Below are 57,671 nucleotides of genomic sequence, written 5' to 3' on the forward strand. Positions count from 1 at the left end.
AATTTACTCCGTAAAGTTTACAATATGCGTGCAATCAATGTAATTATTGCGACTACCACACGTAATAGACCTAAAATGCTGATCGATCTTTATAGATCTCTCAGACATATTACGATACCCGACAGTGTAAATGCTTTGTTCCTCATAGTTGAGAACAACAAAACCAGCACATCTGATTTATGGATACATGAGGTTCGTTCAAGTATCGGATCCTCCGAGGTAGTTTATCTTCTGGAAACGTGCATCGGTATTTCATCTGCGCGCAATCGAGCGCTCGATTACGCACAGGATGCCGGGGCCGACTTTCTGGCGTTTGTGGATGATGATGAGTTTGTCGAACCCGACTGGCTAGAGCAGTTGCTTGCTGAGCAGAAGAGGCTGGACCTCGACATGGTCGGTTCTCCGGTGCGCCCTGTCCCTCAAAACAAAAAACTGAACCGCTGGAAGAGATTTATCTGGTCCGGCGTGGAGTGGAACGGCATCAGGGCCGAACAGCGCGCCCGCAGGAAATGGGAAGAAGGCACGGCGGACACGATCAAGATTGCAACCGGCAGCTGGTTGGGAAGGCTGGATTTCTTCCGAAAAACCGGGCTGAAGTTCGACCCGAATCTTGGCTTGACCGGCGGCGAAGACTGGAACCTTTGGCTTGAGGCCAAAAAGCTTGGTGCAAAAACAGGCTGGGCGCCCGATGCGATTGCCTATGAAACGGTGCCATGTTGCAGGATCAGCTTTTCCTACCATTTCCGCAGGAACAGGGACCACAACGCAACGGAGTTCGCGCTTCTCTATCGCAAGAGCCCGCGACGTGCCTGGATGCGGCTTCCTTCCCGCATTCTCAGTCGGCTATGGAAAGTATTGAGCGCGATCGTGACCATGCCCTTCAGGGGAGGCCGGGCTCTGATCTCCCTGGCAATGGCTTTGGGAGGACTGGCGGGGCTTTTCCAGGCCGGCTGCGGAAGGAAACTCCTCCATTACAGCGAGACAACAGGCTCCTAAATCGAAACAGGGCGGCTCAACGGGCCGCCCTGTTGTTGATTTCAATACCAGCCGACGGCCACCTGTGCCTCTTCTGACATACGGTCCGGCGTCCATGGCGGATCAAAGGTCATTGTTACCTCCACGAGCGAAACGCCTTCGACAGCACTGACCGCGTTCTCCACCCAGCCCGGCATCTCGCCTGCCACAGGGCAGCCGGGCGCGGTCAGCGTCATTTCGATTTTCACAGAACGGTCGTCTTCGATATCGATCTTGTAGACAAGGCCGAGTTCGTAGATGTCGGCTGGAATCTCGGGATCATAGACCGTCTTCAAGGCCGCGATGATGTCATCCGTCATGCGCAGCAGTTCTTCCTGCGGGATGGCAGACGCCGAAAATACCGAACTGCCTTCGGCCTTTTCTTCGTCGCCGGCCGGCGCGGTGCAGGCCTGGTCGTGAACTTTCTGTTCCATATCGGTCATCCGAAAAACTTCCTTGCCTTTTCCAAGGCTTCCGCCAATGCATCCACTTCGGCGCGGGTATTATATAAGGCGAAGGATGCACGGCATGTAGAGGTAACGCCGAAGCGTTTCAAGAGCGGCTGCGCGCAATGGGTTCCCGCACGCACTGCCACCCCTGCCCGGTCGATCACCATCGACACGTCATGGGCATGAATGCCTTCCAGCGCGAAGGAAATGATCGCGCCCTTGCCCGGCGCATTGCCGAAAATGCGCAAGCTATTGATGCGGCCGAGCTGTTCATGGGCATAATCGCGCAAGTCTTCCTCATGGGCGAGGATCGCGTGACGGCCGATCTTTTCCATATATTCAAGCGCCGCCCCCAGACCGATCGCCTGCACGATGGGCGGCGTGCCCGCTTCAAAACGATGCGGCGGATGGTTGTAGGTGACGTTTTCTTCCGTCACTTCCTCGATCATTTCGCCGCCGCCCTGGAACGGACGCATCTTTTCCAGCATTTCCGCGCGCCCATAAAGTACGCCGATGCCCGATGGCCCATAGACCTTATGGCCGGTAAAGACATACCAGTCGCAGCCCAGATCCTGCACATCGACCGGCAGATGCACCGCACCCTGACTGCCGTCGACCAGCACGGGAATGCCGCGCGCATGCGCAAGTTCCACGATCTTCTTGATCGGCGTAACTGTGCCAAGCGCATTCGACATATGCGTGATGGCGACGAGCCTGGTACGCTCTGTCAAACGCTTTTCGAATTCTTCGATATGGAAGATGCCCTCATCGTCCACCGGCGCGAAGACGAGTTTTGCGCCCTGCCTTTCGCGAATGAAATGCCACGGCACGATGTTGGAGTGATGCTCCATGATCGACAGCAGGATTTCATCACCTTCGCCGATATTCGGCATGCCATAGCCATAGGCGACCGTATTGATTGCCTCTGTCGCATTCTTCGTGAAGACGATTTCGTCCACCGAACCGGCATTCAAAAAGCGCCGTACCGTCTCGCGCGATTTTTCATAGGCATCCGTTGCCGCATTCGACAGGAAATGCAGTCCGCGATGAACATTGGCATATTCGTTGGAATAAGCGTGAGCAACCGCGTCGATGACGCTTTGCGGCTTCTGCGCGGAAGCACCGTTGTCGAGATAGACGAGCGGCTTGCCGTGCACCGCGCGCGACAGGATCGGAAAATCCCGGCGGATCGCCTCGACGTCATAAGCCGCTACAAGCGGATTCTTCTGGTCCATGATCGTTCCCCTTGCCGTTCCGGCAGGAAAAGACGGAGCTCATATCACGCTCCGTCTCAATCAATCAGGCCCGACTCTGGCAGGCCCGCCTCAGTCAGGCATGTATGGCGAGCCAGTTGGAGAGCACGTCTTCCAGTGCCTCAACCAGCGTTTCATCTTCCAGCTCTTCGATGATCTCGGCGATGAAGGCCTTGATCAGCAGGCCGCGGGCCTCGTTTTCCGGAATGCCGCGAGCCATCAGATAAAACAGATAGTCCCTCGACAATTCGGCAACCGTCGCGCCGTGACCGCAAGCCACGTCATCGGCGAAGATTTCAAGCTCCGGCTTGGCGTCGAACTCGCCCTCATCCGACAATAGCAGCGTGTTGCAGGCCATGCGGGCGTCGGTCTTCTGGGCGATCTGCGCAACGCGGATCATGCCTTGGAAGACACCGCGCGCACGGTCCTTGACCACATTGCGGACGATCTCGGTCGAACGGGTGTTCTCCACCAGATGGCCGACAGTCATGGTCACATCGGTATGGCTGTCATCGGCCAGCAGATTGAGGCCACGGAGTTCAAAGTCGGAGTCCTCACCCGTCACATTGACGTGTACTTCCTGACGCACGAGCTTGCCGCCTGCATTGACGATGTAGAGCGTCAGCCTGGAGCCCTTGCCCATGGTCGCATTGAACTGCGACAACTGCGTTGCCTGCCCGAAATCACGCAGGATGATCCAGAGGATTTCGGCGCCGTCACCAATGGTCACGTGGTTGACGGAGGTGGAGAAGGCATCGCCCTCGCCGCCATTCTGGCGCTCCACGATGGTGCCCTTGACATTCGCGCCGATACGGACCGGAAAGCGCGTGTGCCCCTGCCCGGCCTTCTGGATGTTCTGGAGCTCCAGGGGGGCTTCCAGTTCGGTGCCGTCGGCAATCGAAACCATCCAGCCGTCGCTGACATAGGCGGCGTTGATCTGGCCGATCGTATCGTCGAAGCCACGTGCGCGAAGCTGGGTGACGAGCGAGCCGTCTGCCAGCGCTTCACGAACCGGCGTCAGCGACACGCCTTCGGGCGCCCGTGCATCGAGAGCCACGCCATTGCTTGCGGCAACGACCGACGATCCGGCGATGAGGGCGGGCAATGCCTGCGTTCCCGCTGCCGAATCGAACGGTGCAACGCCCTTCAGAAGCGTGCGGAAATCCGTATAGTGCCAGCTTTCGACACGGCGGGATGGAATGCCGTTTTCCTTGAGCGCTTCAAGCGCCGCGTCACGGGCAACCACAACATCGCCATTGCCCGGCAGGTCGCCCATGCGGTCGGCAAAACTGTCGATCAGCGCGCTTTCAGCCGGCGTTCGCGGCTTGGCAGCCGGGGCGGTCTGGATATTCATGATCCAACCCTCCTCAGGCGGCTTCGCCGATGATGTCGGCATAGCCGTTTTCTTCCAGATGCAGCGCGAGGCTCTTGTCACCGGACTTGATGACCTGCCCCTTGTAAAGCACGTGCACGCTGTCCGGAACGATGTGTTCGAGCAGGCGCTGATAGTGCGTGATGACGATCACGGCACGATCCGGCGAACGCAGCGCATTCACGCCTTCCGAAACGATCTTCAGCGCATCGATGTCGAGGCCGGAATCGGTTTCGTCGAGAACGCAGAGGCTCGGTTCCAGAAGCTGCATCTGAAGAATTTCAGCGCGCTTCTTCTCACCGCCCGAAAAGCCGACATTGAGCGGACGCTTGAGCATGTCCATATTGATGCTGAGCTTGCCCGCCGCATCCTTCACGCGCTTGATGAATTCCGGGATTTTCAGTTCCGGCTCGCCGCGCGCCTTGCGCTGGCTGTTCATCGCGACCTTCAGGAATTCCATCGTGGCGACGCCCGGAATTTCCATCGGATACTGGAATGCAAGGAAGATGCCCTTGGCGGCGCGTTCGGCCGGGTCGAGTTCGAGGATCGACTCGCCATTATAGAGAATGTCGCCTTCAGTGACTTCATAGTCTTCACGACCGGCGAGGATGTAGGACAGCGTCGACTTGCCCGAACCGTTCGGACCCATGATCGCAGCCACTTCACCCTTGTTCACGGTGAGGTTCAGGCCGCGGATGATCTCGGTATCCGTATCGGCGATCTTTGCATGGAGGTTCTTGATCTCAAGCATGAATGTAAACCTTGTTCTAGTGCCAGGAAAAGGCTGGCCAGAAAATCTGATGCGAGATGGAAGGAGTGCGCCGGTTAACCGACGCTGCCCTCAAGCGAAATGCCGATAAGCTTCTGGGCTTCAACGGCGAATTCCATCGGCAGTTCCTGAATGACTTCCTTCACGAAGCCATTGACGATGAGGGCGATGGCCTCCTCTTCCGGAATGCCGCGCTGCATCACATAGAACAGCTGGTCTTCGGAAATCTTGGAGGTGGTTGCCTCGTGCTCGAACTGCGCCGTGGCGTTTTTCGCCTCGATATAGGGCACCGTATGCGCGCCGCAGTCATTGCCGATCAGGAGCGAGTCGCACTGGGTAAAGTTACGGGCATTCTCGGCCTTGCGGTGGGCCGAAACCTGTCCGCGATAGGTGTTGTTCGACTTGCCGGCCGAAATCCCCTTCGAGATGATGCGGCTCGACGTATTCTTGCCGAGGTGCAGCATCTTGGTGCCCGAGTCGATCTGCTGATGACCGTTCGAAACGGCGATCGAATAGAACTCGCCGCGCGAATTGTCGCCACGCAGGATGCAGGACGGGTATTTCCAGGTGATGGCGGAGCCGGTTTCAACCTGCGTCCACGAAATCTTGGAATTGTCGCCACGGCAATCGCCGCGCTTGGTAACGAAATTGTAGATGCCGCCCTTGCCGTCCTTGTCGCCGGGGAACCAGTTCTGGACCGTCGAATATTTGATTTCGGCGTTTTCCATCGCGATCAGCTCGACGACAGCCGCGTGAAGCTGGTTTTCATCGCGCTGCGGCGCGGTGCAGCCTTCCAGATAGGACACATAAGCGCCTTCATCGGCAATGATGAGCGTGCGTTCGAACTGGCCGGTGTTCTTCTCGTTGATGCGGAAATAGGTCGAAAGCTCCATCGGGCAGCGAACGCCCTTCGGAACATAGACGAACGAACCATCCGTGAAGACAGCCGAATTGAGCGTCGCATAATAATTGTCCGAAACGGGCACGACCGACGCCAGATATTTCTGCACCAGTTCCGGATGTTCGCGGATCGCTTCCGAGATCGAGCAGAAGATCACGCCCGCCTTGGACAGTTCTTCCTTGAAGGTCGTCACCACGGACACGCTGTCGAACACGGCGTCAACGGCAACGCGGCCGGACGCATAGACATTGTCGGAAGGATTGCCGTCGATCTCGCTCGGCTCGCCCTGCTTGCGCACGCCGGCCAGAATTTCCTGCTCGCGCAGCGGGATGCCCAGCTTCTCATAGGTCTTCAGAAGCTCGGGATCGACTTCATCCAGCGATTTCGGGCCGGACTGGTTTTTCGGCGCCGCATAATAATAGGCGTCCTGGAAATCGATCTTCGGATAATCGACGCGCGCCCATGTCGGCTCTTCCATGGTGAGCCAGCGTTCATAGGCCTTCAGGCGCCATTCCAGCATCCATTCCGGCTCGTTCTTCTTGGCGGAAATGAAGCGGATGATGTCTTCATTCAGGCCCTTGGGGGCCTTCTCGGCTTCGATCGTCGTCTCGAAGCCATATTTGTACTGGTCCACGTCAAGGCCGCGGACCTGATCAATGGTCTCCTGCACTGCAGGCATTGGCGTTCTCCATCCTCGTCGGGGTCAAGGCCCGACAGTTGCAAACGTCAAGGTGATATGTCTGAACGATACCGCCTCAATATAGTGTGCTTGGCCCTTCTTTAAAACCTCTCTAAACTGAATTTCAAGCACCGGGTTCAAATTTGTCCCTAAAAATGCCGATTAAAACGATCAACTTAATGAAACCATCGGCAAAACCCCGGTTGCGGGAAGCCTGATCCGGCTTTGATGCCTTGATTTCCTTCATAGAATTGGAACAGCGCGGCAAGCTGGCCAGAATCACGCCCACCCTTGCCCTGCGCAGGCAGGAACATAGATTCCCGAATGAAAAGGAGACCCTGATGAGCACCCGAAACTTGCAGGACTATGTAAAATTTCTCGAACAACAGGTGAATGACGAGAGCCGCACCATCGAGCAGCTGAAATTTTTTCAGGATGCCCATGACAGGTTCAATATTTCCAATGCCGGCGCTTCCGACGATATCGCTGCCGATATTGCCAAGCGGGAGGAGTTCAAGACACGCTACGAAGGCTATATCGCGGCGGCAAAACAGAAGCTCGGCCTCGATTTCTAAACCGTAATCAGGCTTTTCCGGCCCGGCGCTCGACGATGCTGCGGAACACGTCGAGAAATGCATCGACCTGATCGGGTGCAGCTGTCGGCTCCAGCGAGACGCGGATTGCCCCGAGACTGTCTCCATGCCCCATGGCCGACAGCACATGGCTGGGGCCGACTTTTCCCGACGAGCAGGCCGATCCCGCCGAAAGCGCAATACCGCCGAGATCAAAGGCGATCTGCACGGTTTCGGCTTTTTTCCCCTCGAGGGAAAAGAATGTCGTGTTCGGCAGCCTGGCGACCGATTGTCCGTAGATCACCGCATCCGGGGCGATCGCCTTCAGCCCCGCTTCAAGCCTGTCCCGCATCGCCGGGGACCAGCCCTCGCCGTCCAGCCGCGCCCTGGCGATATCGGCCGCAACACCAAAACCTGCGATCAGCGGCAGTGCCTCGGTTCCCGCCCGATGGCCCTTCTCCTGACCGCCTCCGCGCACAAGCGCGCGCGGCATCATGAGGTCGGAAACGGCGATAATCGCGCCGACCCCTTTCGGCCCGCCGATCTTGTGCGAGGAGATTATGAGATAATCTCCGCAATTATCTGAAATATCTAATTTAATACGTCCTGCCGCTTGCACCGCATCGACGATATAAACGCCGCCTGCGCCCTTGACGATGGCGGCGATCTCCGCAATCGGCTGGATGACACCGGTTTCATTGTTGGCGGCCTGTATGGCCACAAGCGGCAGCCCGCGGCTCTTGTCGTGACCGGCGAGAAGCGTTTTCAGGACCTCCAGTTCCACGATACCGTTTGCATCGACCGGCAGGACGGTGATGTCCTGCGCGTCGAACTGGCCGCCGGACAACATGCAGGGATGTTCCGTATCGCTGACATAGAGGTGCGACAAGCGAACCGGCGCGCGTCCCATCATGTAGTGGGGGGTGAGCAGCGTCGAGGCGGCTTCCGTTGCGCCCGACGTGAAGAAGACATGGTCCGGCCTGGCATTGACGAGCGCGGCAACGCTGCGGCGCGCGGCTTCAACGAGGGCGCGCGCGGCGCGGCCCTCACGATGCACGGACGATGGATTACCCGTCATGCCGAGCGCATCGATGACCGCATTCCGCGCTTCAGCGAGCAATGGAGCGCTGGCATTATAATCCAGATAGAGCCTCTTGCCGCCCCCGTTCACCGCACCTATCTCCTAAACAAAATTCTGGAAGCGCAATTTTCTTGAATTTTCAATCAAGAAAAGCCTATTAAGCCCCTATAGGAGCTGAAACTCGCTTTCAGCCTGTCGAAATTCCAAACCGGTTCTAGAAGCGGCATCCGAAGACGTCAAGTTTCGCCGCTGAAGTCCGGTCTTCCCGTTACGAGCGGAGTACACATGCCAGAAGTCATTTTCAACGGCCCTGCCGGACGCCTCGAAGGTCGCTATCAGCCTTCCAAAGAAAAGAATGCTCCGATCGCGCTCATCCTGCATCCGCATCCCCAGTTCGGCGGAACGATGAACAACAAGATCGTCTACGATCTCTTCTACATGTTCCAGCAGCGCGGCTTCACCACATTGCGGTTCAACTTCCGCGGCATCGGCCGCAGCCAGGGCGAATTCGACCATGGCGCGGGCGAATTGTCGGATGCCGCAAGCGCCCTCGACTGGGTGCAGGCGCTTCACCCGGATTCCAAGACATGCTGGGTGGCCGGCTATTCCTTCGGCGCCTGGATCGGCATGCAGCTTCTGATGCGCCGCCCGGAAATCGAAGGCTTCATTTCCGTCGCACCGCAGCCGAATACCTATGATTTCTCCTTCCTGGCGCCCTGCCCGTCATCCGGTCTCATCATCCACGGCGACAACGACAAGGTGGCCCCGCCGAAGGACGTGCAGGCCCTCGTCGACAAGCTGAAGACCCAGAAGGGCATCACCATCACCCAGACCACGATCACGGGTGCGAACCACTTCTTCAGCGGTCAGGGCGACGAACTTATCGAGGATTGCGCCGAATATCTGGATCGCCGTCTGGCTGGCGAACTGGTGGAAGCGCGCCCGAAGCGCCTTCGCTAGTGGATTGAATTTGACGTTTGAATCCCGGCTGACACATACGCTGTTTCAAACGTCAAATTCGAAAAATCCACTAGATACATATGTTTGCTAGTGGTCTTTTTGATTCCAACATTTGCTCAGCGCTTGAACCGAGGGATGCAAATGTTGGAATCAGACCACTAGGGTCAGGGCCTATTCAAACAATCCGGCAAGTCGCTTTCCAGATTTGCAGCGTCTCATCCGGCGGGTCTCCCGCCGGATTTTTCATGCAATGCTATGATCGCAACCGAACGATTCGTTTTCTCCACTCCATCTCGTGAGCGTGCCATGCCGGTGTATGCCTTCCTTGCCATCGCCATCGTGTCCGAAGTCATCGGAACACTCAGCCTCAAGGCGTCCGAAGGATTCACCCGGCTGGGGCCGTCCCTGATCGTCGTGGTTGCTTACGGCCTCGCCTTCTACTTTCTTTCCATGACCCTGAAGAGCATTCCTGTCGGCATTGCCTATGCGGTCTGGTCCGGGATCGGCGTTACGCTCGTCGCGCTCATCGGCTGGCTGCTGTTCGGCCAGAAGCTCGACCTCGCCGCCGTGCTCGGCATGGGACTGATCATTGCCGGTGTCATTGTGCTCAACCTGTTTTCCAACACGGCACAGCACTGAGATTGCGCCTCGCCGGTCAAATAACCGGTTCGAAACCCGCCGGTTCGGGAGTTTCCTTGTTATTGGCGGTTGATTGGTGCTAAAGGCGGACTTATCAAAGGGATGCAGGCTGCCGCTTGCGACCAGTTTCAATGTCGCCTTATCAGTCAGGGAAAAGGAATGTCCGGTTTCAAATCCGATTTTCTTCGCACGCTTTCCGAGCGTGGCTTCATTCATCAGATTTCCGATGAAAGCGGCCTCGACGAATTGTTGGCCAAGGAAACCGTGACGGCCTATATCGGCTTCGATCCCACGGCTGCGAGCCTCCATGCCGGCGGCCTGATCCAGATCATGATGCTGCACTGGCTCCAGCAGACCGGCCACAGGCCCGTTGCGCTGATGGGCGGCGGCACCGGCATGGTTGGCGATCCATCCTTCAAGGACGAAGCCCGCAAGCTGATGACCGAGGATACGATTGCCGAGAACATTGCCGGCATCAAGCGCGTCTTCGCAAACTACCTCACCTTCGGTGACGGCCCGACCGACGCCCTGATGGTCAACAATGCCGACTGGCTGCGCAACATCAACTATCTGGAATTCCTGCGCGATGTGGGTCGTCATTTCTCGGTCAACCGCATGCTTTCATTCGATTCGGTGAAGATGCGCCTCGACCGCGAGCAATCGCTGTCATTCCTCGAATTCAACTACATGATCCTTCAGGCCTATGATTTCGTGGAGCTCAGCAAGCGCTACGATCTGCGCCTGCAAATGGGCGGTTCGGATCAGTGGGGCAATATCGTCAATGGTATCGATCTCGGCCATCGCATGGGAACGCCGCAGCTCTATGCGCTCACCTCGCCGCTTCTGACGACGGCATCCGGGCAGAAGATGGGCAAGTCGCTGGGCGGCGCGATCTGGCTCAATGCGGAAATGCTGAGCGTCTATGATTTCTGGCAATACTGGCGCAACACGGAAGATGCCGATGTCGAGCGGTTCCTGAAACTCTACACAACGCTTCCGCTGGATGAAATCGCAAAGCTCGCAGCACTGGAAGGCGTCGAAATCAACGAAGCGAAGAAAATCCTCGCGACGGAAGTAACCGCCATGCTGCATGGCCGCGACGCGGCCGAGGAAGCCGCGGAAACTGCGCGCAAGACCTTCGAGGATGGCGAATTGTCGGAAAATCTCCCGACGGTCGGCGTTCACAAGGCAACATTGAATGGCGGCATCGGCGTGCTGGCGCTGATGGTTCTGGCGGAACTGTGCGCCACCAATGGCGAAGCCCGCCGCCATGTTGAAGGCGGCGCCGTGCGCATCAATGACGAGCCGGTCAGCGATCCGCGCATGACCGTCGATGCAGGCGCGCTGAACGAGCAGGGCGTCATCAAGCTCTCGCTCGGCAAGAAGCGCCACGTGCTGATCCGTCCGGCATAGGCCGGACAAGGATTGAACAAGAAAGCCGGGCCTCGCGCCCGGCTTTTTGTATCAGAATTCGAAGATCGAGCGGAATATGCCCGGCGCGATGACGGAGATCGGATTGACGATCACCTGCGGCTGCTTGGCGCTGCCTGCGAGTTTATAGGTAATTCCGATCAGGCCCCGATCGCGTCCATTTCCGAGCAGCGCACCGAAGATGGGCAGTTCGCCGAACAGCCGGTTGACGCCATAGGCGGGCATGAATGTGCCGGTGATCGACATATTGCCCTGCTGGTCATAGAGCGTTCCCTGAAAGGTCGTACCGACAGTCGGGCCGCGCACGACACCCTTGGACAGGTTCAGATAGCCGTTGCCCTTTTCAATCAGCGAAAAGCCGCGTTCGATGTCGACGCGGGAAACGTCGATATCGCGTTTTACAGCCTGATTGAGGCTTGTGCCGCCATTCGACGGCGAGCCGGAAACGATCTTGGCCAGTCTCGGTTCGTCGATGATGGCAAAGTTGCGCGCTTCGATCTGTCCGCGCAACGGCCCATTGCCCTGCGCGGCCAGCCCGACCGTGATCTTGCCGCCGCGCATCTTGTCATAGAAATCGAAGAAGCGAAGAACGGCTCCGGCATCGTTGGACTGAAGCGAGATGGAACGCGCATCGCCCTGGTCGTTGTTCGTGGCCACAAAGGATGCACCGGACGACGTGACCGCATTGACCGACACGCCTGAAACCTTGCTGCCGGCACTCTCATAGGAAACGGCGACATTGCGCAGCGTTTCGCTGTTGAAGCCGCTGACTTCATCGATCTGGGCGCTGACGACCACGCGCGGATTGTTGGATTTGCCTCCAGCACCGCCCTTCTCGCCAAGGTCGGAAACCTGCTTGATCAGGGCACGCGCGTCGAATTGCGAACCCCGCACGGTGACGCGATAGCCGTTGCCGCTCTTGGTCGCCTTGACTGCCAGGCTGTCATTCCTGTTCAAGCGTATCTCGCTGAAATTCGCCGACTGAAAATCGCCCTTCGCTAGGGAAAGGTCGCCCTTGGCACCAAAAGCATCGCCAGAGAAGACAAGATTATTGATGTCCATCCTGCTCTTGTCGTCCGCGCCCTGAACCAGATCGAAGGTCGCCTTCGCAGGTATGCCGGCGCCCTTGCGCCATCCGAGCCAGGGCAAATCGATCTGTGTCTTGCCCAGATCGGCGGAAACGTGACGCTTGCCGCCATCGTCCATGCCAAGATCAACCGACATCGGACCCGAAAAGATCGCATTCAGGCCGGGAAACACCGCGTCACGGGACTTGTCGTCGATATCGAGCCTGATCTTCTGGTCGCGCTTGACCGGCCCGGACCGGTTTACGGGTTCCGTCATGCTGACCTTTGCGGGGATGCCGTCAAGCTTTGCATCGGCCGTGATGAGGGCTGCCGACTGATCGACCTTGATGCTGCCCGTCGCGCCACTCACCAACGATCCCGCAATCGGCTTCGAAATATCGAGACCGGTAAAACCAATATCGGCATTCCATTTGAGCGTACCGGGCGGCGGGTCCTTGGAAACGGCAAAATCGACCTTGACGCGCGACTTCACCTCGCCGGTCACATCACCGGGCAGAAACGGCACATTCTTCAAAACGTCGATCGGCTTGTCTCCGGCGATTTCAGCAATGGCCGACGCATCGCCGGAAACACCGAGATCCAGTTCGGCGATAACAGGACGTTGCGGCCCCCAGGGGATGATGAGCGTGCCGTCGGCCACATTGACCTTGCGATTGTTCGGCGTGTACGCCACACCTTTCAAAAGCTTGATCGTCGTATAGGCGCCGCGGACGGATATTTCGCCATCGGCATCCCGCACAGGCGGCAGTTCACCGACCACATCGAAGCGCGTATCGAAAACCTTGAAATCGGCCTTGATTTCATCGCCTGTCAAGGGTGGAGGCAGGCCCGGCCCGTTGAACCGGCCGCCAGCGAGCGAAATATCGATGCGGCTGTCCCTGAGGGTTCCGCCGAAGAGGTTCTTCAGCACCCATTCGCGCGCGCCATCCGCGACATCGATGGGCCAAAGATGCTTTGCATCGGCAACCGGCATTTTGGGAATGCGCAGCATGAAGATCATTTCCGGCGAACCGTCGCCAAATCCCATGCTTCCCTGTCCGAACAGTTGCCCGGTTTCCGTCTGCACATCGAGATTGGCGAACTGGATGCGCTGCTGATCCGCCATATAACGCCCGGCAATACGCGTTGCGAACGACAGCGGCGGATCGGTCGATTCCGGCGGCATGCTTGTCGCCGATGTGGTCAGGACCTCGAAACGATATGTCGGCCCGCCCGTATTGTTGTCCGCCTCCGGCTCCGGTCCGAAGGCACCGTTGAATTGTGCCTGCAAGCCGCCAAGTTGCAGCCGGGACGGCTTGATCTCGATCTTGCGGCTTCCAACCGTATGTTCGAGATTGAGACGAATGCCGCCGCGCACATCCTCAACCCTGCCAAGCTGCATATCCATGCCATCGACAGCCAGTTCCGCGGCAAGGCGCTCCGGCTTGTCACCATCAGCCGCAGATCCGGTCAACGACAACCGTGCCGCCGCTTCCAGCTCGAAATGGGCCGGGTTGACGCGGTTGCCGTTTATAACCGGGGCAACTTCGGGCGGAGACCCCAAGGCGACAGGAATATTACGAATATTCAGTTCAAAACCCGCAAGCTCGTCGCCGCCCGCTTTACGGTCGATCCTGCCGTCCAGCGCGATTTTCTTGCCGTTCCAGACGACGCTGCCGGTAATGGCGATCTTTCCGCCTTTTTCGACAAGACGGGCCTGTTCTATATCCAGAACCTGCTGTTCGTCACCGACCTTGAAAGCGACGGTGCTGTTGAAAATGCCGATGACATGCGTGTCCTGCGCACGCAAAAGCTCCAGGCTGCGGCGCATGGCGGCAAAAAGCTCACCCGATACCGCGTCGAAATCGAGGATGCCCCGTTCGTCATAGGGCAAGGATTTCCAGAATCCCGCTCCTTCTGTCTCCGGCATTTCAAAGGAAACGCCATCCACCTCAAGCTGGGCCACCCGCACCTTGCCGGTCAGAAGCGGCAGCGGCGCCAGCCCCAGGCGCACGGATTTGATTCCGCTGATTTCGACACCCTGTTGCGGATCGGCGATGGAGACATTGCGGGCTTCAAGCGCCACGTGGCTATCCTGATCCAGCGACAGCGCCGCACTGCCAATCGATGCCGAGGCACCCTCGCCCAGAATATGGATCAGGCTTTTCTGCGCTTCGTCACGCAGGAGGTTGCTGTCGATGCCGCTGCGCAGGACCACAAAACCGGCGCCGATCACCAGAACCAGAAGAATGCAGACCGACAAAACCGCATGGGAACAGCGCGATAGAAAGGATCGGCCCGAACGCGCCGGGCCCGGCAGAAAACCACACTCGCCGTCAGCGGCGAGACGTTCGATTCTTTTCATTTCCCGCTTGCTGAAGCGGATCTTCTGCGGTTTCTCTGTCAACAACCCAGCCAGAAAAAGAGTGCCATCGCCAACGATTCTTTATATTTTACTTTATAAAGTGATCGTAATTATCTGTATTCCAATAACTTCCTGCTCGACTCATATACGCGCGCCAGCAGCCTTGTACCTCCCGACCGACATCATGACGATGCCAGCATCAATGGTTGCACAAGCCCTGCCCGAATGCGATAGCTCAGACTGTAACAGGTGGTTTCCATCCTTATCCATAAAAGAAAGGCACAGATATGGCTCATCCCCAGATTGGCGATCCGGCACCCGATTTCACGCTGCCTTCGGATAATGGCGAAATCTCCCTGTCATCGCTCAAGGGCAGGCCGGTTGTCATCTATTTCTACCCGAAGGACGACACGTCCGGCTGCACCAGGGAAGCGATCGCATTCTCGCAGCTGAAACCGGAATTCGACAAGATCGGCGTTCGCATCATCGGTCTTTCTCCCGATAGCGCGACGAAACATGCAAAATTCCGCAAGAAGCACGACCTGACCGTCGATCTTGCTGCCGATGAAGATCGCGTGGCGCTTGAAGCCTATGGCGTGTGGGTGGAAAAAAGCATGTATGGCCGCAAATATATGGGCGTGGAACGCACGACCTTTCTGATCGGTGCGGATGGGCGCATTGCGCAGGTCTGGAACAAGGTGAAGGTCGACGGCCATGCCGAGGCCGTGCTGGAAGCTGCCCGCGCGCTTTGAACGATGACAAACAAGCCATCATATGAGCAGACGCTGCGCGGCAATGCCATCCGCGCCATATCCGCCGGCGATCTGGATGAAAAGGTCAGGCTGACGCGCCAAACGGCCCATCGCTGGTTCGGCCGCACGCTTTCGGTTCGCAGTCCCCTCGATCCACCTTTGCCCGAGCGTCCCGGACGGCCTGAAAGGCCGGAACTCGTGCCGCCGCGCATGTTGAAGAAGCGCTCGCTCAATACCGAGCATGGGCGCATCGCACTGATGCATGCGCTTGCCCATATCGAACTGAACGCCATCGACCTTGCGCTCGATATCGTTGCCCGATTTGCCGCCAAACAGATACCGCGCAGTTTCTTCGATGGCTGGATGAAGGTGGCTGACGACGAGGCGCGGCATTTCACGCTGCTGCGTGATCGTCTCAAGTCGCTCGGGGCAGACTATGGCGACATGCCCGCCCATGACGGACTGTGGCAGTCTGCGCACCAGACCCGCAACAATCTGGAAGCGCGCCTTGCCGTCGTGCCGCTTATTCTTGAAGCGCGCGGGCTCGATGTCACGCCGTCCCTGCTCGAAAAGATGATCGAGACCGGCGACCACGAGACGGCGGCAATTCTCGACACGATTTACAATGATGAGAAAACGCATGTTGCCGTCGGCGCAAAATGGTTCCGTTTCTTCTGCGCAAAAAACAAGATCGATCCGGCTGCGCGGTTTCGCGAACTGGTTCGCGCCAATTTCCGCGGCGAACTGAAGCCGCCCTTCAACGAGTTGGCGCGCGCCGAGGCAGGACTGACACCGTCCTTCTATCGGTCATTGTCGCCGGTATCGATCTAGGCTGTAGTGACGAATTAGCTTGTGGTTTGGTATAGGCAAAAAATCTTCAGCTTTAGGAGCGAAACCGAAGGTGGGGTGGTTCCTCCCCCCAATCACTTGGCTAGGTTTTGCGACGCCAAGATGGAGTTTTTTTGCCATATCCCGAAGGGACGCGGTGTATTTTGCTTCTGAATGCGTCGAAACGCCCTTGTGGAGATCAACTCCACGGCGGTCGTTTCTCCTGTTCAGCAACAAAATACCCTCGCGCCAAACCATAAGTTAATTCGTCGCTACAGCCTAGGCTCAACGAGCGACTTGCTGAAAACAAACCTCGCCGCATGGCCCGCGCAAGCCCCGAATGTAAAGGTCTATTAACCCTAATAAGTTGTAATCGGGCCAGGGAATCGAGAAGGGGCATGCGGCTGGCATGATTGGGAAACAGGCGAAAACATCGACCGGAAAGGTGTTCGCAGAGCGCAAGGAACCGCCAGTCCTGATTATTGCGCGCGGTGAAAAGATCAGTCATTTCACGTTTCGTCCCTGGATGGCCGCCCTTGGGGGTGCTGCTTTTCTGGCGCTTTCGGCGGGTTATCTTGGCGCTACCGCCTATCTGGTGCTTCGCGACGACCTGATCAGCGCCGGTATCGCACGCCATGCCCGCAATCAGCAGCTTTATGAAGACCGCATTTCCGCCCTCCGCACCGAGGTCGACCGTATCACCAGCCGGCAGATGCTCGACCAGCAGGTGATGGAAAACAAGGTTGCCGAATTGATGCAGCGCCAGCAGTCATTGAGCGCGCGCGACGGTAAACTCGCACCCTTGCTGGAACGCGCCTCGCAATTGCAGCCCATGCCGGACATGCCGGTGGAAAGCGCCCCGGAACCGGAGCAGCACAGCCAGCTGGTGCCTGATGAGGCTTTGGCGGGACGCGATTTTCCGGGTATCGACCCGATCATCACCGGCCCTGTGCCCGGTCGATCTTCCGCCGGCAAAGCTGACCGCCGCGCCGATGCCGGCCCCACGGGGTTGCGCCTTTCCGGCGGGATTGCGGGGGAATCGACGCTTGAGACCTCCGACAAGATATTGGCCACCATCAACCAGAACCTTCATCGCATCGAAAGCGAGCAGAATGGCAAGGTGCGTGTGCTGGCCGATGCCGCCTATGAAAAGGCCGACAGCATTATCGACACATTGAACGCCGCCGGATTGCGGATCGAAACGCCGAACAGCAGGGCCTTCGCAATGGGCGGACCGCTCATCCCGGTATCGCCGCCCGGTACGACCGTCAACGATTTCGACATGCAATTGCGCAACCTCGACAGCGCGCTTGACCGGCTTGACCAGATACGCAGAAAGGTCAGTGCCCTGCCCCTTGCCAATCCGGCTCCGGGCAAGCCTTTGACCAGCCTGTTCGGCGTGCGCCGCGATCCGTTTCTCGGAACGGCAGCGTTCCATTCCGGCATTGACTTTCGCGCGGCCTATGGCCAGACGGTGAAATCCACCGCGGCGGGCAAGGTCATAAAGGCCGGTCGTTTCGGCGGATATGGCAATATGGTCGAGATCGACCACGGCAATGGATTTTCCACCCGTTTCGCCCATCTGAGCCGCGTTCTCGTGCGCGACGGGCAGCAGATTGCCGCCGGGGCCATTGTCGGCGAAGCGGGAAGTTCCGGACGGTCGACCGGCAGCCATCTCCATTATGAGGTGCGTGAAAATGGCCGGGCCGTCAATCCGGTCAATTTTCTGAAAGCTGGCAAACAGATAGAGCCACTGCTCTGAGCCTCCGGAACAAGAAACCCGGCCAGAAGCCGGGTTTCATTTTTGGTGTCACAGCGATATGCGCATGATCAGTCGATATCGTCGATCATTTCGCCGCCACCCTGAATACGGTGGGCAAGGGCTGCTTCCATGAATGGCGTAACCGAACCATCCAGCACTTCCTGCGGGTTGGTGCTTTCAACGCCCGTGCGCAGATCCTTGACGAGCTGATAAGGCTGGAGCACGTAAGAGCGAATCTGATGCCCCCAACCAATATCGGTCTTGGTGGCATTTGCCGCGTCCGTCGCTTCCTCGCGCTTTTTCAGCTCCTCTTCATAGAGCCGGGCGCGCAGCATCGACCATGCCTTTTCGCGGTTCTTGTGCTGCGAGCGTTCCGCCTGGCACTGCACCACGATGCCGGTCGCGATGTGCGTGATACGCACGGCCGAATCGGTGGTGTTGACATGCTGGCCGCCCGCGCCCGATGCGCGATAGGTATCGATGCGAACATCCGCTTCCGTGACCTGCACGTCGATATTGTCATCGATGACAGGATAGACCCAGATACTGGCAAAGGACGTGTGGCGACGGGCATTCGAATCATATGGCGAGATTCGCACCAGGCGATGCACGCCAGATTCCGTTTTCAGCATGCCGTAGGAATTGTGCCCCTTGACGAGAATGGTTGCGGACTTGATGCCCGCTTCCTCGCCCTCATGCACTTCCATGACCTCGACCTTGCGCCCGTTGCGCTCGGCCCAGCGCGTATACATGCGCAGGAGCATCGACGCCCAATCCTGGCTTTCCGTGCCGCCAGCGCCAGCGTGAACCTCAAGATAGGTATCGTTCGCGTCCGCTTCACCGGACAGGAGCATATCGATCTGGCGACGGTCGATCTCTTCCTTCAGTTCGCGGATGGTGTTTTCCGCATCCTGAATGATCGACTTGTCGTCTTCTTCCTCGCCCATGGCGATAAGCTCGACACTGTCGTTCAAGGTCTGCGTCAGGTGGTTGATGCCATTGATGCTGTCCTCCAGTTGCTGGCGCTCGCGCATCAGCTTCTGGGCTTCCTGGGCATCATTCCAAAGCGTGGGATCTTCGGCTTTCTGATTGAGATAGCCGAGACGTTTTATCGCCTGATCCCAGTCAAAGATGCCTCCTCAGCAGGCTTATGGCCTGCTGGATTTCGTCAACCAGCGTCTCGATTTCCGCGCGCATGGGCAAATCGTTCCTTCACTATCAGTCTATTTCATTTGAGAAGCCGGGGCACTCGGTTACGAAGCCCGGTCTTTCAGGCATGGACGAATAGCGCCCAAGCGCCGCGGACCATAGTGAGCACGCGGCGCGGTGTAAAGGGCAAAGCCCTGCTTTTCCCGATCAGTAAAGCCCGCCGGAACCCGAGTTGATCGCACGCGTTGCCTGCGGCGATTGTGGCGCAACCGGTGAACCCTCGCGGAACGTGTCCATGCCGATGACCGAATAGCTGTCCGACGGGCCCGTACCCGGCTTGAACGCTTCCATGAATACGTTCGGATCACCCGGATTGGTGCGCATGCCGGTCTTGCGGTTGATCGCGATGACGGTCATGCCTTCAGGAACACGGAAATCCACTTTCGGCGTTCCGGCCAGAGCCTGCTCCATGAAGGACTTGAACACAGGCGCCGCCAGACCGCCACCCGTATTGCCGCGCCCAAGCGGTGTCGGCGTGTCGTAGCCCATGAAGACGCCGACCACGAGATCGGGCGTGAAGCCGACGAACCAGGCATCCTTCTCATCGTTGGTCGTGCCGGTCTTGCCGGCCATCGGACGGTCAAGGCTCTTCAATATCTGCGCAGTGCCGCGCTGGACCACGCCTTCCATCATGGAGGTGATCTGATAGGCGGTCATCGGATCGAGAACCTGATCGCGATTGTCGATCAGCGTCGGCTCTTCCTGATTGGCCCAATCCTGCGCGTTGCAGCCTTCGCACTGGCGGTTGTCGTGCTTGAACACGGTTTTGCCGTAGCGGTCCTGAATGCGGTCGATCATCGACGGCGTGATGCTCTGTCCGCCATTGGCGATGATGGAATAGGCCGTCACCATGCGCAGGACCGTCGTTTCGCCGGCACCAAGCGCCATGGAGAGAACCGGCAGCATCTTGTCATAGATGCCGAAGCGCTCGGCATATTCGGCGACGAGCTTCATGCCCATGTCCTGCGCCAGACGCACGGTCATCACGTTACGCGACTGTTCGATGCCGTAGCGCAGCGTGGACGGGCCGGCAAACTTGCCCGAATAGTTTTTCGGCGCCCACACGCCAAGCGAACCGCCCTGGTCGACTTCCAGCGGTCCATCAAGAACCACGGAAGCGGGCGTATAGCCATTGTCGAGGGCAGCCGCATAGACGAACGGCTTGAACGACGAACCCGGCTGGCGATAGGCCTGGGTTGCGCGGTTGAATTCCGATTCCGCATAGGAGAAACCGCCCACCATGGCCAGAACACGGCCTGTATGCGGGTCCATGGCGACAAGGGCGCCTTCGAGCTTCGGCGGCTGTTGGAGACGATAGCGGGAATCGCCTTCCTTGGAGACATAGATGATGTCTCCGGCTTTCAGGACGCCTTCCGGCGACTTCGCGCTCGTCCGCTTGCCGCCAATATTGACGACGCGCATTGCCCATTTCATATCGTCGGCGGCAATGAATGCGCGCTTGCGTTCCCTGCTGCGGGACCCCGATGCCTCAAGCGGCGGCTGCAAGCCGATATCCGCGCCAGCGGCAGAAACATTGAGCACGATCGCGAGCTGCCATTCGGGCACGTCCGAATAGGACTGCATGTCGCCGAATGCCGTGCCCCAGTCATTGCCAAGCTCGACATTCTTCATCGGTCCGCGCCAGCCGCGCGCCTCGTCGTAACGCAGCAGCGCTGCCTGCAAGGATTTGCGGGCCTCGACCTGAAGGGTCGGATTGAGCGTCGTGCGCACCGAAAGACCGCCCTCATAAAGCGCATCGACGCCATATTTCTGGATGATCTGGCGGCGCACTTCCTCGGTGAAATATTCCGACGCGAACACATAATGGGCGTCCGAACGTTCCTTCACGCCGAGCGGTTGCTTCTTGGCTTCCGCGGCTTCTTCGGCGGTGATGTAGCCGTTCTCGTTCATCCGGTCGATGACCCAGTTGCGGCGCTCGATGGCGCGCTCGGGCTGGCGGAAAGGATGGTAATTGTTCGGCCCCTTCGGCAGGGCCGCAAGATAGGCGCTTTCGGCAATGGACAGTTCGCCGACCGATTTGTCGAAATAGGTCAGCGCCGCGCTGGCAATACCATAGGAGCCAAGACCGAAAAAAATCTCGTTGAGGTAAAGCTCAAGAATACGGTCCTTGGAATATGCCTGCTCGATGCGCATCGCCAGGATGGCTTCCTTGATCTTGCGATCATAGGTCTGCTTCGACGTCAGAAGGAAGTTCTTCGCGACCTGCTGCGTGATCGTGGATGCGCCGACCGGGCGGCGGCCGGACCCCATATTCTTGACATTCGTTACCATGGCGCGGGCCAGGCCAGCAAAATCAAGACCATGATGTTCGTAGAAGGTCTTGTCCTCGGCCGAGACGAAAGCGGCCTTCACGCGGTTCGGCACGGCCTGAATGGGAATATAAAGACGGCGCTCACGGGCGAATTCCGCCATCAGGCTGCCATCCGAGGCATGAACACGCGTCATTACGGGCGGCTCGTATTTTGCGAGCACCTCGTAATCTGGCAAATCCTTCGTGAGACTTCCGACGTAAAGGGCGACGCCACCTGCCACGAGGAGCATCAGCACCGTCCCGATCCCGAAGAAATATCCGATAAGCCTTACCATAAATGCGGAATCCTGCCTTCAGATTATTCATATGATAAGGGTCAAAGCACCAACAGCCAACCCTTTAACCCAATCATGCCATATGGCAACCAGTGGCTTAGTGACCAGCAAATGCGTCAAAGGCAAGATGGTTTACATGTTTTTACCAATTTAACGCGATCACTTTCTTCTGCGTGACGAAAATCCGCAAAACTGTTGCAAGCATGCATCTTATGCCAAATCGCTAAGATGCCGACGCTATCCATGCCTTGCAGCCCCTACCCCCTGGTCAGGCTTGCCGGGTGCTTCAGGGTTTCAAACGCCTTGATGGCGACCGCCAGCCGATCCGCCAGTTTTTTGCGCCATTCGGGATTGCTGATCAGCTTTTCGTCCTCGGCATTGGACAAATAGCCGATCTCGATCAGGACGGAGGGAACATCGGGTGCGCGCAGCACCTGAAAACCGGCGAAGCGATGCGGATTGTTGATGAGATTCACCTGCCCTTGCAGGGAATGAATCACCTTCTCGGCGAAACTCAGCGAGAATGTATGCGTCTCCCGCCGTGTCAGATCGAGGAGAATGTCGGTCACTTCGGGCTGTTCCTCAGGTGCCGCCCCTGCAAGGCTGTCCGACTTGTTTTCACGTTCGGCCATGGCGCGCGCGACGGAGTCCGACGCCTTGTCGGAGATCGTATAAACCGTCGCGCCGCGAATATCGTGCTGGTTGATCGTATCTGCATGGATGGAAATAAACAGGTCCGCCTCATGCTGGCGGGCGATCCGCACGCGCTCGGAAAGCCGCAGGAAAGTATCGTCGTCCCGCGTCATCAGAACCTTGATATTCGGTTCCTGCGCCAGGCGATCCCGCAACTCCAGCCCGAAGGCGAGCGTCAAATCCTTTTCCTTGATACCGCTCAGGCTTTCCGCGCCGCTGTCGATGCCGCCATGACCGGGATCGATCATGACGGTAAACGGACGAGCGGCCAGCGCATTCTGCGATGCGGCCTGAACGGACTTGTCGCTCCGGTCCGTCGAACTCGTTATTTCCTCGCGGCCTTTTATCTGCTCCGCGAATTCCCGGTCCGACGTCGCAACGATATCGGCCACCAGCCGATAACCCGATGCGCTTTCGTTCTTGAGGACGCGCAGGCCCTCGACCTTGAACGGGCCGCGCAGTGTCAGGATGAGGCGCGAACGACCCTTGCCCACCAGCCCGTAACGAACGCGGGACACCAGCCCACGGGCTTCCAGGCTTTTTTCATCGAAGCCAAACCGCGTTTCCGGCAAGTCGACGACAAGGCGATGGGGATTATCGAGCAGCAGCGTCGACAGTTTCGGTTCCCGGTCGAACATGACGACGATGCGCGTTCGCAGATCGTCACCGGCCATCCGGAAAGTCAACGCGGATAGTGGCGAGGCCACACGATCGGCAGCGAAGACGGATGCAGTCTGGAACAGCAGCACGGACAAAAGCGCAAGCAATGCCAACAGGCATCGCACGCTCGGCAATTGGGTCATAGCGTTTTCAGCGCTTCGAAAATGCATCGGCTGCCACAATCAAGAACATCATTGCAAGAACATCATTGAATGACTGGTATCGATAATCGCGATACCGGCACGCTTGCCCCTGCACCCCATCGCCCGAATACCCATGAAAACACTCGTACAGAACTACAGTTAATGAAGGATTTCCAGCCGTATTTCGACCTTGAACGAGGCCTATACTCAGCTTTCGGCAAAATTGCGATGCGATTGTCAATTGATATTCGCACTTGTCATCGTTCAAGCGACGCCATAAAAGCTATGGAAGGTTATGGGTGAACTATCAGAATCGTTTGCCGGTTCTCAAAACGAACCGCAGGGAATGATAGTGAAAACAGCGGCATATTCGTTCGCCGCCCCCGATGACCGGCACAGAATTCAGCGGAGATGTGGCTTCCCCGCCCTCCGTTTCCATCGGCCGACTGCGCATCATCATGCGCTGTCGCCATCGCTCGGAAAGAGCAAAGAGGTCGGCCCGGCTTTTCCGGGTCATATATGAGGTCGTTTCGTTCGGAACAGCTATGGGTCAAGCAAGACTGACCATTGCGAGCCTGAAGACCGTGATCGCCACGAGGCCGTCGCGCGCGGAGGCAGCAGCCTATATTCCGACGAACCCAGAACCATCCGGCAGATGCAGCGCAGTGAGCACGACAGCCCCCAGGGTTTCGTCCGGCGCACGCGTTTTGCGTCTTCGCGCCGGCAGGAAAGACAATAATGTCCAACAAAATGCTTATAGATGCCTCCCACCCGGAGGAGACCCGGGTTATCGTCACACGGGGCAACAAGATTGAAGAATTCGACTTCGAGTCGGAACACAAGAAGCAGCTGAAAGGCAATATATATCTCGCACGCGTCACCCGCGTCGAACCTTCGCTTCAGGCCGCTTTCGTGGAATATGGCGGCAATCGCCACGGATTCCTCGCCTTTTCCGAAATCCATCCCGATTACTACCAGATTCCGGTAGCTGATCGCCTTGCGCTGCTTGAAGCGGAAGCAAAGGCCGCACGCGCCGAAGACGATGAGGATGAACCGCGCGCCAAGAGCGAGCGCAGCGAGCGAAATGACCGTTCGCCGCGCCGCAACCGCCGCCGCGGCCGTCGCGACGGCCAGAATGGCGAAGCGCAGGGCAATGCCGCCGACAATGGATTGCCGGCGGCCGAACCTGTGGGACCGGCCTTTGAAAACTACGTGCCGGGCACGCCGGCCATCGCGCTTTCCCAGAAAGGCGATGTGATCTCCGAAGCCGTCGATAACGGTGACGAGGACGATATCGAGCACGAAGAGGACATGGTCGAATCGGTCGGTTCGGAAGATGCTCTCGAAGAGCTTCCGACCCATATCCGCACCAATCGCCGTCAGTACAATATTCAGGAAGTCATCAAGCGCCGCCAGATTCTCCTGGTGCAGGTGGTCAAGGAAGAGCGCGGCAACAAGGGCGCCGCTCTCACGACCTATCTCTCGCTTGCCGGACGCTATTCGGTGCTGATGCCGAACACGGCGCGCGGCGGCGGCATTTCGCGCAAGATCACCAATCCGCAGGACCGCAAGCGCCTGAAAGAGATCGTCAAGGAACTCGAAGTGCCGCAGGGCATGGGCGTGATCCTGCGCACGGCGGGCGCAAACCGCACCAAGGCCGAAGTCAAGCGCGACTATGAATATCTGATGCGCCTGTGGGAAAATGTGCGCACGCTGACCCTGCAATCGACGGCGCCTGCCCTCGTCTATGAGGAAGGCAGCCTCATCAAGCGCTCGATCCGCGACCTCTACAACAAGGATATCTCGGAAATCCTGGTTGCCGGCGAAAACGGCTATCGCGAGGCCAAGGACTTCATGCGCATGCTCATGCCGAGCCATGCGAAGGTTGTGCAGCCTTATCGCGAGCAGGTTCCCATCTTCACGCGCAACGGCGTCGAGGCACAGCTCGACCGCATGCTCCTGCCGCAGGTGACGCTGAAATCCGGCGGCTATCTCATCATCAACCAGACGGAAGCGCTCGTCGCGATCGATGTCAATTCGGGCCGCTCGACACGCGAGCATTCGATTGAGGACACAGCGCTCCAGACCAATCTGGAAGCTGCCGAGGAAGTTGCCCGCCAGCTGCGCCTGCGCGACCTTGCCGGCCTGATCGTCGTCGACTTCATCGACATGGAAGAAAAGCGCAACAACCGCGCTGTCGAAAAGAAGATGAAGGAATGCCTGAAGGACGACCGCGCCCGCATTCAGGTCGGTCGCATCTCGCATTTCGGCCTGCTGGAAATGTCGCGCCAGCGCATCCGCGCATCCGTGCTCGAAAGCACGATGCAGGTCTGCCCGCATTGCGGCGGCACCGGCCATATCCGTTCGGATTCCTCCATGGCGCTGCATATCATTCGCGGCATCGAGGACTATCTGCTGCGGCACGCCGGTTTCGACATCCATGTCCGCACGCCCGCCGCTTCGGCGCTCTACGTCCTCAATCACAAGCGCCAGATTCTTGCCGATCTGGAAGGACGCTTCGGTGTGGCGATCAGCATCGACGCCGATGAAAGCGTCGGTCATCAGCACTTCGTCATCGACAAGGGCGCTGCGTCGACACGGCCGATAACCCAGCCGCCGGTGCAGCCGATGGCCTATATCGAGGACGATATCGACGATCCGGAAATCCCGGTCGATGAGGATGAGGCCGAAGAAGAAACCAGGGTCGAAGGTCAGCCTCGCGAGGATCGCGGGGAGGAAGGCGATCGCAAGCGTCGCCGTCGCCGTCGCCGTCGCGGTGGCCGTGATCGCGAAAACCCGGAACAGGCCGCAAAGGCTGATTCCGTTTCGGAAGAAACTTCCGATGAAGACGAGGATGCAGACGAAGCTCAAGAAACATCCTCCAGCGCTTCTTCAAGCGAGGAAGACCGCCGCAAGAAGCGTCGTCGCGGTCGCCGGGGTGGACGCAAGAACCGTCGCGACGATGAACCGCGTGCACGCAAGGTTCCTGATCCTGAATTCGTCGGATACACGCCGGTCCTGCCGGTGAAGGCCGAGGAAATCGTCGCGGAAGAGACGGCTGCGGTCGTGGTCGAGCAAACGGTCGAAGTCGCCGAAGCCGTCGCTCCGGTTGCCGAACCGGCGGTCGAGGAAAAGCCCGCCAAGCCAGCCCGCAAGCCCCGTGCCCGCAAATCCGCGAAGACTGAGGAAGCGGTCGAGGACGTGGTTGCCGTCGAGGCAGAAGAAAAGCCCGCCAAGCCAGCCCGCAAGCCGCGCGCTCGCAAGAAGGCAGCCGAAGAAGCACCCGTCGAACCGGCTGCGGTTGCTGATGAGCCCCAGGTGGAAACGGACAAGCCGAAGCGGCGCACCCGCAGGGCTGCCGTCAAGCCCGCCGTGGAGGCCGAAGAAGCGCCAGCAGTCGAAGCAGAGGTAACGACGATTGCCGAGCCGAAGAAAAACGTTGAACCTGTCGTGACTTCAAGCGAGGGCGAGGATCAAAAGCCCAAGCGTGCAGGCTGGTGGCAGAAGAAGGGTTTCTTCTGAGACCCATTTCATGACTGAAATGAAAAAACCGGCGGAAACGCCGGTTTTTCTTTATCTTTTGATATTAGTGGTCGATTGAAAAGCGGGAACTGGCTCAGGCTTTCTGTTGTGGCAGCCAGTCTTCCAGCCTGCGGACGGCCTCTTCCATTTCCTCGATCCTGCCGGCATAGGAAAAGCGCATCGTGCGGTGCCCGTCCAACGGGTCGAAATCGCGTCCGGGGGTCGCGGCTATGTTGATTTCAGAAATCATCCGGCGGGCAAATTCCATGCTGTCATTGGTAAAGCGCGACACATCGCAATAGGCATAGAAAGCGCCGTCCATGGGCGCGGCCAGTTTCAACCCCATGCGCGGCAGGTGATCGAGCAGGATAAGCCTGTTCCGGCGATAGCGATCCTTGACCTGCTCCAGTTCGGCCGTCGCATGAAAGGCTTCGATGGCCGCGCGCTGCGAAAGCTCCGGCGCGGAAATATAAAGGCTCTGGCTCAGCCGCTCGATTGCGCGAATATCGCCTTCGGGAAGAACCATCCAGCCAATCCGCCAGCCGGTCATGCAGTAATATTTGGAGAAGGAGTTGATGACCGTGACGTCATTGGAAATCTCCAGCGCCGTCACGTCCTCCGTTACATAGGAAAGCCTGTGGTAAATCTCGTCCGAAATCACGCGGATATCCAGGTCGCGCGCCGTTTCGATGATGGCTTTCAGTTCCGGCTTGTCGATGACCGCGCCGGTCGGATTGGCCGGACTTGCAAACAATACGCCCTTCAGGGGCTTTTCAGCGTGGGCGGCTGCGAGCGCTTCAGCCGTCAGCGATGCCGACGTTCCATTGCCGGTCGGTATTTCCACGACCTCAAGGCCCAGCGCCGTCAATATATTGCGATAGGCGGGATAGCCCGGACGCGTGATGGCAACCCTGTCGCCCGGATCGAAATAGACCACAAAGGCGAGATTGAAGGCCGCCGACGAACCGGTCGTGACGGCGATTCGCTCCGGCGAGACGCAAACACCGTAATGATCGGCATAATGGGCGGCAATCGCCTCTCTCAGTTCGATCAGGCCGAGGGCGTTGGTATAGCCGATGCGGCCGTCTTTCAAGGCACGCTCCGCGGCTTGCCGAACAATCCCCGGCGCCGGATCGGCAGGCTGTCCTACCGCCATCGAAATAATCGGATGCCCGGCTGCGCGACGCCGGTTGGCCTCGGCCAGAACATCCATGGCGTGGAAGGGCTCAACGGCGCTGCGGCTGGAAAGAGTGACCAACTTTACCTCCAGAAAATTGCGTATGTCGCATTCAACATCCGCCGTATAATCGTCGGATTGCTAATGCAACAGCTCCATTTGAGAAATGCGATCAAATCCCGGTATGGAGATTATCCCACATCCGCCTATCGGTGACGGAATGCAACAGCTATAAGAGTCGCGCCGGTTTCAAGAAGGACGAACGACACGATGGGGACGATGACGACACCTTTCCCAGTCAGAAGATTCTCTTTCCATAATTGGGTTCGCCGTTCGGTGGCGGCCATGGCCGCGATGACCATTGCCGTGACCAGCACCCTGCCCGCATTCGCTCAATCGCGTGGCGGCGGCGTGCCTATCGTCCGGGATGCCGAGATCGAAGCGCTTGTGGCCGATTATGCCGCGCCGATCCTCAAGGCGGCGGGGCTCGGCGGCCGTGGCGTCCGGGTCATTCTCGTGAATTCCCAAAGCTTCAATGCCTTTGTCGATGGACGCCGCATCTTCATCAATACAGGCGCGATCATGCAGGCGGAAACGCCCAACGAGATCATCGGCGTGATCGCGCATGAAGCAGGCCATCTCGCCGGAGGCCATCAGGAGCGCCTGCGCGAACAGCTCAGCCGTGCGCGCACCATGGCGATCATCGGCATGCTGCTTGGCGTCGGCGCCGGTGTGGCCGGTGCAGCAAGCGGCAGCGGCAATGCAGCCGGCGCGGGCGCCGGGCTGGCCATGGGGTCAAATGAAATGGCCATGCGCAGCCTGCTCAACTATCAGCGCACCGAGGAAATGACGGCCGATCGCCTGGCCGTCAATTATCTCAACGCCACCGGGCAATCGACCAAGGGCATGCTCGATACGTTCGAGCGCTTCGCATCCGCCCTGTCGCTGACCGGTACGCAGATCGACCAGTATCGCATCAGCCACCCGCTCCCGCGGGAGCGCATTGCCAATCTGGAAGAGCTGGCGAAGAAAAGCCCTTACTTCAACAAGACAGATTCCCCCGCCTTGCAGATGCGCCATGACATGGCGCGTGCGAAGATTGCCGCCTATTCGGGCAATATGGGCGCCTTGCAGCGCATGTTCCGCAACAATCCCGGCGGGCTTCCCGCGCGCTATGGCAATGCCATCACGACATTCCTGAACGGCTCGGCGCGCGCGGCGCTGCCGAAATTCGATGCCTTGATAAAGGAACAGCCAAAGAATCCGTATTTCCAGGAAATGCGCGGGGAAGTCTTGCTGAAGGCCAATGATGCGGCAGGCGCGGCAAAGGCTTTCCAGAAGGCGGTCTCGCTCGATCCGCGCAAATCGCCGCTCTTGCGCATGAGCTATGGGCGCGCGCTCATGCTCACCGGAACGAAGGCCAACATGCCGACCGCGATCAGGGAAATCAAGGCCGGCATCGCCTCCGATCCCGAATTTCCGGGTGGTTACGGCTATCTGGCGCAAGCCTATGGCCAGCAGGGGGACATGGCCCGCGCGGACCTGGCGACAGCCGACATGAATTATTATTCGGGCAAGCTTCAGCAGGCCCAGATCTTCGCCATCCGCGCGCAGAAGCAAATGAAGCCCGGCACGCCGGACTGGCTTCGCGCGCAGGACATCATCAATACCAAGAAAAGCAAATAGGGCCACATTTTACGCCCGATACGATTCAGGACAGATAGGATTTTGGAATGAAGAACGCAGTTTCCATAACGCTTGCCAGCGGCATCGTTGGCATCGCCGCGCTTGCGGTGGGCTATTATGCAGGCGCTGACCGGCAGGTTTCGGCAGCCATGGAAAACCCTGCTGCTCCCGTCGCGATGAACCAGCAGGCCATTGAAAATGTGGTGCGGAACTATCTCATCCAGAATCCGGAACTGATGCTGGAAGTGCAAAGCGCGCTCGAAACCAAGCAGGCACATGCGGCGCAGGAACAGATCAAACAGGTTCTGGCTGCCAACCGCAGCACGCTTTACGACGCCAAGCACGATGCCGTATTCGGCAATCCGGATGGCGATGTGACCGTCTATGAATTTTTCGATTACAATTGCGGTTACTGCAAGCGGGCCCTGCCCGATATGGAAGCCATTCTGAAAAACGACAAGAATGTCCGTTTCGTCATGAAGGAATTCCCGATCCTCGGACCGGATTCGGTCAAGGCGCATATTGTGGCACAGGCTTTCAAGGCATTGATGCCGGAAAAATATGTCGAATTCCACGAAACCCTCTTGGGTGCGCAGGAACGGGCGACAGAAGATTCCGCCATCGCCGATGCCGTAAAACTGGGCGCTGACGAAGCGCAATTGCGCGAGAAGATGAAGGACCCGGCCATCGCCGGCTCGTTCCAGAAGACCTATCAGCTGGCACAGCAGCTCAATATTTCCGGCACGCCGTCCTACATCATCGGCGACGAGCTTGTACCGGGTGCAATTGGCGTTGACGGGCTGGTCGAGAGAATCGCGGCAGCCCGCGCCGCCGCAAAAAAATGAGCGGACCGGCCTCGGCCTGAGGGAACAGTTTTGTGAAACAGTTTCGGCCGTGGCATTCGCTATTTGTGTTGGATGAAAAGAAATTGCCGTATTGTTTGCCCATTTTTGCAAAGAATAGCGGGAAAAACTCGTTCGGCAAAACATCTGCAATGATTTAGAGGGTTTCGGCTTGCGTCCAAGCCCTCTATATGAAATGCGAAGTGTACCGAATTTTCGTGGTAACGCATTATCAGTCGCGGACGGATATGGCAAAAACGGTTTTTGTTTTGAACGGCCCCAATCTCAACCTTCTCGGCAAACGGGAACCGGGGATATACGGCGTTGCAACGCTCGACACGATCGAAGCCGATTGCAGGCGTGAGGCTGAACAAATCGGACTTGATGTCGATTTCCGTCAATCCAATCATGAAGGCGATCTGGTGAGCTGGATTCAGGAGGCAGGCGACAGACAGGCCTATGTCCTCATCAATCCGGCTGCCTACAGCCACACTTCGGTTGCTATTCACGATGCGATCCGCGCGGCCAGGGTAACGGCCGTGGAGGTGCATCTTTCAAACATTCATGCGCGTGAGGCTTTCCGGCATCACTCCCATGTATCCGCAGTCGCCAAAGGCGTTATTTGCGGCTTTGGCGCGGAAGGATACCTGCTCGGTCTGCGCGCGCTTGCGGCAATTGCCAAAGAAGAAGAAAACAACGGGCAAAGCGTTAAAGGGGCCTGATATGTCCAGCAAAAATTCCGTCATCGACAAGGAAACGATCCGCGACCTGGCGGACATTCTCAATGAAACCGACCTGACCGACATCGAAGTGGAACACGGCGACCTGCGTATCCGCGTTTCGCGCAAGGTCACGGTTCAGGCCGCAGCCACCGTCATGCCCGCCGCAGCCCCTGTCGCTGCCGCTCCGGCCGCGCCGGTTGCAGCCGCCGAACCCACAAAGGCCGATCTCTCCAAGAATGCCGTTCCCTCGCCGATGGTGGGCACCGCCTATCTTGCTCCGGCGCCGGGCGCGCGCAACTTCATCGAAGTCGGCGCACAGGTGAAGGAAGGCCAGACCCTTCTCATCATCGAAGCCATGAAGACCATGAACCAGATCCCCGCCCCGCGCGCCGGTACGGTCAAGGCCATTCTCATCGAAGACGCTCAGCCGGTTGAATTCGGTGAGCCGCTCGTCGTAATCGAATAAGACAAGAGATTACGGCTTATTCAATGAACGGGCAGCAAAGCGCAATGTTTCAAAAGATACTCATAGCCAATCGTGGCGAAATCGCTCTTCGCGTGCTCAGGGCTTGCAAGGAACTGGGCATCAAGACCGTCGCCGTTCATTCCACGGCAGACGCCGACGCGATGCATGTGCGCCTGGCGGACGAAAGCGTGTGCATCGGCCCGCCGCCATCGCGCGACAGCTATCTGAACATTCATCAGATCGTTGCAGCCTGCGAAATCACCGGTGCCGACGCGATCCATCCGGGCTACGGCTTCCTGTCGGAGAATGCCAAGTTCGCCGAAATTCTCGAAGCGCATGGCATCACCTTCATCGGCCCCACCGCTTCGCATATCCGCATCATGGGCGACAAGATCGAAGCCAAGCGCACCGCAAAGCGCCTCGGCATTCCGGTCGTTCCGGGTTCGGATGGCGGCGTGACGGATGACGTCGAGGCAGCGCGCATCGCCAGGGAAATCGGCTATCCGGTCATCATCAAGGCTTCGGCCGGCGGTGGCGGACGCGGCATGAAGGTCGCCCGCAGCGAGGAAGATCTTTCCATGGCGCTTGCGACCGCGCGTTCGGAAGCAGGCGCCGCATTCGGTGACGACGCGGTCTATATCGAGAAATATCTCGAAAAGCCGCGGCATATCGAAGTTCAGGTCATGGGCGACGGTGCGGGCAATGCCATCCATCTGGGCGAACGCGACTGCTCGTTGCAGCGCCGCCACCAGAAGGTATGGGAAGAAGCCAACTCACCGGCGCTCAATGCCGAAGCCCGCGACAAGATCGGCATGGTCTGCGCCAATGCCTGTGCGGAACTGGGCTATCGCGGTGCGGGAACGATCGAGTTCCTTTATGAAGACGGCGAATTCTACTTCATCGAAATGAATACCCGCCTTCAGGTGGAACATCCGATCACGGAAGCCATCACGGGCATCGATCTCGTTCACGAGCAGATCAGGGTTGCAGCCGGTCTTGGCCTGTCGGTAAAGCAGAAGGATATCCGCTTCTCCGGCCACGCCATCGAATGCCGTATCAACGCCGAAGACCCGCTGACATTTGCACCGTCGCCGGGCCTGATCACCCATTATCACACGCCGGGCGGCCTCGGCATCCGCGTGGATTCGGGCGTCTATTCCGGCTATCGCATTCCGCCCTATTATGACAGCCTTATCGGCAAGCTCATCGTGCACGGTCGCAATCGCGTCGAATGCATGATGCGTCTGCGCCGCGCGCTGGACGAATTCGTGGTCGATGGTGTCAAAACGACGCTTCCTCTCTTCCAGGACCTGATTGCCAATCAGGACATTGCCAACGGCGATTACGACATTCATTGGCTGGAGAAATATCTGGCCAAGAAAACCAAGGGCGAAAGCGCCTGACGAAAATGACCGCAGGAGTGTCCCCGGACGACTATTCAATCGAACCGGAGCTGCTCCTGCGGGCCTATGCCACGGGCATATTTCCCATGGCCGAAGAAGCCGACGATCCCGAGGTCTTCTGGGTTCGCCCCGAGAGACGCGGGGTTATCCCGCTTGACGGCTTTCACATACCGAAAAGCCTCCGGAAGACCATCCGCCAGGGAATTTTCGATATCCGGCTCGACAGCGATTTTGACGGCGTGATCGAGGGTTGTGCCAGCGGAACCGGTGAGCGCGCCCGCACATGGATCAATGGACCGATCCGCGAAGCCTACAGGAAATTGTTCGAGATAGGACATTGCCACACCGTCGAGGCCTGGCATGAGGGACAGCTTGTCGGCGGGCTTTATGGCGTGACACTCGGACGTGCCTTTTTCGGCGAAAGCATGTTCACCCGCAAGCGCGACGCATCAAAGGTCTGCCTTGCCTATCTGGTCCAGCATCTGGTCAACCAGGGCTTCGTGCTTCTCGACACGCAGTTTACGACGCCGCATCTTGAAAGATTCGGCGCGGTGGAAGTTCCACGGAAAAAATATGAAAAACTGCTGGAAAACGCGCTCGACGGGATCGCGCATTTCTGAAACGGCTGCCGTCAGTTGCGCTGATCCGGCGGCGGCACGTCCGACTTCTGCTTGCAATCCTTGAGCCACACATCATAGATCGGATGCTCGACAGCATTGAGACCGGGACTGTCGGCAAACATCCAGCCGGTGAAGATACGGCGAATCTTGCGATCCAGCGTAATCTCGTCGACTTCAACGAAGCCATCCGTGCGCGGTGCTTCGTTTTCCGTGCGCGAATAACAAACCTTCGGCGTCACCTGCAAAGCGCCGAACTGAACCGTCTCATTGATATAGACGTCGAATGTCGTGATGCGCCCGGTGATCTTGTCCAGGCCTGAAAACTCGGCAACAGGATTGGTGATGCGTTCAGCCATGGCAGCCTGAAAGCTGCCGGTCGTCGCCATGAATGCAATCAGGGCAAGTTGAACAGCCCTTTTGATCGATTTTTTTCCGCTGCCAGCCATGCCGGGAGATTGCTTCGTCAAAACGGAGATCCGCATCCAAAGGGTTTAAATTAAGCCGGAACAATTCCTAAGCATGAAATGTGACGATTCGTTGCCCTGTCGCAAGCCGCAATGCAGCCGCCGGTGTAAAGCAGACCGTCTATCCTCAAACCTTTTGCGCTTTTGCGCTCAAAGGCGGGTATATAAGAAATCCGGCGCGAATGAACGCGCCGGATAAAAATCAAAACCGATTATCAGTTGCCGGGCGTCCAGGCATCGTATTCGCCGGTCACGCGCGGACGTTCCGCAGGTTCCGTGCCCGGACGAGCGATCGCGCCCTTCGGGCGGTAAGCCAGCGGAGAACCGGTCAGGTTCTGCAAGTGCGGCTTCTGCCAGTCGCGCGGCTTGTAGTCTTCCCTGGAAGGCGGCGTGTCGACGCGATGATGCATCCAGCCATGCCAGCCCGGAGGAATGGCGCTTGCTTCCGCATAGCCATTGAAGATTACCCAGCGGCGTGTGCGACCCTCGGAGTCCTTACCGCCCTGATAATAGATATTGCCGAACTCGTCCTCACCGACGCGCTCGCCCTTGCGCCACGTATGAAACCGTGTGCCGAGCGTCTGGCCGTTCCACCAGGTGAAAACTTGCGTAATAAATTTCTTCATGACCTATTCCAGATCCATCTTTGCCACGGGTGATCGAAACCACCGGGTTTCCTTGCTTATGGCCCTATCGACCGGCCATGGCAAGGGTCAAGTTGCCGCTGTCACAAGAGTATGATGGGCCCCAAAGCGCTACGCGCTTCAGGCTTTTATATTCTCGCATATCTTGATCCCCAAACCGGCCTCCACTTTGGGGGACATGCTTTACATATTCCAGCCTTCCAGCGTCTTTTCCATCACCAGCACCGGTTCCCTGCAATCGGGATCACCCCAATCTTCATTGCGGCCGACTTTCGTATAGCCTTTGCGCTCGTAGAAATTCACGGCCTTGGTGTTTCTTTCGATCACTTCGAGCTTCATCGTTCGAACATCGGGAAAGGCCATCTCGATTTCAGCGAGAAGCATCGTCCCGATGCCCTGAACCTGCGTATCAGGACGAACATAAAGCTGATGCAGCGATGCCTTGCCCTCTTCGGACTGGCTCGCAAAAGCCATTCCGTCAATGCCGCCATTGCCATTATCGGCAACGATGAACTCCGAATAAGGCTTCTTCAGATTGGCCTTCAACACGGCAATGCTGTGCCACCGGGCGGTGACGGCATTGACCATTTCCCGCCCGAGAATATCATCGAAGGTCGCGTGCCAGGTCGATACAAGCAGTTCGTGCACTGCCTTGAGATCAGCCTCTGTCGCGCTTCTGACCCACATTACTCTTCGATCCCGAGCTTGGCCTTGACGAGTTCGTTGACGGATTGCGGGTTGGCCTTGCCGCCGGTTGCCTTCATCACCTGACCGACGAACCAGCCAGCCAGCGTCGGCTTTGCCTTTGCCTGCTCAACCTTTTCCGGGTTGGCGGCGATGACATCGTCCACGGCCTTCTCGATGGCGCCGGTGTCCGTGACCTGCTTCATGCCGCGTTCTTCAACGAGCGTCTTCGGATCGCCGCCCTCATTCCAGACGATTTCGAAAAGATCCTTGGCGATCTTGCCGGAAATCGTGCCTTCCTTGATGAGATCGATGATCGCGCCAAGCTGGTCAGGATTGATCGGCGATTCCTCGATATCCTTGCCCGCCTTGTTCAGCGCGCCGAGAAGATCGTTGATGACCCAGTTTGCGGCGGCCTTGCCGTCACGACCGGCAGCAACGGCTTCATAATAATCGGCAATGGCCTTCTCGGTCACAAGGATCGAGGCGTCATAAACGGAAATGCCCTGCTTTTCGACGAGACGCTGCTTCTTGACGTCCGGCAGTTCCGGCAGCCCTGCCGCGAGCGCATCCACGAAAGCCTGATCGAATTCGAGCGGCAGCAGGTCGGGATCAGGGAAATAGCGATAATCATGCGCCTCTTCCTTGGAGCGCATGGAACGGGTTTCACCCTTCACCGGATCGAACAGGCGCGTTTCCTGATCAATCACGCCGCCATCTTCCAGAATGGCGATCTGGCGGCGCGCTTCATATTCGATGGCCTGGCCGACGAAGCGGATCGAGTTGACATTCTTGATCTCGCAGCGCGTGCCGAATTCACCGCCCGGTCGACGCACCGAAACGTTCACATCGGCGCGCATGGAGCCTTCGTCCATATTGCCGTCGCAGGTGCCGAGATAGCGGACAATCGTGCGCAGCTTGGTGAGGTAGGCGCGCGCTTCATCCGACGAACGCAGGTCCGGCTTCGACACGATTTCCATCAAGGCCACGCCCGAGCGGTTCAGGTCCACATAGGACATGGTCGGGTGCTGGTCGTGCATGGACTTGCCCGCATCCTGCTCCAGATGCAGGCGCTCGATGCCGATTTCCACGTCTTCGAACTGGCCCTTATTGTCCGGGCCGACCGAAATCATGATCTTGCCTTCGCCAACGATCGGCTGCTTGAACTGCGAAATCTGGTAGCCCTGCGGCAGATCGGGATAGAAGTAATTCTTGCGGTCGAAAACCGACTTCAGATTGATCTGCGCATTGAGCCCGATCCCTGTGCGAACCGCCTGCCTGACGCATTCCAGATTGATGACCGGCAGCATGCCGGGCATGGCCGCATCCACCAGGGAGACATTGGAATTCGGCTCCGCACCGAATGCGGTGGACGCGCCGGAAAACAGTTTCGATTCTGACGTGACCTGCGCATGGACTTCCATGCCGATGACGACTTCCCAGTCGCCGGTCGCGCCGGAGATAAAGCGTTTGGGTTCAGGTATACGCGTATCGATAAGGGACATTACGGGCTCGACAATACTGTGATTGGGCTGAAACTGATTGCTTACTGGCTAGAGCAAAGCCCCATCGGATGCAAGCTTTTCAGCCACCATTTCCATGATCGCAAAACGAAAAGGCCGCGCGATGCGCGGCCTCTGCGAATGCATGCTGGAGGTGACGATCAAGCCTCTTCGGACTTGTCCTCATCGGCCTTCTTCTTGGGCGCGGCCTTCTTCTTCGCAGCCGCCTTCTTGGCAGGCTTTGCTTCCGAAGCAGCATCTTCGTCTTCAGCCGTCAGCTCTTCCTTCGAAACCTTCTTGTCGGTCACGTTGATGTTGGCGAGCAGATGGTCAACGACCTTTTCCTCGAAGATCGGGGCGCGCAGGTTGGCAACGGCATCCGGCGTCTTGCGCAGGAATTCGTAGATTTCCTTTTCCTGACCCGGATAGCGGCGAACCTGGTCGTAGACGGCGCGCTGGAGTTCTTCTTCCGTCACTTCAACGCCTGCCTTCTCGCCGATTTCGGAGAGAACGAGGCCAAGACGAACACGACGTTCCGCAAGCTTGCGATATTCTTCGCGAGCAGCTTCTTCCGTGGTTTCTTCGTCTTCGAAGGTGCGGCCAGCCTGCTGCAGGTCGAAATTGATCTGCTGCCAGATATTGTTGAACTCGGCGTCAACCAGCTTCTGCGGCGTTTCGAACTGATAATCGCCGTCCAGAGCGTCGAGGATCTGGCGCTTTACCTTCTGGCGGGTGATCTGGCCGTACTGGCTTTCGATCTGCTCGCGAACGACCTGACGCAGACGCTCAAGCGATTCGATGCCGAGCTTCTTTGCGGTTTCGTCATCGAGAACGAGTTCGTTCGGCTTGGCAACTTCCTTGACCTTGATGTCGAAGGTGGCTTCCTTGCCTGCAAGATGCGCCGCGCCGTAGTTTTCCGGGAACGTGACGGTGATGACCTTCTCGTCGCCGGCCTTGACGCCGACGAGCTGTTCTTCGAAGCCCGGAATGAACTGGCCGGAACCGAGAACGAGCTGCGCATCATTGTCCGCGCCGCCTTCGAACGGCTCGCCGTCAAGCTTGCCCAGATAGTCGATCGTGACGCGATCTTCGTTTTCGGCCTTGCCCTTCTTGGTTTCGAAGGTACGGGTCGAGGAAGCGATGCGCTTGACCTGCTCGTCCACTTCCTCATCGGAAATGTCGACGACTTCACGGGTGACGGCGATCTTCGAGAAGTCCTTGACTTCGATCGCCGGCAGAACTTCGTAGTTCAGCGAGAAAACGAAATCGGCCTTGCCGTCGAGAACCTTTTCGGCCTCTTTTTCGTCTTCCGACATGATGACTTCCGGCTGGGTGGCCGACTTTTCGTTACGGTCGGCGAGGATCGAGCGCGACGAATCGTTGAGGATTTCGTTGACGATCTCGGCCATGAAGGACTTGCCGTACATCTTGCGCAGATGACCTGCAGGCACCTTGCCCGGACGGAAGCCGTTGATGCGTGCGCGGCCGCGCGCAGTTTCGAGCCGCTCGGAGAGCTTGGCTTCGAGGTCCTTGGCCGGAACCACGACTTTGATCTCGCGCTTCAGCCCTTCATTGAGCGTTTCGGTAACCTGCATGTTCAAACCTTCACTTCTTGTCATTGTCCCGCCGTCACCGGCCTGTTTGCCTTGTCGCGGGAGAGAAATTCTTTTGCCTTATGGCAGTTGGTGCGGATGGAGGGACTCGAACCCCCACGGTCTCCCGCCAGAACCTAAATCTGGTGCGTCTACCAATTTCGCCACATCCGCTTCTGAACCGAAGCACATTCCTCAGAACGCACCGTCATTCGTCCCAGATATTGAACCGCCCCTCGAAAGCGCGCGTCTCTATATCATCCAATTTTGCCGGTTCAAAGGAAAAAAGCCGCCTTCCCTGCATAGATTTGCAAGGTTTGATCCGGCTCGGGCCTTTCCTGCCCTTTTCGTCTCTATATAGCGATCCTGCCGCGTCATCCAACCCTTTTGAAACAGGACGTGATGACAGGATCAGTAAAGCGGCTCCCGATAAAGCTGCTTTCCGTCTTCCTGCAAGGCCTTGATGGCCGGTGTTCCCTTCGGATCGACGGCGACAACGGCGGTAATCCGCCGGTCCCGCTGGCTGTCCTCAATCGCACGTCCCTGCCCTTCGGGCACATAATAGCGCTCAATGCCGAAATTGAGACGGATATTCGCGTGCGGATCATCCGGTATCGAATAGACGGCCTCGCCCCGAATCTGCACCTCGCCCGCGGCAAGATCGCTGAACGGCAGGAAAGACGCGCGGGAGAAACGCGAAATGCCCTGCGCATCGGGCTTCACCGCCACATAGACAGTGCGCGAACCGGCCGGGCGCTCATCCTGAATGACCTTTCGCGGCAGGCTGGATATCTCGTACCCTAGAACGACATAGTCGCCACGCATCAGGTCACGGGGATCGAAAGGTTCGGTCTGGAGCGTCACCTGTGCGCCCGAGCGCAGGACAGCGGCGCGTTTTTCGATGCCTGCATAAAGAATGCCGGTTTGCAGCAATGCGGTGACGATTGCCCCGACATAGAGCCAGCGGAACCGAATGGTCATGGGTTAACCTCCGCGCTGCGCTTTTTTCCGAAGCGGTTTTCCATGCGGCGCACAAAGGCCGCCAGCAGCAGCACCAGAATGCCGGCGGTGAGGAAGAAGCCGGAGGTTCCGATCATGGTGCCAACCGTCTCGAAAGCCAGATAGAGGACTTCGATTGAAAAAGCGGCATAAGCGATGGAGCGCAAGCCGCCATTGTTCCGCCCCGCGACCGCAATGGCCCCGACCGAAAGCGCCAAGATGAAGATGCTATAGAATATGTCCCGGTCCAGGCCTGTCGTCGCATTGGAATAGGAGAACATCTGGTTGAGCTGAAGCGTGGCGAGCGACAAGAGCGCCAGAGCCAGGCCGTAGGCCGCGAGCGGATGGGCAAAGCGGGTCAGTCTTTGCAAGGCTGCATGGGCAAAACCGTCAGCAAGTATCAGGCCCAGGCCCACGATCAGCATGAGCACCAGCACCGTATTGCTTTCATGTTCGGCATAGATGAGCAAGCTCCAGCCGATGGAGAAGATCGCCCACAGATGCGCCGCATGCCGCGAGCGCGTGAACAAGGCCGCCGCAGCGCCGAAGAGCAGAAGCAGCGGCCCGACCCAGCGATAGGCCAAATCGCCATAGGATGAAGCATCGAAAGCGTAGGTCGAAAGATAGAAACAGGCGACACCCGCGCCAAACGCCGCCAGCACCGGCGCGCGCAGAAGAAATGCCGAAACCAGAACGCCGGCAGACCAATAGAGTGCGGCAGAATGGATGTCGCCGGACAAATGATACATTTGCCCCACAAGCGCCAGCCCTGCCCCGAACGATGCAGCCCCTACACTATAGAGTGCCGCCGGGAACAGCCTGTCCCCACGGGACTGTCGCCATGCACCACCAAGATAGCTCGCCCATATCAGAACGAATATGAGGCCGATGCGCATAAGGCGCGGCATGTCCTGCCAGTTGGCGGCAACCAGCATGATGACGGCAGCCCCCAGAAGCAGCCCGCCGAGCGTGGCCAGAACGGAACCGAGGCTGAAGACCGATGCACGTTTTTCAACGTCGGCTTTCAGTGTCGATGCTGTCTCGGCATCGATCAGACCGTCCCGCTGCCATCTCTCGATCAGGCGTTCAACAGAAATGGAAAATGACAATTCAGCTCCTGGTCAGTCTTTCGGTATTTGCTGTCGCAACGGCAAGCGGTTGAGAACATATAGGAAACCGAGCCGTCGGCAAAGAGCGGGATCAAATCGCTTTGCGGCAATTTTATGCCTCACCAGTCTAATCGATTTAGCGTGACTTGCAGAACCCGCAGGGCAGCTATGCAAAGTCGGGCCTGCAAGCTGCGAAAACAATAGCTTATATGATGGGCAACAAACGAGATGAATTGAACAGAACTCCAGTTCCTCAACGATGAAGGAATAGCACGATGAACCTTATCCGCTCTTACAACAACTGGCGCCGTTACCGCGATACCGTCAATGAACTCAGCCAGCTCTCCACCCGTGAGCTGAACGATCTTGGCATTTCCCGCGCCGACATTCCGTTCGTGGCCCGCCAGGCCAAGGCTCGCTGATTTAACGAGCCTCATAGTTTTCCCGATACGGGTTTTCCCAAGCCTGGCTCCTCCTCCCACCAGGCTTGATTTATCGCAGAGCCATCCTCCTCCCAGGTTCTGCGGTGAGCCAAGACCGGCTCTCCTCCTCCCAATGCCGGTCTTACCATAATGGCATCCGTCGCTCCTCCTCCCGCGACGGATGCCATTTCTTTTTGCGGCTCGTTTCTGCGCCTGCGCGAACCTTCTCCATTGAAGGCTTCCAGCAAAGGCGATAAGGGAATGGCCCATGTCAAACACATCCGATCTTTCTCCCGTTCACGTCGTCGGCGGCGGTCTTGCCGGTTCTGAGGCGGCATGGCAGCTAGCGCAGGCGGGCGTACCCGTCATCCTGCATGAAATGCGCCCTGTGCGCGGCACCGATGCCCACAAGACCGAGCAGCTTGCAGAGCTTGTCTGTTCCAACTCCTTCCGCTCGGATGATGCCGAAACCAATGCCGTCGGCGTTCTTCATGCCGAAATGCGCCTTGCGGGCTCTCTCATCATGGCTTGCGCCGATGCGCATCAGGTTCCGGCCGGCGGCGCGCTCGCTGTCGACCGCGAGGGCTTTTCGCAGGCCGTGACGGCCAGGCTTGAAGCGCATCCGCTGATCACAATCGTTCGGGAAGAAGTCACCGGCCTGCCGCCGGAAGATTGGGGAACGACCATTGTTGCCACCGGGCCTTTGACTGCACCCTCGCTTTCCGAGGCCATCCAGGCGCAAACCGGTGCCGATGCCCTGGCCTTCTTCGACGCCATCGCGCCGATCATCCATTTCGATTCGATCAATATGGATGTCTGCTGGTTCCAGTCGCGCTATGACAAGGTTGGCCCCGGCGGCACCGGAAAAGACTATATCAACTGTCCCATGGACAAGGAGCAGTACGAAGCCTTCGTCGCCGCCCTGGTCGAGGGCGACAAGACCGACTTCAAAGAATGGGAAGGCACGCCCTATTTCGATGGCTGCCTGCCCATCGAGGTGATGGCCGAACGCGGACCGGAAACCTTGCGCCACGGCCCGATGAAGCCGATGGGCCTCACCAATGCGCATAATCCGACCGTAAAACCCTATGCCGTGGTGCAGTTGCGGCAGGACAATGCGCTCGGCACGCTCTACAATATGGTCGGCTTCCAGACGAAGCTGAAATACGGCTCGCAGACCGGCATCTTCAAGATGATTCCGGGGCTGGAGAACGCTGAATTTGCGCGTCTTGGCGGTCTTCACCGTAACACCTATCTGAACTCTCCCGTACTGCTTGACGGTACGCTTCGCCTGAAATCGCGCGAGACATTGCGCTTTGCCGGTCAGGTGACGGGCTGCGAAGGCTATGTCGAATCATCAGCCATCGGCCTGTTGGCGGGCCGTTTCACAGCCGCAGAAAAGCTGGGGCAGACGCTGACGCCACCGCCGGTGACAACCGCGTTCGGCGCCCTGCTCGGCCACATCACGGGCGGACATATTGTTGCCGATGACGAACCGGGCAAGCGTTCGTTCCAGCCGATGAATGTAAATTTCGGCCTGTTCCCGCCCGTCGATGTGCCGAAGCCCGAAGGCAAGCGCCTGCGCGGCAAGGAAAAGACCGTCGCCAAGAAGCGCGCACTGTCCGCACGCGCTCTGGCCGATTGCCGTCAATGGCTGGGACTGGCTAAGTGAAATCGTGACGGGCTTCGGTTCCGGTGAACGGAGGCCCGCCGGTTCTGACAAGTCAGAAACTGGCTCGGAACATGAGCCATTGCTTGCGGATCGCGGAAATGTCCGCGATCCTTTCGGAAGCCTGCGCGCCAAGACGCTCGATTGCCCGCAGATAGGCCGGAACGAGCGCCAAAGGCAAAAACGCCGGAGCAAGGCTCTTCGGCAGCTGCGAGCTATTCTTCTCGAAAATCGCCAGATGTTCACGCGCGAAGGCCAGCATGATGCTGATGACGCGCCCGATCGCTGCCTTGTCATCCCCGGCAAGCAACATTTCTCGCGTCACGCCGACCGCCTGCAACATATCAGCGGGAACATAGACTTGCCCGCGCCGCCGATGCAAAGGCATAAGGCGAAGCAAGCCGGTCACGGCCTGCGCCACACCGGCATGGCCGGTTATCTCGGTCTGTGCCTGCGCGGCATCCCTGTCGAGTATAAATCCGGCTAACTGGATGATCGCCGATGCGGTTTCCCCGCAATAACCTTCCAGATCATTGCGGCTCGGCATCGAGTCGTCATAAAGATCGAAAATGCGCGCTTCGCAATAATTGTCGAAGGCGGCTCGCGGCAGCTCATATTTTTCAATCGTGCCGATCAGCGCCGCGGCAACGGGATGCGCTTGCGCACTGCCCCGCGCCTGGCCATTGATGAGATCGCGCCACCATTGCAGGCGCACCTCGCCCGGCAATGGTTCATGGACCAGATCACGGATACGCGCGATCTCGGCATTGAAGGCGTATAGTGCCGCCAGACCGCCGCGACGATCCTCCGGCGCGTAAAGCACTGAAAGATAGCGGTCCCGGTCAGCTTCGCGAAGCAATGCCAGGCAATGTGCCTCATTCTCGTTCATGGTGGTCAATCTACAGCAATCAGGGCCGCTGCAACCGCGCGATCTTCGGCCAAAAGCACATTATAGGTGCGCACCGCCGCGCCTGTGCTCATGGGATCGGAGGAAATGCCGTGTTCACGCAAGATGGCGCGCACGTCTTCCGGGATACGGCGCAGATCCGTGCCCGTGCCCACCAGCAGAATTTCAATATCCGATGCCTGTTCAAGGATCATCTTGAGATCGGCCTTGGCCAGTACAGGCGGCGTTGCGGGTTCCCAGCCATGAATGCCCGAAGGCAGGCAAAGGATGGAACCGCGATGCGACATTTCGGCAAATCGGAAGCCCCAATTGCCATAGGCATCGATGGGAGCACGACCCGGAAAATGGGCCTCGCGTATCTCTATCCCGTTGGCCATGTTCAGCTTTCCAAATTCAGCGATTGCGCCAGTTCATCGTCCATCGCATCGCCTTCTTCCGGCCCGCGCGGCTTGAGCCCGAACTGGACGAGCAAGGGAGCGGCGATGAAGATCGACGAATAGGTCGCGACAATAATGCCGACGCTGAGCGCCAGGGCAAACATGCGGATTTCCGTGCCGCCAAACGCATAAAGCGGCATATGGGCGAGGAAGGTCACGAAGGAGGTCGGCACGGTACGCGACAGGGTCTGATTGATTGAGGCATCAATGATGGCAGGCAGCGGCGCGCTTTTATAGACCCGCAGGTTTTCGCGCACACGGTCATAGATCACTACCGTATCGTTGAGCGAATAGCCGATGATCGTCAGGATTGCCGCAACGCTCCACAGGTTGAATTCCATGCGGAACACGATGAACATCCCCGCGAGGATGATGACGTCATGCAAGGTCGACAGCACCGCGCCAAGGGCAAGCTGCCAGCGGAACCGGACCCAGACATAGATGAAGATGCCGATCAGCGACAGGATCACCGCCAGAATGCCGGCGCGCGAAAGCTGTTCCGAAACCGTCGGCCCGACCACTTCAACCCGCTGGAACGCATAATCCTGCTCGAACTCCCCGCGCAGCTTCACCGCGACCGTCTGTTCCGCATCGTCGCCGACTTCCTGGCTGCCGATGATGACAAGGGCGGAGCGCGGCGACTTTGCCGGCAGGACACGGGCGCTGTCGATATTGAGTTCGGCAAGGCGCTCGGTGATGTCTTCAAGATTGGCGTCGCCGTTGCGGGCCTGCAATTCGACCATCGAGCCGCCACGGAAATCAATGCCGTAATTGAAGCCGATATTGACGAAGAGCGCCACGACGATGGCGCAGGCCAGCACCGATATGCCAAGCGTCACGAACTGGAGGCGCATGAACGGAATATGCGTCACCGTCGGCACCAGTTTCAGGTATCGCTTCGGCACTTCCTTGGGCTTGGCCGTGCGCACCCATTGCGCGATCAGCAGGCGCGTAAAGGTAAGCGTGGTGAAAAGCGTCGTGCCGATGCCAATCGCGACCGTCAGCGCGAAGCCGTGAACGGTTCCCGAACCCAGCAGGAACAGAACGAGCGCCGCGATGAGCGTGGTGAGGTTTGCGTCGATAATGGTCGAAAGGGCGCGATAAAAGCCGGATTCCATCGCCTGCACGACGGAATAGCCCTTGCGGCGATCCTCACGCACACGTTCGTAAATGAGGATATGCGCGTCAACCGCCAGACCCGTGGTCAGCACCAGACCGGCAATGCTGGCCAGACTGATGGAAGCGCCGATCAGCGACAATATGGCTGTCAGGATGATGATATTGACGGCCAGCGCGATCATGGCGATCACACCGAGAATTCCATAGGACAACACCATGAACAGGCCGACAAGCAGCGCCGCAAGCAGCGCCGCCAATGCGGCGGCGCTGGCATAGTCCTCGCCCAGGGCCGATGCGATCGTGCGTTCTTCCAGCACGGTGACATTCTGCGGCAATGCGCCCGAACGCAGCACCACCGCCATATTATTGGCGGCCTGAAGATCGAAAGCGCCTGAAATCTGCAACTCGTTCGTATCGAGCTTTTCATCGACGGCAGGCGCCGAAACGACCTGATTGTCGACGACGATGGCAAAGCTTCCGCCCACCAGATGTGATGTGGCCTCGGCAAGGTTGCTGCGGCCCGCATCGTCCAGGGCCAGGGTGATGACCGGTTCGTTATCGTCGGTGGAAAGCGTCGCCCTGGCATCGGTCACATTGGCGCCGGTCAGGATCGGCTGCTTTTTGACGAGGTAACCGACGGGCGGGTCGTCATAAGAGTAGATAACTTCACTATCGGCTGGCGGCGTGCCACGGATGGCATCGTCCGGCCCCATGGTGTTGTCGACCGCACGGAAGGAGAAATTGCCGCGAACGCTGAGAATGTCCTTCAGAAGCTGCGCGTCATAGACGCCGGGTACTTCCACCCTTATCTGGTTGCGGTTTTCCTCTTCCACGAGAGGCTTGCCATAGCCAAGTTCTTCCAGACGCTGCCGCATGATGCCGGCGGTACGCTCCAGCTCTCCCGGTCCGGAGTTTTGCACTTGCAGGATCAGGCGCGAGCCGCCGGAGAGATCGAGCCCAAGGGCGACCTGCTGCTTCGGCAGAAAATCGGGCAGTTTGGCCAGCGTTTCACGCGAGAAAAAATTCGGGGATGCGATGATAAAGCTCACGAGAACCGCGAGCCAGATCAGGGCAGATTTCCAGCGTGAAAAATAGAGCATCGAGCAGCAATTCCGTATCAGCCTGGATAACGCATGCCGGAGTTCACCTGTCGCGAACCGCTCTCCGGCGTCGTGGCACGCGCATCCTATGTCCGCGCTTGCCGAATAATGCGCAGGCCCCGGTTATGGAAACCTTACCGGGGCCTGCCATGTCGTCAAAAGAATTACTTGTTCTTGTTGTCGGCGACGGGTTCGCCCTTGACGCGAACATCCATCAGCGTGCTGCGCATGACGCGGATGCGCACACCTTCGGCGATTTCGACTTCAAGTTCGTTGTCGTCAACAACCTTCTGAACCTTGCCGACAATGCCGCCGCCGGTGACGACCGTGTCGCCGCGGCGAACCTGGGCCAGCATTTCCTGACGCTTCTTCATCTGGGTCCGCTGCGGGCGGATGATAAGAAAGTACATGATGACGAAAATCAGGATGAACGGCAGAATGCTCATGAGCATATCTGGTCCGACAGCGCCGCCGGATGCTTGAGCGAAAGCCGGTGTTACGAACATTAGGAACTCCTCTGAAGTCTCGAAGACAATTATTAAAGGCATTACAATGGTTAGCGCGCCAAATGCAACCAGCGATGACCCCGCCTGTGCCAAGGTCGCACACTTTTCGCCTCCGCTGTGGCATGTTAAGTCCATATTCCTATCATCAGGGACATGAAATGACGACCGAAGACATACTCAGCCAGAAACTGGACCGCTTGATCGCCGCGCTGGAACGCATCGCGCCGCCGGTAGCCAAAACACCCGATCTCGATGCCGCAGACTGCTTTGTCTGGGCGCCTGAACGCCTGACCCTTGATCCGGTCAACAATGTGAACCGCGTGGATATCGCACTGATCCGTGGCGTAGATTTGGTGCGCGACCAGCTCGTGGACAATACCCGGCGCTTCGCAAAAGGCTTTGCGGCAAACAATGTGCTGCTCTGGGGCGCGCGCGGCATGGGCAAATCCTCGCTCGTCAAGGCCGCACAGGCAAGCGTGAACGCCGAAATGCCGGATCGCAAACCATTGAAGCTGATCGAAATTCACCGCGAGGATATCGACAGCCTGCCGACATTGATGAACCTCATCAAGGAAAAGGACCATCGTTTCATCCTGTTCTGCGACGACCTTTCCTTCGATCATGACGACACGTCCTATAAATCGCTTAAGGCCGCGCTTGAAGGCGGCGTGGAGGGACGCCCCGGCAATGTGATCTTCTATGCAACCTCGAACCGGCGTCATCTGATGCCGCGCGACATGATCGACAATGAGCGTTCGACGGCGATCAATCCGTCCGAGGCCATTGAGGAAAAAGTATCGCTTTCCGACCGTTTCGGCCTCTGGCTCGGCTTCCACAAATGCAGTCAGGATGATTATCTCGCCATGGTCGACGGCTATGCGGCCTATTTCAAGCTCACTTACGATCCGGCCAGGATGCATGCGGAAGCACTGGAATGGTCCACCACGCGCGGAAACCGTTCGGGCCGCGTTGCCTGGCAATATATCCAGGATCTGGCGGGCCGCCTCGGCATTGCCATGTAAAATGCTTGAACCACGCATAAAAGAGAAAGGCGGACTTTGAGGTCCGCCTTTCTTGTTGAATCACATTCCGATTATAGCATGTCTCCCAAAAGTGGGAACCGGTTTTGGGATAAAGACATGCATGAAAACAAAAACTTAAAGCGTGTCATATGACTATGATAAAATGCGACACGCTTTAGGATTCCAGATATTTGGAAGGATTGACCGGAGCGGAGTTCTTGCGCACTTCGAAATGCAGCTTCGGCGATTTCGCGTTTCCGCTCATGCCCGATTTTGCGATTTCTTCGCCGCGACGAACCTTCTGGCCGCGCTGAACCAGTATCTGGCTGTTGTGACCATAGACGGTGACAAGGCCGTTGTCGTGGCGGATCAGAACCGTCTGGCCGAATTCCTTCAGGCCGTCACCGGCATAGATGACGACGCCATTTTCAGCCGCCTTCACCGATGTGCCTTCCGGAACCATGATGTCGATGCCGTCGCTCACCGATGTACCGTCGCGCTGGCCGAAGCTTGCGAGAATACGGCCACGCACCGGCCAGCGCATCTGGGAAATGCCGGTTGAGGAAGGCGCTGCGGCCTGATCCTTTTCGGCATCCTCGATCACCTTGTTGCTTGCCTGCGGCGGGGTGTAAGGCTTCACATCGGCATTGGCAGCCGGTGCGGCGGCAGCCTTGGCCGGGTTTTCCGGCGGCTGCGAAACCGCTGCGACCTGGGTTGCATTGCCTGCTGCGGCTGACGGGATGACGAGCGACTGTCCAACGCGGATGGCGCCATTCGTCAAGCCGTTGGCCTTTTTGAGCCGTTCGACGGGAACGCTGTGCTTCTGCGCGATGGAAAACAGAGAATCACCGCTCTTCACCGTATATGTGCCGTTCGGCGCGGGCGGCGTCGTGGCATTGGCGCCAGCCGAAGCCATGTCGTTTGCCGATGGTTTCTTGCCGTTGACGGCAGGCGCCTGCGGCACGACTGCGATATTGTTATCGGCCGGCCGTGGCATGGCCGGGTTTGCCGGAAGCTGACCCAGAACCTTTTCCTGCGCACCATTGACGCTGTTGCGCGTGGCCGTCGCGGCGCTTGCAACTTTGGTTTCGGCGGCATTGACCGTGTTGTTGACACGGCCTGCGGCCATATCCCGCGCCTGCCCCACCTGATTTTGAACCTGGCCGGATGCCGCCGCGACAGGCACCCCGACTGGCGCCGCCAACGGCGCCGAGGACACTGGCGGCAGTGAATTGCGCTGAACGGAACCGCTCGAAGCGGGAGCAACGGGAGCCGCGGATGCATAAAGATCGCCAGCCGGCTGCTGTGCGACGCGCTGACTGGACGTAGAGCCCGTACTGATACCATCAGTGAAGCGCATCGTATCGGCACTGCACCCGGCACCAAAACCGGCAATCAGAACGATCGCGACATTCCGCAGGAGACGTTCAGACGTGTGCTGCAAAATTTGTAAACGCATGTTCAACTCGCCCATACTCGAAACTCGGTAAGGTGATTAAAACGCGTTAATGTTACTCTCTGGTTAAGAATGGCTAATCTTCGAAAAAAGATTCACCAATTAAACACCATAAGCGCACAAAGCAGCCATCTTTGCCCCTTCCGGCCATGCCGGAGAGCGCCTGACGGCCATTTTTCCGACGAATCGATAGTTTCGGTGGCTACAGGACCGACGAAACGCCTTCGATAAAGGACTGGTAGCGAACCGACATCAGGTCTTCCTGCTCGAACCGGCTGCCGACCTTGGCGATGCGGGTCATGACCTGCCTGCCGTCGCCGGGACCGATCGGAGCGATCAGAACGCCGTGCGTCGCCAGAAGGTCCACGAAATGACGCGGGATTTCCTCGAAGGCGAGCCAGATCAGGATTCGGTCGAAGGGGCCACCTGGCATGCCGTGCCGACCGTCGGCATGCTTGACCATGATGTTTTCGCGCTTCAGCGAGACGAATTGCTGCAAGGCGTGGTCGCAAAGCTTGCGATAACGCTCGACCGTCGTGACACGCCCGGCAAGCGAAGCCATCACCGCCGCCGTAAAGCCGGAACCCGTTCCGATTTCCAGCACGCGATGGCCGGGCTCCAGCCTGAGCGCGGCAATGGCGCGGGCCTGATCGTCGATCCCTTCCATGTATTCGCCGCAGTCGAGCGGCACCGTGCGCGGACTATAGGCAAGATGCGACCATGACGATGCCAGAAAACTCTGGCGGGGTGTCGCCTCGATGGCCGCAAGGAGGCGCGGATCGTCGATGCCGTATCCGCGCATCCGCATAAGAAAGGATGCAAAACCCTCCCTGTCCGAAAGCCGTGGGCGCTCAGACGCTGCCTGCCTCATGCTTCAACCCCAAGTGCTGCGCTCAACTCCGCCCGAACCTTATGCGCGGTCAGGTCGAGGTGCAACGGGGTGACCGAAATACAGTCGGACCGGATGGCCGCAATGTCGCTGTCATCCGCAACCGGCGCCTTGCCGCGACCGAAATGCAGCCAGAAATACGGGAAGCCGCGGCCATCCCGGCGCTCGTCGAGGCGCGCATCGTGGCTGAGCTTGCCCTGCGCCGTGACGCGCACGCCCTGCACCTCCTCCGGTCCGCAATTGGGGAAATTCAGGTTGAGAAGCACACCTTCCGGCCAGCCCGCCTCCATCAGCTTTTTGATAAGGTCCGGCGCATGGGTTTCAGCCGTTTCCCACGGCACGATACGGCGATCGCCCTCATATTCATATTCCTGCGACAGCGCGATGGCCCGCACACCGAGCAAGGTCCCTTCCATCGCACCGGCGACGGTGCCCGAATAGGTCACGTCGTCGGCCATGTTCGCCCCGGAATTGACGCCGGAGAGGACGAGATCGGGCGCGCCCGGCAGAACGTGGCGCACACCCATGATGACACAATCGGTCGGCGTGCCGCGCAGGGCGAAGTGGCGTTCATCGATCTGGCGCAGACGAAGCGGCTCAGACAGCGTCAGCGAATGCGCGAGGCCGCTCTGGTCGGTTTCCGGAGCCACAACCCAGACATCGTCGGAGAGCTTGCGTGCGATCCGCTCCAGAACTGCGAGGCCTTCAGCATGGATACCATCATCGTTCGTCAGCAGGATTCGCACGTCGTCACTCCTTCATTCAGTCAATTGGGTTTCAAGCGGCTTTCTCTATGCGCGTGAGGCCGCCCATATATGGCTGCAATGCTTCAGGAATAAGAATGCTGCCGTCTTCTTCCTGATAATTTTCCATGACCGCGATCAGGGCACGCCCGACGGCAACGCCCGAACCGTTCAGCGTATGCACGAAGCGGGTCGATTTCTCGCCTTCCGGGCGATAGCGGGCATTCATCCGGCGGCCCTGGAAATCGCCGCAGACCGAGCAGCTCGAAATTTCGCGATAGGTGTTCTGGCCCGGCAGCCACACTTCGATGTCATAGGTCTTCTGCGCGCCGAAGCCCATGTCGCCGGTGCAGAGCACGACAGTGCGGAACGGCAGGCCGAGGCGCTTCAGCACCTCTTCCGCGCAGGCCGTCATGCGTTCATGTTCCGCAACCGAACTGTCCGCATCGGTGATCGACACCATTTCCACTTTCAAAAACTGGTGCTGGCGCAGCATGCCGCGCGTGTCGCGCCCGGCGGACCCCGCTTCCGAGCGGAAGCATGGCGTCAGCGCCGTATAGCGCTGGGGAAGCGACTTCGTATCGACGATTTCGTCGGCAACGAGATTGGTCAGCGGAACTTCCGCGGTCGGGATGAGCCAGCGGCCATCGGTCGTGCGGAAAAGGTCTTCGGAAAATTTCGGCAACTGGCCGGTGCCGTAGACGGCTTCGTCGCGCACCATCAGCGGCGGCATCGTTTCGGTATAGCCGTGCTCCGTCGTGTGCAGGTCGAGCATGAATTGACCGAGCGCCCGTTCCAGGCGCGCAAGCGGCCCCTTCAGCACGGTGAAGCGCGCGCCCGCAAGCTTTGCGGCACGCTCGAAATCCATATAGCCCAACGCCTCGCCCAGCTCGAAATGTTCCTTCGGCTGGAAGGAAAAATTGCGCTGATTGCCGACGCGGCGCACTTCAACATTGTCGCTTTCGTCCTTGCCGAGCGGCACATCTTCAAGCGGAATATTGGGGATGGTCGACAGCGCGTCGTTCAGCTCCTTCGTCAGGCGACGTTCTTCGTCCTCGGCCTGCGCGAGAAAATCCTTCAATTCGGCAACTTCGGCCTTCAGCGTGTCGGCCGCCGCCGCATCCTTTGCGGCCATGGCCTTGCCGATTTCCTTCGAGGCCGCGTTGCGGCGCTCCTGAGCGGCCTGAACCTTGCCGACATGGGCGCGGCGCTTTTCATCCAGCGCGATCAATTCGGACGACAGCGCCTGTGCCCCGCGCTTGGCGAGCGCTTTATCGAGGGTTTCAGGGTTTTCGCGAATCCATTTGATGTCGAGCATGGGAAAAGCCGTTTCGTGAAATTGGACAGAAGCGAGGCCGCAATAGTGCGACCTCAGGAATCATCGGGACACATCAGGACGAGGAAGCGTTGTTCTCGGCGTCGGTGCTGGCCTGCGCCGCATCACGCTTCTTCTCGATCATGCGCGCCACGAAGATTGAAATCTCGTAGAGAAGGATCGTCGGCAAGGCAAGGCCGATCTGGCTCGCCGGATCCGGCGGGGTTAGCACGGCGGCAACGACGAAAGCGATGACGATTGCGTATTTGCGCTTGTCCTTCAGGCCAGCCGACGTCACCAGGCCGACGCGCGCCATCAGGCTCGTGACGACAGGCAGCTGAAACACCAGACCGAAAGCGAAGATGAGCGTCATGATGAGGCTCAGATATTCCGACACTTTCGGCAGAAGCGAAATCTGCACTTCGCCAGCGCCGCCTGTCTGCTGCATGGCCAGGAAGAACCACATCACCATCGGCGTGAAGAAGAAATAGACGAGCGCGCCGCCCATCAGGAACAGGATCGGCGACGCGATCAGGAATGGCAGGAATGCCATGCGCTCATGCTTGTAGAGGCCGGGCGCCACGAATTTGTAGATCTGTGCGGCAATGATCGGAAAGGCCAGCACGATACCGCCGAACATGGCGACCTTTACCTGCGTGAAGAAGAATTCCTGCGGTGCCGTATAGATCAGTTCCGCTTTCGAGCGGTCCATGCCCGCCCAGTCGAGCGCCCATTGATAAGGCACGACCAGCAGGTTGAAGAGCTGTTTGGCAAAGGCAAAACAGAAAATGAACGCCACGAAAAATGCCAGAATTGCCCAGATCAGGCGGCGGCGTAGTTCGATCAGGTGCTCAAGCAGAGGCGCTGCGCTCTGTTCGATTTCGTCCTCGTCGCGTGTCACGCTTTGGTTCCTGTCTTCTTCGTGGTCTTTTTTGCAGGCGCGGCGGTAGCAGCCTTGCCTGTTTCCGATTTCGCTGCTGCGGGCTTTTTGGCGGAAACCGTCTTCGGCGCCGTCTTGCGCGCCGGCTTCCTGGGTGCCGCCGCTTTTTCCGCTGCCGGCTCGACCGCAGGCGGAACCGGCGTCGTCACTTCCGCGACTTTTTCAGGGGGCGCTGGCGACACGGGGGACGACATGGAGGAGGTGGACTGGAGGCCAGCGCGCAAATCCTCGCCCGCGCTTCGAATCGGATCGAAGACCTGCGTGATCTTCGAGCGCGGATCGAGCTTGCGGGTCTCATCGATGATGGTCTTGACGTCGTCAAGCTCGGCCTCTTTCAAGGCTTCGTCGAACTGCTGCTTGAACTCGTTGGCGGTGGCGCGCATGCGCGCGGTCGCCTTGCCGAATGCTCTCAGCATTTTCGGCAAATCCTTGGGACCGACCACCACGATCATCACGATCGCAATAATCAGAAGTTCAGACCAACCGATGTCGAACATATTCCTGATACCTCGCGCAATTCGCGCACACGTCCCGTCTTTCGGCGGAAAACCGCACTTGCAATGGCAAATATGCTGCGAACGCCGTTGCGCACGCAGCATTCTTTATCCCGAAACCGGTTCCCACTTTCGGGAGACATGCCCCAGATCAGGACTTGGTGGTTTTCTTGACGTCGTTGACGGTTTCATCGGCCTTGGCGTCGATCGTGCGGCCCGAATCCCTGGCGTCCTCCTTGGCGTCTTCGTCGGACATGCCCTGCTTGAAGTTCTTGATGCCCTTGGCAACATCGCCCATCAGCTCGGGAATCTTGCCGCGGCCAAACAGAAGAAGCACAACCGCCAGGACGATCAGCCAGTGCCAGATGGAAAAGCTACCCATTTTATTCCTCTCATTGCCGCAAGCCCGCGGCATGTTCCTGCAATGCCAGTTACGATTTAAGCGCTTTCAACAAATCTTTCAAACAGAAGTGTGACGGTGAACGGCTTTGCGACAAATAAATTGACGTGCAAGGTCGGACAGGAAGCCGGACGGGGGGGGCTATTCACCGCGCGGGGCAAGCAGGCCGAGGCTTTCCAGATCGATATCCTCAAGCGGTTCCTCGTCTTCCGTCAGCTCATCCGGGTCGATATTCGGCACCGGCACGGCAAAACCGGATGGCATGCGCGCAGACAGAAGCCCTGCCCCGCGCAACTCTTCCAGTCCCGGCAGATCGCGGATTTCCGGAAGGCCGAAATGGTCAAGGAAGGAATCCGTCGTTCCATAGGTCACCGGGCGACCGGGGGTGCGGCGACGCCCGCGCAGCTTGATCCAGCCGGTCTCCATGAGCACATCCAGCGTGCCCTTCGAGGTTTCGACGCCGCGAATATCTTCCAGTTCGGCGCGCGTGACCGGCTGGTGATAGGCGATGATGGCCAAGACTTCCATCGCCGCGCGCGACAGCTTGCGCTGCTGGACGGCCTCGCGGTTCATGAGAAAGGCAAGGTCGGGCGCGGTGCGAAAGGCCCATCCGCTGCCGACCTGAACAAGATGCACGCCGCGCGTTTCATACATTTTCTGCAAATGACTCAAAACCGGAGCGATCTCCACATTGGCGGGAAGACGCTCCGCCAGCAGGCGTTCGGAAACCGGCTCGGAGGAGGCAAAAACAATGGCCTCGACAATGCGCGCAAGTTCGGCAAGGCCCTGCGACGAAACAGAAACTTCCGCTTCCATCCGATCCTCGTCGCTTTCGATTTCAGCCCGATTTCGACGTTCCGCCTCAGACATCCTCGTCCTCATCCAGTTCACTCAGAGCCCCCGTCGCCCGGATATAGATCGGCTCGAAGGGCGCATTTTGCCTGACTTCCAGCTTGCCTTCACGGACAAGTTCGAGACTGGCGGCGAAGGAGCTTGCAAGTGCGGAGGCCCTCTCCCGCGGCGAAAGCGCATAATCGATCAGGAAGCGGTCGAGACAGACCCAGTCGCCTACCGATCCCATCAGGCGCACAAGCGCGCCGCGCGCTTCCTTCAACGACCAGACGGCCCGCTTGGCGATCTGCACCTGCGATACGGCCTGCCGCTGCCTCTGGGAGGCATAGGCGGTGAGAAGATCGTACAATGTCGCGGAAAACTGGCTGGTCCTGTCCACCATAACCATTTCCGGCATGCCGCGCGCAAAGACATCCCGCCCCAGCCGGTTGCGGTTGACGAGTTTTGCCGCCGCGTCGCGCATGGCTTCGAGCCGCTTCAAACGATAATGCAGCGAAGCCGCCAGTTCCTCGCCGGTCGCGCCGTCATCGCCCTGCTGTTTCGGGATCAGCAGTTTCGACTTGAGATAGGCAAGCCATGCCGCCATGACGAGATAATCGGCGGCGAGTTCAAGACGCAATGCGCGCGCCTGTTCCACGAACACCAGATATTGCTCCGCGAGCGCCAGAACGGAGATGCGGGCAAGATCGACGCGCTGGCTTCGCGCAAGGTGGAGCAGCAGGTCGAGCGGCCCCTCAAACCCCTGCACATCGATGAGGAGAGACGGTTCGCTTTCACTGCGTTCGGCCTCCCCCTGCCACAGCGCATCCATCGGCACGAGCGTGCCGTCCTTGCCGTCTGTGTCTGCGCCCGATGCCGCCAAGCCTGTTTTCCTGCCGATCATATTTCACCGGCGGATCAGCCCGCCGACCATGTCAGTTTACCAAGTTTTGACGATTACGCTATCCGTTCGAACATGGCGTTGAACTCCGCCCTCAGTTCTTCCTCGTCGGAAAGATCGGGATCGCCCGCATAGACTTCCGCCAGATCGGCGCGGCGCTTCGCCTTGCCGTCGAGAACCGGCACGCGCGCGGCAACCTGCTTCAGTTCGTCCATCACGCCCGCGCAATAAAGCACGATGTCGCAGCCGGCGCCGATGATGCCTTCCGCAATGTCGCCAAGCGTGCCCGAAAGCGCCTTCATGGAAATATCGTCGCTCATCACGAGGCCGTCGAACTGGATGACATCGCGGATGATGGTGTTGATGACGGTCGGCGACAGGGTCGACGGGCGCTGTGGGTCGATGCAATCGAACACGACATGCGCGGTCATCGCCATCGGCAGATCATTGAGCGCCTTGAACGGCACGAAATCATGCGCGACCAGTTCGTTGAGCGGCACGGTGACGCGCGCCAGCTCCTTGTGCGTATCGGCAAATGCACGGCCATGCCCCGGCATATGCTTGACCACCGGCAGCAAACCGCCGGCCAGCAGGCCTTCCGCCGCCGCGCGTCCCATCTCGGCCACGGCATGCGGGTTCTTCGAATAGGCGCGGGCTCCGATGACATCATGGGCCCCTTCCACCGGCACGTCGAGCACCGGCAGGCAGTCCACATTGACGCCCACCTTCATGAGATCGAAGGCGTGCAGGCGGGCATGAAGCCATGCGGCGCGCAGGCCCGCCTCGCGATCGCGCGCATAGATGGCGCCGATTTCGGCGGCGGCGGGATAGTTGGGAACCAGCGGCGGGCGAAGCCGCTGCACGCGCCCGCCCTCCTGATCGATGAATATCGGCGTCTGGTCCCGGCCCGTCAGGTCGCGCATATGCGCCGTCAGATCGGAAACCTGTTCCAGGCTTTCGACATTGCGCGCAAAAAGAATGAAGCCCCAGGGGCTTTCATCGCGGAAGAACGCGATCTCATCCTCGGTCAGTTTCGTTCCCGACACGCCGGCAATCCATGCCTTGCACTCTTTCATGCGCTCTTCCCCAAATATCTGGAAATGCTGAATTCAAACAAGCCTGTCCCGGTTTAGCCGAAAAAATCAGGCCTTGGTAGTGGACCATGAAAAAGGGCGGCCAAAGCCGCCCTTTCCCTATTCACCTTACTATCGATTACTGCGTCACGAAGCAGCTGCCGCCAGCCGATTTGAGGCGTGTGCAAAGCGCGGATGCGTCTTCCTTGGAGCCGCCCTGAATGCGGACGCGGTAGTAAGTGCCCTTGCCCGGAATATCGGCGCGCTTGATGTCGACGCTGCGGCCACCGATCACGCTGCCATATTTCTGGGCCATATTGGCATAGGATTTCTGCGCCAGTTCAGCAGATGGCTGCGAAGCGATCTGGATGAAATAGCCGCCTGCCCCCGCAGCCGAGGCCATCTGAGGTGCGGCAGCCGGTGCCTGCTGCGTGCGCTGCGGAACATTGCCGACGATGTTGACCGGCTGTTCGGCAGGCCGCGACGGCACAACCGGGGCGCGGACAGGAAGATGCGGCGCTTGCGCAACCGGCTGGGGCTGCGGGGCCGGAGAAGGTGCCGGTGCCGGCGTCTGGGCAGCCGGTTCCGCAGGCGCATCGCCAGCGGCCAGCGCACCGATTTCATCCCCGCCCGCCGGCGCGGCAGGCTGCGCGGCGGCTTCCTCCGGTGCCGGAGTTGGCTGGACGATGGAGCCATCCGGGCGAACAATCATGGTTTCCACTTCACGCGGCTGGACCAGCGGTGCGTTGTGGTTCGCGGCAGGGGCATTGTGCGCCACCTGTGGTTCGTCAGGCGCATTATCCGCCATA

52 protein-coding genes, 1 tRNA gene and 2 pseudogenes (1 of these 55 running past the window's edge) are annotated in these 57,671 nt (G+C 58.6%); 20 read left to right on the top strand and 35 right to left on the bottom strand.

Translation table 11 applies throughout. The features are described from left to right. The first annotated feature begins 24 nt into the window (after positions 1-24). Complete coding sequence (locus tag AVM02_RS03255) at positions 25-996, top strand: glycosyltransferase family 2 protein (protein WP_411505740.1); 972 nt, start codon at positions 25-27, stop codon at positions 994-996. Positions 997-1,037: 41 nt separating this feature from the next. Here AVM02_RS03255 and AVM02_RS03260 read toward each other — a convergent pair whose 3' ends face one another. From AVM02_RS03260 to sufB, 5 genes are all read right to left on the bottom strand, one after another. Then, positions 1,038-1,457: an SUF system Fe-S cluster assembly protein gene (locus tag AVM02_RS03260; protein WP_411505596.1), complete on the bottom strand. Its 420-nt coding sequence runs from the start codon at positions 1,455-1,457 to the stop codon at positions 1,038-1,040. Next, a complete protein-coding gene (locus AVM02_RS03265; protein ID WP_411505597.1) occupies positions 1,454-2,698 on the bottom strand; it encodes a cysteine desulfurase in 1,245 nt (414 codons plus the stop codon). The genes AVM02_RS03260 and AVM02_RS03265 overlap by 4 nt, the downstream gene beginning before the upstream one ends. Before the next feature lie 94 nt (positions 2,699-2,792). Continuing rightward, entirely contained in the window at positions 2,793-4,070 is a 1,278-nt protein-coding gene (gene sufD, locus AVM02_RS03270; protein ID WP_411505598.1) for a Fe-S cluster assembly protein SufD, read from the bottom strand. 13 nt (positions 4,071-4,083) lie between these two features. Next, positions 4,084-4,839 carry a Fe-S cluster assembly ATPase SufC gene (gene sufC, locus AVM02_RS03275; protein ID WP_411505599.1) on the bottom strand — a complete coding sequence of 252 codons (756 nt, stop codon included), beginning with the start codon at positions 4,837-4,839 and terminating at the stop codon, positions 4,084-4,086. Between the two features lie 74 nt (positions 4,840-4,913). Continuing rightward, complete coding sequence (gene sufB / locus AVM02_RS03280) at positions 4,914-6,437, bottom strand: Fe-S cluster assembly protein SufB (RefSeq protein ID WP_411505600.1); 1,524 nt, start codon at positions 6,435-6,437, stop codon at positions 4,914-4,916. A gap of 341 nt (positions 6,438-6,778) precedes the next feature. Between sufB and AVM02_RS03285 the strand changes: the two genes are divergently transcribed. Next, positions 6,779-7,012 (top strand): hypothetical protein, encoded by a 234-nt coding sequence (locus AVM02_RS03285; RefSeq protein ID WP_411505601.1) that lies wholly within the window; start codon positions 6,779-6,781, stop codon positions 7,010-7,012. A 7-nt stretch (positions 7,013-7,019) separates the two neighbouring features. Here AVM02_RS03285 and AVM02_RS03290 read toward each other — a convergent pair whose 3' ends face one another. Then, the gene (locus AVM02_RS03290) at positions 7,020-8,180 is read right to left on the bottom strand and encodes a cysteine desulfurase family protein (RefSeq protein WP_411505602.1); all 1,161 of its coding nucleotides are present in this window, start codon (positions 8,178-8,180) and stop codon (positions 7,020-7,022) included. A 195-nt stretch (positions 8,181-8,375) separates the two neighbouring features. On the opposite strand from AVM02_RS03290, the gene AVM02_RS03295 reads away from it, so the two are divergent. From AVM02_RS03295 to tyrS, 3 genes are all read left to right on the top strand, one after another. Further along, positions 8,376-9,050 (top strand): alpha/beta hydrolase, encoded by a 675-nt coding sequence (locus AVM02_RS03295; RefSeq protein ID WP_411505603.1) that lies wholly within the window; start codon positions 8,376-8,378, stop codon positions 9,048-9,050. Between the two features lie 306 nt (positions 9,051-9,356). Then, positions 9,357-9,689 (top strand): DMT family transporter, encoded by a 333-nt coding sequence (locus tag AVM02_RS03300; protein ID WP_411505604.1) that lies wholly within the window; start codon positions 9,357-9,359, stop codon positions 9,687-9,689. 159 nt (positions 9,690-9,848) lie between these two features. Further along, positions 9,849-11,102 (top strand): tyrosine--tRNA ligase, encoded by a 1,254-nt coding sequence (gene tyrS, locus AVM02_RS03305; RefSeq protein WP_411505605.1) that lies wholly within the window; start codon positions 9,849-9,851, stop codon positions 11,100-11,102. A 51-nt stretch (positions 11,103-11,153) separates the two neighbouring features. Here the strand turns inward: tyrS and AVM02_RS03310 are convergent, their stop codons facing one another. Beyond that, on the bottom strand, positions 11,154-14,552 hold the full coding sequence (locus AVM02_RS03310; RefSeq protein WP_411505606.1) for an RNA-binding protein: 3,399 nt from the start codon (positions 14,550-14,552) through the stop codon (positions 11,154-11,156). Between the two features lie 287 nt (positions 14,553-14,839). Here AVM02_RS03310 and AVM02_RS03315 point away from each other — a divergent pair, with 287 nt between their 5' ends. From AVM02_RS03315 to AVM02_RS03330, 4 genes and pseudogenes are all read left to right on the top strand, one after another. Continuing rightward, positions 14,840-15,304, top strand: a complete 465-nt coding sequence (locus AVM02_RS03315) for a peroxiredoxin (protein WP_411505607.1) — start codon at positions 14,840-14,842, stop codon at positions 15,302-15,304. Positions 15,305-15,307: 3 nt separating this feature from the next. After that, entirely contained in the window at positions 15,308-16,135 is an 828-nt protein-coding gene (locus tag AVM02_RS03320; RefSeq protein WP_411505608.1) for a ferritin-like domain-containing protein, read from the top strand. 171 nt (positions 16,136-16,306) lie between these two features. Beyond that, positions 16,307-16,432 (top strand): annotated as a pseudogene (locus tag AVM02_RS03325) (low molecular weight phosphotyrosine protein phosphatase); the annotation flags it as partial. Positions 16,433-16,541: 109 nt separating this feature from the next. Beyond that, the gene (locus tag AVM02_RS03330; protein WP_411505609.1) at positions 16,542-17,894 is read left to right on the top strand and encodes a M23 family metallopeptidase; all 1,353 of its coding nucleotides are present in this window, start codon (positions 16,542-16,544) and stop codon (positions 17,892-17,894) included. 68 nt (positions 17,895-17,962) lie between these two features. Here the strand turns inward: AVM02_RS03330 and prfB are convergent. The 3 genes from prfB to AVM02_RS03345 form a co-directional block, all read right to left on the bottom strand. Then, positions 17,963-19,091 (bottom strand): peptide chain release factor 2 gene (gene prfB, locus AVM02_RS03335; protein ID WP_411505610.1). Its coding sequence is split into 2 segments (ribosomal slippage): positions 17,963-19,021 and positions 19,023-19,091, totalling 1,128 coding nucleotides; the frame shifts between segments, so codons are not numbered across the junction. Between the two features lie 159 nt (positions 19,092-19,250). Beyond that, a complete protein-coding gene (locus AVM02_RS03340; RefSeq protein ID WP_411505611.1) occupies positions 19,251-21,710 on the bottom strand; it encodes a penicillin-binding protein 1A in 2,460 nt (819 codons plus the stop codon). Positions 21,711-21,967: 257 nt separating this feature from the next. Then, positions 21,968-23,206: an N-acetylmuramoyl-L-alanine amidase gene (locus AVM02_RS03345; RefSeq protein WP_411505612.1), complete on the bottom strand. Its 1,239-nt coding sequence runs from the start codon at positions 23,204-23,206 to the stop codon at positions 21,968-21,970. 69 nt (positions 23,207-23,275) lie between these two features. On the opposite strand from AVM02_RS03345, the gene AVM02_RS03350 reads away from it, so the two are divergent. Further along, a complete protein-coding gene (locus AVM02_RS03350; protein ID WP_411505613.1) occupies positions 23,276-23,509 on the top strand; it encodes a hypothetical protein in 234 nt (77 codons plus the stop codon). 247 nt (positions 23,510-23,756) lie between these two features. Here AVM02_RS03350 and AVM02_RS03355 read toward each other — a convergent pair. Then, positions 23,757-23,942, bottom strand: a pseudogene (locus tag AVM02_RS03355) (hypothetical protein). Between the two features lie 2 nt (positions 23,943-23,944). Here AVM02_RS03355 and AVM02_RS03360 point away from each other — a divergent pair. Further along, positions 23,945-26,728 (top strand): Rne/Rng family ribonuclease, encoded by a 2,784-nt coding sequence (locus AVM02_RS03360; protein WP_411505614.1) that lies wholly within the window; start codon positions 23,945-23,947, stop codon positions 26,726-26,728. 94 nt (positions 26,729-26,822) lie between these two features. Here the strand turns inward: AVM02_RS03360 and AVM02_RS03365 are convergent, their stop codons facing one another. Then, a complete protein-coding gene (locus tag AVM02_RS03365; protein WP_411505615.1) occupies positions 26,823-27,986 on the bottom strand; it encodes a pyridoxal phosphate-dependent aminotransferase in 1,164 nt (387 codons plus the stop codon). 189 nt (positions 27,987-28,175) lie between these two features. Here AVM02_RS03365 and AVM02_RS03370 point away from each other — a divergent pair, with 189 nt between their 5' ends. The 6 genes from AVM02_RS03370 to aat all read left to right on the top strand — a co-directional run bounded on the left by AVM02_RS03370 (position 28,176) and on the right by aat (position 33,644). Then, the gene (locus AVM02_RS03370) at positions 28,176-29,591 is read left to right on the top strand and encodes a M48 family metalloprotease (protein ID WP_411505616.1); all 1,416 of its coding nucleotides are present in this window, start codon (positions 28,176-28,178) and stop codon (positions 29,589-29,591) included. A 47-nt stretch (positions 29,592-29,638) separates the two neighbouring features. Then, the gene (locus AVM02_RS03375) at positions 29,639-30,436 is read left to right on the top strand and encodes a DsbA family protein (RefSeq protein ID WP_411505617.1); all 798 of its coding nucleotides are present in this window, start codon (positions 29,639-29,641) and stop codon (positions 30,434-30,436) included. Between the two features lie 245 nt (positions 30,437-30,681). Continuing rightward, positions 30,682-31,155, top strand: a complete 474-nt coding sequence (gene aroQ, locus AVM02_RS03380; RefSeq protein WP_411505618.1) for a type II 3-dehydroquinate dehydratase — start codon at positions 30,682-30,684, stop codon at positions 31,153-31,155. 1 nt (position 31,156) lies between these two features. Next, on the top strand, positions 31,157-31,621 hold the full coding sequence (gene accB, locus AVM02_RS03385) for an acetyl-CoA carboxylase biotin carboxyl carrier protein (protein ID WP_411505619.1): 465 nt from the start codon (positions 31,157-31,159) through the stop codon (positions 31,619-31,621). Between the two features lie 44 nt (positions 31,622-31,665). After that, on the top strand, positions 31,666-33,024 hold the full coding sequence (gene accC, locus AVM02_RS03390; protein ID WP_411505620.1) for an acetyl-CoA carboxylase biotin carboxylase subunit: 1,359 nt from the start codon (positions 31,666-31,668) through the stop codon (positions 33,022-33,024). A 5-nt stretch (positions 33,025-33,029) separates the two neighbouring features. Then, positions 33,030-33,644 (top strand): leucyl/phenylalanyl-tRNA--protein transferase, encoded by a 615-nt coding sequence (aat, locus tag AVM02_RS03395; protein ID WP_411505621.1) that lies wholly within the window; start codon positions 33,030-33,032, stop codon positions 33,642-33,644. Positions 33,645-33,655: 11 nt separating this feature from the next. On the opposite strand, the gene AVM02_RS03400 is transcribed toward aat, so the two are convergent. The 8 genes from AVM02_RS03400 to AVM02_RS03435 form a co-directional block, all read right to left on the bottom strand. Then, positions 33,656-34,126 (bottom strand): DUF2155 domain-containing protein, encoded by a 471-nt coding sequence (locus AVM02_RS03400; RefSeq protein ID WP_411505622.1) that lies wholly within the window; start codon positions 34,124-34,126, stop codon positions 33,656-33,658. Positions 34,127-34,323: 197 nt separating this feature from the next. Next, the gene (locus AVM02_RS03405) at positions 34,324-34,734 is read right to left on the bottom strand and encodes an NADH:ubiquinone oxidoreductase subunit NDUFA12 (RefSeq protein ID WP_411505623.1); all 411 of its coding nucleotides are present in this window, start codon (positions 34,732-34,734) and stop codon (positions 34,324-34,326) included. A gap of 201 nt (positions 34,735-34,935) precedes the next feature. Next, positions 34,936-35,439: an N-acetyltransferase family protein gene (locus tag AVM02_RS03410; protein WP_411505624.1), complete on the bottom strand. Its 504-nt coding sequence runs from the start codon at positions 35,437-35,439 to the stop codon at positions 34,936-34,938. Further along, complete coding sequence (gene gatB / locus AVM02_RS03415; RefSeq protein WP_411505625.1) at positions 35,439-36,941, bottom strand: Asp-tRNA(Asn)/Glu-tRNA(Gln) amidotransferase subunit GatB; 1,503 nt, start codon at positions 36,939-36,941, stop codon at positions 35,439-35,441. The genes AVM02_RS03410 and gatB overlap by 1 nt, the downstream gene beginning before the upstream one ends. 158 nt (positions 36,942-37,099) lie before the next feature. Beyond that, the gene (gene tig / locus AVM02_RS03420; RefSeq protein WP_411505741.1) at positions 37,100-38,533 is read right to left on the bottom strand and encodes a trigger factor; all 1,434 of its coding nucleotides are present in this window, start codon (positions 38,531-38,533) and stop codon (positions 37,100-37,102) included. Positions 38,534-38,621: 88 nt separating this feature from the next. Further along, positions 38,622-38,704 (bottom strand) — tRNA-Leu (locus AVM02_RS03425). 237 nt (positions 38,705-38,941) lie between these two features. Beyond that, entirely contained in the window at positions 38,942-39,511 is a 570-nt protein-coding gene (locus AVM02_RS03430; RefSeq protein ID WP_411505626.1) for a GDYXXLXY domain-containing protein, read from the bottom strand. After that, positions 39,508-40,638, bottom strand: a complete 1,131-nt coding sequence (locus tag AVM02_RS03435) for a DUF2157 domain-containing protein (RefSeq protein WP_411505627.1) — start codon at positions 40,636-40,638, stop codon at positions 39,508-39,510. Before AVM02_RS03435 ends, AVM02_RS03430 begins: the two co-directional genes overlap by 4 nt. Positions 40,639-40,913: 275 nt before the next feature. On the opposite strand from AVM02_RS03435, the gene AVM02_RS03440 reads away from it, so the two are divergent. Together AVM02_RS03440 and trmFO are read left to right on the top strand one after the other, a co-directional pair. Further along, complete coding sequence (locus AVM02_RS03440; RefSeq protein ID WP_411505628.1) at positions 40,914-41,060, top strand: DUF1127 domain-containing protein; 147 nt, start codon at positions 40,914-40,916, stop codon at positions 41,058-41,060. Positions 41,061-41,328: 268 nt separating this feature from the next. Beyond that, positions 41,329-42,732 carry a methylenetetrahydrofolate--tRNA-(uracil(54)-C(5))-methyltransferase (FADH(2)-oxidizing) TrmFO gene (gene trmFO / locus AVM02_RS03445; protein WP_411505629.1) on the top strand — a complete coding sequence of 468 codons (1,404 nt, stop codon included), beginning with the start codon at positions 41,329-41,331 and terminating at the stop codon, positions 42,730-42,732. A gap of 52 nt (positions 42,733-42,784) precedes the next feature. Here the strand turns inward: trmFO and AVM02_RS03450 are convergent, their stop codons facing one another. The 4 genes from AVM02_RS03450 to yajC form a co-directional block, all read right to left on the bottom strand. Then, positions 42,785-43,618: a phytoene/squalene synthase family protein gene (locus tag AVM02_RS03450; RefSeq protein WP_411505630.1), complete on the bottom strand. Its 834-nt coding sequence runs from the start codon at positions 43,616-43,618 to the stop codon at positions 42,785-42,787. A 5-nt stretch (positions 43,619-43,623) separates the two neighbouring features. Further along, positions 43,624-44,013: an Mth938-like domain-containing protein gene (locus AVM02_RS03455; RefSeq protein ID WP_411505631.1), complete on the bottom strand. Its 390-nt coding sequence runs from the start codon at positions 44,011-44,013 to the stop codon at positions 43,624-43,626. 2 nt (positions 44,014-44,015) lie between these two features. After that, positions 44,016-46,292 carry a protein translocase subunit SecDF gene (gene secDF, locus AVM02_RS03460; RefSeq protein ID WP_411505632.1) on the bottom strand — a complete coding sequence of 759 codons (2,277 nt, stop codon included), beginning with the start codon at positions 46,290-46,292 and terminating at the stop codon, positions 44,016-44,018. A 164-nt stretch (positions 46,293-46,456) separates the two neighbouring features. Next, positions 46,457-46,798, bottom strand: coding sequence for a preprotein translocase subunit YajC (gene yajC / locus AVM02_RS03465; protein WP_411505633.1), 342 nt, complete (start codon positions 46,796-46,798; stop codon positions 46,457-46,459). Positions 46,799-46,956: 158 nt separating this feature from the next. On the opposite strand from yajC, the gene AVM02_RS03470 reads away from it, so the two are divergent. After that, positions 46,957-47,820: an ATP-binding protein gene (locus AVM02_RS03470; protein WP_411505634.1), complete on the top strand. Its 864-nt coding sequence runs from the start codon at positions 46,957-46,959 to the stop codon at positions 47,818-47,820. A 175-nt stretch (positions 47,821-47,995) separates the two neighbouring features. On the opposite strand, the gene dipM is transcribed toward AVM02_RS03470, so the two are convergent. The 11 genes from dipM to AVM02_RS03525 form a co-directional block, all read right to left on the bottom strand. After that, positions 47,996-49,294, bottom strand: a complete 1,299-nt coding sequence (gene dipM, locus AVM02_RS03475) for a cell division endopeptidase DipM (RefSeq protein WP_411505635.1) — start codon at positions 49,292-49,294, stop codon at positions 47,996-47,998. 184 nt (positions 49,295-49,478) lie between these two features. After that, positions 49,479-50,147 (bottom strand): protein-L-isoaspartate(D-aspartate) O-methyltransferase, encoded by a 669-nt coding sequence (locus AVM02_RS03480; RefSeq protein WP_411505636.1) that lies wholly within the window; start codon positions 50,145-50,147, stop codon positions 49,479-49,481. After that, positions 50,144-50,911 (bottom strand): 5'/3'-nucleotidase SurE, encoded by a 768-nt coding sequence (surE, locus tag AVM02_RS03485; protein WP_411505637.1) that lies wholly within the window; start codon positions 50,909-50,911, stop codon positions 50,144-50,146. Before surE ends, AVM02_RS03480 begins: the two co-directional genes overlap by 4 nt. A 31-nt stretch (positions 50,912-50,942) precedes the next feature. Beyond that, complete coding sequence (serS, locus tag AVM02_RS03490) at positions 50,943-52,226, bottom strand: serine--tRNA ligase (protein ID WP_411505638.1); 1,284 nt, start codon at positions 52,224-52,226, stop codon at positions 50,943-50,945. Positions 52,227-52,299: 73 nt separating this feature from the next. Further along, positions 52,300-53,124 (bottom strand): twin-arginine translocase subunit TatC, encoded by an 825-nt coding sequence (tatC, locus tag AVM02_RS03495; RefSeq protein WP_411505639.1) that lies wholly within the window; start codon positions 53,122-53,124, stop codon positions 52,300-52,302. Continuing rightward, on the bottom strand, positions 53,121-53,660 hold the full coding sequence (gene tatB / locus AVM02_RS03500) for a Sec-independent protein translocase protein TatB (protein WP_411505640.1): 540 nt from the start codon (positions 53,658-53,660) through the stop codon (positions 53,121-53,123). The genes tatC and tatB overlap by 4 nt, the downstream gene beginning before the upstream one ends. Before the next feature lie 148 nt (positions 53,661-53,808). Further along, positions 53,809-54,039, bottom strand: a complete 231-nt coding sequence (locus AVM02_RS03505; RefSeq protein ID WP_411505641.1) for a twin-arginine translocase TatA/TatE family subunit — start codon at positions 54,037-54,039, stop codon at positions 53,809-53,811. A 159-nt stretch (positions 54,040-54,198) separates the two neighbouring features. Beyond that, positions 54,199-54,927 (bottom strand): SMC-Scp complex subunit ScpB, encoded by a 729-nt coding sequence (gene scpB / locus AVM02_RS03510; protein WP_411505642.1) that lies wholly within the window; start codon positions 54,925-54,927, stop codon positions 54,199-54,201. Next, the gene (locus tag AVM02_RS03515) at positions 54,920-55,771 is read right to left on the bottom strand and encodes a segregation and condensation protein A (protein WP_411505643.1); all 852 of its coding nucleotides are present in this window, start codon (positions 55,769-55,771) and stop codon (positions 54,920-54,922) included. Before AVM02_RS03515 ends, scpB begins: the two co-directional genes overlap by 8 nt. A gap of 74 nt (positions 55,772-55,845) precedes the next feature. Further along, positions 55,846-56,865: a beta-N-acetylhexosaminidase gene (gene nagZ / locus AVM02_RS03520; RefSeq protein WP_411505644.1), complete on the bottom strand. Its 1,020-nt coding sequence runs from the start codon at positions 56,863-56,865 to the stop codon at positions 55,846-55,848. A 136-nt stretch (positions 56,866-57,001) separates the two neighbouring features. Continuing rightward, positions 57,002-57,671, bottom strand: the end of a protein-coding gene (locus AVM02_RS03525; protein WP_411505645.1) for an SPOR domain-containing protein. The gene runs 2,234 nt beyond the window's last position; 670 of the gene's 2,904 nt are visible here — the last part of the coding sequence; its start codon lies beyond the right edge, outside the window — the gene reads right to left on this strand; the stop codon is at positions 57,002-57,004.

The sequence above is a fragment of the Brucella anthropi genome, assembly GCF_046630315.1.
Classification (GTDB): Bacteria; Pseudomonadota; Alphaproteobacteria; order Rhizobiales; family Rhizobiaceae; genus Brucella; species Brucella anthropi_A.

Excerpts from the sequence above, each read along its gene's own strand:
- AVM02_RS03255 (WP_411505740.1), top strand. The coding sequence starts at position 25 with ATGCGTGCAATCAATGTAATTATTGCGACTACCACACGTAATAGACCT.
- AVM02_RS03260 (WP_411505596.1), bottom strand. The coding sequence starts at position 1,457 with ATGACCGATATGGAACAGAAAGTTCACGACCAGGCCTGCACCGCGCCG.
- AVM02_RS03265 (WP_411505597.1), bottom strand. The coding sequence starts at position 2,698 with ATGGACCAGAAGAATCCGCTTGTAGCGGCTTATGACGTCGAGGCGATC.
- sufD (WP_411505598.1), bottom strand. The coding sequence starts at position 4,070 with ATGAATATCCAGACCGCCCCGGCTGCCAAGCCGCGAACGCCGGCTGAA.
- sufC (WP_411505599.1), bottom strand. The coding sequence starts at position 4,839 with ATGCTTGAGATCAAGAACCTCCATGCAAAGATCGCCGATACGGATACC.
- sufB (WP_411505600.1), bottom strand. The coding sequence starts at position 6,437 with ATGCCTGCAGTGCAGGAGACCATTGATCAGGTCCGCGGCCTTGACGTG.
- AVM02_RS03285 (WP_411505601.1), top strand. The coding sequence starts at position 6,779 with ATGAGCACCCGAAACTTGCAGGACTATGTAAAATTTCTCGAACAACAG.
- AVM02_RS03295 (WP_411505603.1), top strand. The coding sequence starts at position 8,376 with ATGCCAGAAGTCATTTTCAACGGCCCTGCCGGACGCCTCGAAGGTCGC.
- AVM02_RS03300 (WP_411505604.1), top strand. The coding sequence starts at position 9,357 with ATGCCGGTGTATGCCTTCCTTGCCATCGCCATCGTGTCCGAAGTCATC.
- tyrS (WP_411505605.1), top strand. The coding sequence starts at position 9,849 with ATGTCCGGTTTCAAATCCGATTTTCTTCGCACGCTTTCCGAGCGTGGC.
- AVM02_RS03310 (WP_411505606.1), bottom strand. The coding sequence starts at position 14,552 with ATGAAAAGAATCGAACGTCTCGCCGCTGACGGCGAGTGTGGTTTTCTG.
- AVM02_RS03315 (WP_411505607.1), top strand. The coding sequence starts at position 14,840 with ATGGCTCATCCCCAGATTGGCGATCCGGCACCCGATTTCACGCTGCCT.
- AVM02_RS03320 (WP_411505608.1), top strand. The coding sequence starts at position 15,308 with ATGACAAACAAGCCATCATATGAGCAGACGCTGCGCGGCAATGCCATC.
- AVM02_RS03330 (WP_411505609.1), top strand. The coding sequence starts at position 16,542 with ATGATTGGGAAACAGGCGAAAACATCGACCGGAAAGGTGTTCGCAGAG.
- AVM02_RS03340 (WP_411505611.1), bottom strand. The coding sequence starts at position 21,710 with ATGGTAAGGCTTATCGGATATTTCTTCGGGATCGGGACGGTGCTGATG.
- AVM02_RS03345 (WP_411505612.1), bottom strand. The coding sequence starts at position 23,206 with ATGACCCAATTGCCGAGCGTGCGATGCCTGTTGGCATTGCTTGCGCTT.
- AVM02_RS03350 (WP_411505613.1), top strand. The coding sequence starts at position 23,276 with ATGACTGGTATCGATAATCGCGATACCGGCACGCTTGCCCCTGCACCC.
- AVM02_RS03360 (WP_411505614.1), top strand. The coding sequence starts at position 23,945 with ATGTCCAACAAAATGCTTATAGATGCCTCCCACCCGGAGGAGACCCGG.
- AVM02_RS03370 (WP_411505616.1), top strand. The coding sequence starts at position 28,176 with ATGGGGACGATGACGACACCTTTCCCAGTCAGAAGATTCTCTTTCCAT.
- AVM02_RS03375 (WP_411505617.1), top strand. The coding sequence starts at position 29,639 with ATGAAGAACGCAGTTTCCATAACGCTTGCCAGCGGCATCGTTGGCATC.
- aroQ (WP_411505618.1), top strand. The coding sequence starts at position 30,682 with ATGGCAAAAACGGTTTTTGTTTTGAACGGCCCCAATCTCAACCTTCTC.
- accB (WP_411505619.1), top strand. The coding sequence starts at position 31,157 with ATGTCCAGCAAAAATTCCGTCATCGACAAGGAAACGATCCGCGACCTG.
- accC (WP_411505620.1), top strand. The coding sequence starts at position 31,666 with ATGTTTCAAAAGATACTCATAGCCAATCGTGGCGAAATCGCTCTTCGC.
- aat (WP_411505621.1), top strand. The coding sequence starts at position 33,030 with ATGACCGCAGGAGTGTCCCCGGACGACTATTCAATCGAACCGGAGCTG.
- AVM02_RS03400 (WP_411505622.1), bottom strand. The coding sequence starts at position 34,126 with ATGCGGATCTCCGTTTTGACGAAGCAATCTCCCGGCATGGCTGGCAGC.
- AVM02_RS03405 (WP_411505623.1), bottom strand. The coding sequence starts at position 34,734 with ATGAAGAAATTTATTACGCAAGTTTTCACCTGGTGGAACGGCCAGACG.
- AVM02_RS03410 (WP_411505624.1), bottom strand. The coding sequence starts at position 35,439 with ATGTGGGTCAGAAGCGCGACAGAGGCTGATCTCAAGGCAGTGCACGAA.
- gatB (WP_411505625.1), bottom strand. The coding sequence starts at position 36,941 with ATGTCCCTTATCGATACGCGTATACCTGAACCCAAACGCTTTATCTCC.
- tig (WP_411505741.1), bottom strand. The coding sequence starts at position 38,533 with ATGCAGGTTACCGAAACGCTCAATGAAGGGCTGAAGCGCGAGATCAAA.
- AVM02_RS03430 (WP_411505626.1), bottom strand. The coding sequence starts at position 39,511 with ATGACCATTCGGTTCCGCTGGCTCTATGTCGGGGCAATCGTCACCGCA.
- AVM02_RS03440 (WP_411505628.1), top strand. The coding sequence starts at position 40,914 with ATGAACCTTATCCGCTCTTACAACAACTGGCGCCGTTACCGCGATACC.
- trmFO (WP_411505629.1), top strand. The coding sequence starts at position 41,329 with ATGTCAAACACATCCGATCTTTCTCCCGTTCACGTCGTCGGCGGCGGT.
- AVM02_RS03450 (WP_411505630.1), bottom strand. The coding sequence starts at position 43,618 with ATGAACGAGAATGAGGCACATTGCCTGGCATTGCTTCGCGAAGCTGAC.
- AVM02_RS03455 (WP_411505631.1), bottom strand. The coding sequence starts at position 44,013 with ATGGCCAACGGGATAGAGATACGCGAGGCCCATTTTCCGGGTCGTGCT.
- secDF (WP_411505632.1), bottom strand. The coding sequence starts at position 46,292 with ATGCTCTATTTTTCACGCTGGAAATCTGCCCTGATCTGGCTCGCGGTT.
- yajC (WP_411505633.1), bottom strand. The coding sequence starts at position 46,798 with ATGTTCGTAACACCGGCTTTCGCTCAAGCATCCGGCGGCGCTGTCGGA.
- AVM02_RS03470 (WP_411505634.1), top strand. The coding sequence starts at position 46,957 with ATGACGACCGAAGACATACTCAGCCAGAAACTGGACCGCTTGATCGCC.
- dipM (WP_411505635.1), bottom strand. The coding sequence starts at position 49,294 with ATGGGCGAGTTGAACATGCGTTTACAAATTTTGCAGCACACGTCTGAA.
- AVM02_RS03480 (WP_411505636.1), bottom strand. The coding sequence starts at position 50,147 with ATGAGGCAGGCAGCGTCTGAGCGCCCACGGCTTTCGGACAGGGAGGGT.
- serS (WP_411505638.1), bottom strand. The coding sequence starts at position 52,226 with ATGCTCGACATCAAATGGATTCGCGAAAACCCTGAAACCCTCGATAAA.
- tatB (WP_411505640.1), bottom strand. The coding sequence starts at position 53,660 with ATGTTCGACATCGGTTGGTCTGAACTTCTGATTATTGCGATCGTGATG.
- AVM02_RS03505 (WP_411505641.1), bottom strand. The coding sequence starts at position 54,039 with ATGGGTAGCTTTTCCATCTGGCACTGGCTGATCGTCCTGGCGGTTGTG.
- scpB (WP_411505642.1), bottom strand. The coding sequence starts at position 54,927 with ATGTCTGAGGCGGAACGTCGAAATCGGGCTGAAATCGAAAGCGACGAG.
- nagZ (WP_411505644.1), bottom strand. The coding sequence starts at position 56,865 with ATGAAAGAGTGCAAGGCATGGATTGCCGGCGTGTCGGGAACGAAACTG.